Genomic DNA, 56,003 nt, shown 5'->3' on the forward strand with positions numbered 1-56,003 from the left:
AAATTGAGAAGTTCTGGGCGAGACTAAAACGTTATGTTTCCCAACTTGTTAGTAATGGAGAATCGCTGATTTCTGCATTGGATATAGCGTTGAGAGAACTGTCCTAACTAACTCGTCCTTTGCTATAACACTTCGGGTCTAACCATATCGAGGTTTAGGGAACAATCCAGTTGCAGCTTACGATAGTTTACCAAGGGCCAAGTGCGGTGCCAACATTGGGCGATCTGTTGAACTTGACCGTTGACGATTTGATTCCATGGCTCGACAACGCTGAGCCTTTTGTTAACTAATGTCACCTCAACCCTGGGCTGAATCTTTGCTGAGACTGGACCAAGCGGCGATCGCCTGTTGGTGAATTAATTGCCAGGGCTGACCGGTGGCTTTGGCCAGGGCGGCACAATCGACAAATTCGGGGTGGGCATTGAGAATAATTTTTGTACCGGCTTGATAGCTGTAGGCCACTTTGATGCGGATGGAGCCATGGGCAATAACCACAGTTTGCCATTCCCGTTCCAGGGCATAGCGCTGTTGTTGGCGTACTCGGACACCAAGACTAGTGGTTTCCCGGAAGAGTAAATTGAGGCAGTGATTTTGATTTTCTGGCGCACAAAGCACAGTGAGTAAAATGCCAGGGCGGGATTTCTTCATGGCGATCGCCTGGGTGAAAACATCGATTGCCCCTTGGTGGAGCAAACTTTCCAGTAGATAACCCACGGCCTGGGGTTGGAGATCATCCAATTGGGTTTCCAGCACAGTGATAGTTTCCAGTTGCCCAAAGGGGATTTCCTTCGGTGTTTTGGCGGTTTGGGATTCCGTCCCGATCCAGAGTCGGAGAATATTGGCCAACGGTAATTCTTTACTCCCCGCTCCCAGTCCTAATTTTTGCAAATTGAATGGGGGTTTAGTGCCAAATTGGTTGGCTAAAGTAACGGCGATCGCCGCTCCGGTGGGGGTAACCAACTCCCCCGTCAAACCATTGTCATAAACTGGTACTTGGCGATTTTCCCAGAGTCGTAACACCGCCGGGACTGGAACCGGTAAATCACCATGGGCCGCCCGCACCGTACCACTGCCCGTGGGCAAAGCGGACCAATAACATTTGTCAATGCCTAAATAATCTAGCCCCAAACAGGTACCCACAATATCAACAATGGCATCGGTGGCCCCCACTTCATGGAAATGTACTGCCTCCGGCTCAATGCCGTGTACTTCCCCCTCGGCGATCGCCAGTTGATGGAAAATGGCCAAACTCCAACGACTGACCCTAGCCGGTAAATTGGCCCCTTTGATTAATTGCTCTATTTCCGGTAAATGCCGCCCTCCATGGTGATGGCGATCGGAAGACGGCTCTGTTAATAGATGCACTTCCACTTTGGTGGCCGCCTGGCCTTGTTTTTGCACCATGCCCGCTGCCAAGCGATATTCATGGCCCAAACCCAGCAGGGCCAGTTTCTCCATCAGGTATTCTAGGGGAACCCCTGCCGACACCAAAGCCCCCAGGCACATATCACCGGAAATCCCCGTGGGACAGTCAAAATAAGCAATCAACCCCATAAACAATGGCCACCTTCTACAATCTTCATCCCGAAACCCCCCAACAGCGCACCGTTGAGGTGATTTGCAAAAGTCTGCGCCAGGGGGCAATTATGCTGTACCCCACCGATACGGTCTATGCCATCGGTTGTGATCTCAACGATAAAAATGCCGTTCAACGGGTCAGACAACTGAAGCAACTCTCCAATAATAAACCGTTAACGTTTCTCTGTTCGTCCCTGTCTAATATCGCTGAATATGCAGTGGTGTCGGACAATGCCTATCGCCTTATGCGTCGGTTGATTCCTGGACCCTACACCTTTCTCCTGCCGGCCACAAAACAGGTTCCTAAGCTAGTGGTGGAGCCAAAGCGAAAAACCACCGGCATACGGGTGCCCGATCGCCCCATTTGCCAAGAAATTCTGCAAAATTTAGGCAATCCAATTATTTCCACTTCCGCCCACCTACCGGATCAAGACGAGTTTGTCATGACAGAAAAGGCGAAATTATTTGACCTGTTCGACAAATTAGTGGACATCATCATCGACGATGACCAGGAGCCTGGCTATCAAACCTCCAGCATTATTGATCTCACCGACAAAGAACCAAAGGTAGTGCGGGAAGGACTGGGTTGGGAAACCCTGCGAGATCTTTTCTAGTGTGGAATCCGATTAAAGTTGACTGGGTTCCAATAACCCTATGCCCAGGTCCTTGGTCGGTGGTAGACCTAAGCTATGGCGATGTTGACGTAGCACACTAATGGCCCGCTGATATTGGGGATCAACATCCGTGGCGATTAAGTCTGGGTCGTTGCGAAACTGGAGCTTAGTATCGTTAGAAATGTCTAGATGAATGTCGGGACTGATGCCTTTGTGGTTGATATCTGTGCCACTGGGGGGATAGTAGCGGGCAATGGTGACTGCCAAGCCGGAACCGTCGGACAAGGTGTTAACAGACTGCACCGTACCTTTCCCGTAGGTAGCAGTACCCACTACAGTAGCCCTTCCCTGTTCTTTTAATGCCCCCGCCAAGATTTCACTGGCACTGGCGGAACGTTCATTGACCAACACCACCAAGGGTAAATCCGTTAGGCTCCTGCCGTTGGCCGAAAAATGGCGATCGCCGCCCCGTCGGTCAATGGTACTGACAATTTCCCCCCGATTGAGCCAGAGGCGGGCAATGTCAATACTAGAAAGCAACAAGCCCCCAGGGTTGCCCCGCAGGTCTAAGATGTAACCACTAATACGACTATTGTTCAGCTCCGTAATCGCCTTTTCCATTTGCTCAGCGGAATGGGAACTGAATTCATCTAGGCGGATGTAACCTACCCGCAATTCCCCTTCTTCCTTAACGTTGTAGGTAACGGAATCAATTTCGATATTTTCCCGTTTGAGGGTAACACTGAAAACACCGCTTTTGGGGCGGGAAAGTTGCAAACTCAACTCACTGCCAATCTCCCCCTGGATCGCCTCCGTGGCCTGCTCTAAGGACATCAAGGCCGCCGGTTGGCCATTAATGCGGACAATGCGATCGCCAGGACGAATACCTGCTTTCAATGCCGGGGTGCCCCGCATCACATCCACCACCACCAGGTCACTACTGCGTTTATCCATCAACACCCGGATCCCCACACCGGAAGCTTCCCCCGCCGTTTGACTGCTGAGGATGGCAAATTCCTCCGGGGAAAGAAAACGGGTATAGGGATCATTCAAATCTTTTAATATGCGCCCAATTTGTCGGTAGGCCTCAGCATTATCCTGATAATTGCGCCCCAATAATTCCTGGCGCTTGGATAACCAATTGGAATGGTTAAAGTCCTTATCAACAAACTGTTGATTAACTAACTGCCATACCTCATCCACCACCGCCTTGGGGCTATTTTCCAAGAGGGTCACGTTATCGGACACACCAGTGTCATTCTCCTTTGGAGTCGCCAACGGGGGACTATCGGGATTGATTACGTTGGGAGCGCTGAGGGCTGGCTTTAGATTAGCCCCCAAACCGAAAGCAAATACCAGAGCGGCAGCCAAGGGGCGGAGGCGAAGCAAATGGGGACTCATGGAAGGCAGGGTGGGGCAAAGGGAGGCAGACAAATAGTCAAGTCCGATGCAATGGGACACTGGGTCGGCGGAGGGCAGAATTCCTTCCCCAAAACGGAGGACTAAACCACTTAAGCCCAATCCTAGCAAGAAAAATCTAGTTCGTGGGCAAGATTAGGTCATCAAATCAAGCATCGTCCATTCACTGTCCTCAATGGCTGACTTCCTTGGTTTCCCTGGGGACAGTGGATGGCTTTGCAAACAAATCCCAGGCTAAGGTACTGCTCAGGGATGAATAACTAAAGGGGTGTGTACCTCTGACCATTCAAATAACCACTTGGCATGGTCAACCGCTAAATTAATACAGCCATGGCTTACTGGTGTACCAAAATTTTTGTGCCAGTAGGCTCCATGAATTGCATAGCCCCCACTGTAATATTGGGCGTAGGGAACATCATCGATATCGTAATCTTCCCCTTTCATGCGATCAATACTGCGTTTGCTTTGAATCGCAAATATACCAGGGATCGTAGGAGTGTCCTTCTTCCCTGTGGAAATAATGACAGCATAGACTGGTTTTGGCCCCTCCCAAGCTGTTAAACGCTGGGTCGAGAGATTAACTTCAATCCAACGCTCCTTGGATTTTTTGAGGATGGCCATTTTTCGATTGAGGGTATCTTGGTAGGTCTGGGCGACCACAACGGGAACAAATAAATTAACTGCAACTACTTCCGTGGCAAGAATGCCCGCCACCACCAGGCAACTCCCTCCCCATCGGACAAGGGAAGATAACATGGATGATAATCCTACTACTGATGCGTTCTTACTCTTATTTTAAGCGATTTTTTCTCAAACTGCCCCGACAACAAGAACAAGAAGTCCATTTTCTCTGGACGGCGATCGCCGGCCCTTGTCTGATTTCTGCCCTTGCAAACAAATACTATGAACCTTTGCCAGGCGACTACATGGCGGACAAATGCGAATGGGGTCGCTGACATTTGCCCAAGCCATAGAGCCCTTAAATAGATTAAATTGACTGATTGATTGCAAGCGCAGTTATAAGAAAAACTAATTTTTTTATTTAGATATTGACATTTTACAGAATCCTGTATGGGCAGCACCATAGAAGACAGCAGCGAACTTTCTTGAAAAACCGCAAAGTTTTCTATGGTTACCCTAATTGATTCTCCAACATCTGCTGCTGTCCAGCCCCGCTTAACAGTCCAAACCGCGGACATTGCAGCCAACACCACAGCGATTCGTTGCCTTGACTGGGATCGGGATCGCTTTGATATCGAGTTTGAGTTGCACCATGGCACAACCTACAACTCATTTTTAATTCAAGGGGAAAAAACAGCCCTCATTGATACTTCCCATCGCAAGTTTGAGTCCGTCTACTTGCAAGAATTGCAGGACCTAATTGACCTGAAAAGCCTCGACTACTTGATTGTTAATCACACGGAACCCGACCACAGCGGTCTGATTCCGGAACTTCTAGACCTGGCTCCCCAGGTGACGGTGGTTGGCTCCAAGGTGGCCATCCAATTCCTCGAAAAGCTGGTGCACCGACCTTTTGAGTCACAGATTGTTAAAAGTGGTCACAGTCTGGATTTGGGCCAGGGTCATGAGTTGCAATTTATTTCCGCACCCAACTTGCATTGGCCCGACACAATTTTGACCTATGACGCCGGTACCCAGGTGCTCTATACCTGTGACGTTTTCGGCATGCATTATTGTGATGATTCACTTTTGGATGAAACACCGGAACGGCTCGAACCTGATTTCCAATATTATTACAACTGCCTGATGGGGCCGAATGCCCGCTCAGTGTTAATGGCTTTGAAGCGCATTGCGCCCTTGCAATTTGATCTAGTGGCAACGGGCCATGGGCCACTGTTGCAACATCATATTTCCCACTGGATCGGACAGTACGATACCTGGAGTCAAAATCAGGTCAAGGCTCAAACTTTTGTGGCCCTGTTTTATCTGGATGGCTATGGGGTCAGCGATCGCCTAGTGCGGGCCATTGCCGATGGCATTAGTAAAACCGGTGTGGCGATTGAGTTGGTCGATCTAAGCGTGGCGGATACCCATGAAGTCCGCACCCTGGCCCAATGCGCAGCAGGACTGGTGCTGGGTATGCCTCCCCAATCTTCTACTTCAACAACCCTAGATCCTTTGCTGGGCACCATTTTAGCTGCGGTACACCCCAAACAGGTGATTGGTCTCTTTGAAACCGGGGGGGGGCAGGATGAGCCCATTTATCCCCTCCGCAATCGCTTCCAGGAATTAGGTTTGCTAGAAGCCTTTGAACCAATTTTACTCAAGACGGAACCGACGGCGGCCACGGACCAGCTTTGTCGTGAAGCGGGCACCGACCTGGGCCAGTTCCTCACCCAGAGTCAATCTCCACCAGCAGACACAGCCCTCGATCCAGAACTCAACCAGGCGATCGGTCGCCTTAGCACTGGACTCTATATTCTGACGGCCCAAAAGGGGGATGTAAGAAGTGCCATGCTGGCTTCCTGGGTGATTCAAGGCAGCTTTGAACCCCTCGGCATTGTGATTGCAGTGGCCAAGGACCGGGCAATCGAATCATTGCTCCATCCCGGTGACACCTTTGTACTTAATGTGCTGGAGGAGGACAACTATCAAAGCCTGATGCGCCATTTCCTGCTGCGTTTTCCCCCAGGGGCTGATCGATTTGCTGAAGTTAACACCTATCCAGCCCAGAATGGTTCTCCGATTTTGTTGGAAACCCTAGCCTATCTGGAATGTGAGGTTACCTCCCGTCTTGATGGCAATGACCATTGGTTGGTCTACAGTACCGTACAAACCGGGCGGGTCGCCAAATTGAATGCACTAACTGCCACCCACCACCGCAAACTGGGCAACCACTACTAAATTCACCTTCTACCTGGGATTTTCTCATGCAACTCCTCTCAACCAATTCGGATTCGGACGCAAAGCCCACTCTCCTCTATTTCAGTCGCGCCCTTGTTGTTCGTCTGCTGGAAACGGTGCAGGACTTTATTGTGATTTCACTTTGCGTTGGCCTGTTCAGTTTTATGGTGATGCAGTTGCGGGAAATGTTTGTGTCTCTTTTTCCGCCACTAGACTTTCCCCGGGTCACCGCCGACATTCTATTCCTGCTGATTTTAGTGGAGCTATTTCGGTTGCTGATTATTTATCTGCAGGAACACCGGGTTTCGATCGGAGTTGCAGTAGAAGTTTCAATTGTTTCAGTGCTACGGGAAATTATTGTGCGGGGCGTTCTGGAAGTGCCCTGGGAGCAAGTGCTAGCAGCTTGTTCGTTTCTGCTCATTCTTGGTGCTTTGCTCGTAGTAAGGGTTTGGTTACCCCCCACGTTTGAGGGGGTCGATCCTGAACGGGAAATCTCTCGCCGTCATCAAGTCCGCAAGTCCGGTAAGGCTTCTTCATCAATTTAACTATCTTGACCATCCTTGGCCCCCGTCATCTTTATTTGAAGTTAAAACTATGATTTCTCCAATTAGCGGTCTCTCACAAGCTTTGGATACTTCTTCAGATTCAATTGCCGTTGCTTCCCTGCCTCGGGATATGCAGGTGGCAGAGATAGCCCCCCAAACCCAAGTATTGCGGTCTCGCCTCTGGGATCGACTCAAATTTGAGGTGGAATATGGTCGCCGTCGGGGTACTACGTCTAATTCCTATCTGATTCAGGCCGATTACACGGCACTGATTGATCCCCCAGGGGAGTCATTTTGTGATTTATATCTATCGGAATTGCCAAAATACTTAGATTTAGCCCAGCTTGACTACATCATCACTAGTCATGTTAATCCCAATCGCATGGTTACCCTGGAGGAACTAATGCGCCTGGCACCAAAGGCCAAACTTGTTTGTTCCCGCCCCGCAGTGAAAGTGCTTAAAGCCACCTTTCCCCATTGGGAAGAGCGATTCCAGACCGTGCGGTCCCAGGACACCCTAGATTTAGGCCAGGGCCATGAACTGCAGTTAATGACTGTGCCGACTCCCCGTTGGCCGGACGGTTTGTGTACCTACGATTTGGCTACCCAAATCCTTTTCAGTGATAAGTTGTTTGGCACCCATGTTTGTGGCGATGCAATTTTTGATGAGGACTGGCGACAATTAAGTGGCGATCGCCGTTTTTATTTTGATTGTTTGCATGCCCCCCAAACCAAGCAGGTCGAAACGGCATTGGATCAATTTGATTCGTTAACTCTGAAGACGATCGCGCCGGGCCATGGCCCCCTGGTGCGTTTTAGCCTCAGTCGTCTGTACGGTGATTATCGCCAATGGTGTCAGCAACAACCCCGCCAGACCCTTAAAGTGGCATTGATCTATGCTTCTGCCTATGGCAATACCGCCACCATGGCCCAGGCGATCGCCAAGGGATTAATTAAAGCCTGTGTCGCCGTCGAAACCATTAACTGTGAAATCGCCGAAACCGACGAAATTGCCGAAGCAATTCAAGCCTGTGACGGGTTTATTATTGGTTCTCCTACCCTAGGAAGCCATGCCCCTGTACAAATCCAAACTGCATTGGGCATTGTTTTATCCTCCGCAACCAAAACCAAATTAGCTGGGGTCTTTGGTTCCTATGGCTGGAGTGGTGAAGCCATTGACTTGATTGAAACCAAGTTAAAAGATGGGGGCTATCGCTTCGGGTTTGAAACGATTCGCATCCAATTCAGCCCTGGGCCCGATGCCTTAGATAATTGCACAACCTCCGGCGCAAATTTCGCCCGGCAACTGCGTACCAGGAAGCGGCAGAGGGTTGCTCGTCAGGCTACCACCGAAACCCAAGCCGATCGCACTCAGCAAGCGGTGGGACGTATTATCGGCTCCATTGGTGTGGTCACAACCCAATCTAACGGCAGACATCGAGGTATTTTGACCTCCTGGGTTTCCCAAGCCAGCTTCACCCCCGCCGGCATTATGCTAACAATTCCAACCCAATGTGATGCCTACGGTCTAGCCCAGCAAAATACTGCCTTTGTACTTAACCTCTTGCAAGAGGGACGGAGTGTACGGCGCCATTTTGTTCCCCGGCCTCTCCCTAAAGATGGTGATGATAATCCCTTCAGCACAGTGGAACATTATTCGGCCCAAAATGGTTGTCTGATTTTAGCAGAAGCGTTGGCTTATCTTGAATGCCGAGTCCAATCCTGGTCAGATATAGGCGATCATGTTCTGATTTATGCAACGGTTCAAGCCGGACAGGTCTTACAACCCAACGGCATCACTGCCATGCGGCATCGTAAATCGGGGGGACAATATTAGGCGCTGTAGTCTTTTGGATTAACTTCCAATGAGTCGGTAACTCAGGACCCATTTTTAAAAAGAGTCTTAAAATTGCTGGAGCCCTTATGGGACAAGTGTTGGGTCTATTTAATAGTTTGACTCCGAAGTCCTTGTGATGGGCTGATCTAAGCGGGGCTCATAGGATCAGCTCCCATTGTCCTTAGGTTTCCAAATTTGGTTATCGACTTTATTAATGGCATCGACCACTCCAACTATGCAGAGTTAATTGGTTGGTGTAATAAAACTATTTAGCCGATTGGTTTTAGCGGCAAGCTCTCGCTTTAGATAAACTAGTGGATCTACTGAACTTTTTGTCCAATATGTTTCCATAGCTCCCCGCATACAGTGTTTCTTCGCTTGTTGAGCAAGATTTAATTTTTTTATATTAAATGCATATTAAATATGCTAAATTTTGATGTCAGTATCAAAAAGCAAATATTAAAAAGCTTTGATTGTCTAAATTTAGCTATCCGACAAGCAATGAACCCCTAACTGTTACCGCGAGGTTGACACCATGGACTCCCTCTCCGATCCCCTGCAATCGTTTCTAGACTTGGAGTTTGGGCTGAGGTTTTTATGGCCAAAGGAGAACCGGGTAGCCACATCTGAAATCGTTATGTCTCCCCTCTCCACCACCCTGAGATCTTTTCTGGACTTAGGGTTTGGACAGACAATTCTGGAACAGAATCAGAGCCAATTAGTCGCCGCCGAGGTCGTTGCCTCTCCGATCGCCATCTCCAATTGGAATGAAGGAAATCTTAGAAATTTTCTGGCTTGGGTTGGACCAATATTTCCCCTAGATCTGACAGTTGCGCTTGTAAATTTGTCTAATGAAAACTCTATTTTTCATTTGGTCCCATTGCCAGATGTTCAGCCATTTAACGAGCCCAGTCCCCTCTTATCCGAAGAAAATGGGATCAACGGGGAATTCGAGCTTGCGGCAATCTCTTTGCTCAATCGGGACGGATGGTTAGGAGAATCATCAAACCCATCCCACCTTTTGGCCAATTCCTCGGCTTCTTGTGCCTGTCCAGCCTGTGCAATGTTGATCACCCAAGCTCCAGTTGGTTACCAAGATGGCACAGCGTCAATCCCGCCCATAGCCTTTGATAAAACTTTTAAACTCCACAGTAATCCTTTTGCCAATCACACAATCTATCTAGATTTCGATGGTTATTTTATCGCCAGTTCCCAGTGGGAAAACGGAGGAGCCCTCCAGCTTCAGCCTTACTACAGTGGAAGCACATTTACCGATGCCAATAAAGAAGAAATCCAGAAAATATGGCAACGGGTTGCAGAAGATTTCGCGCCCTTTAATGTTAATGTCACCACCGAAGAACCCAATACAGAAGATTTGAAAAAGTCCGGTAGTGGAGATCAACGTTGGGGCATTCGTGTTGCCATGACCAGTAATTTAAACCTTGTCACGGGAAAAGCCATTACCAATGCAGGAGGCGGAGGCACAGCCTACTACAACAGTTTCAACTGGGCTACAGATGAAGTGGCGCTGGTTTTTAACCAAGGAGAATATGCCGGTGCGGAAACCGTTAGCCACGAAGTAGGCCATACCCTAAATCTCCGCCATGACGGAGGTAGCTATGGTAGCAATTCTAGCTATTATGAAGGACATGGTTCCGGCGCAACGAGCTGGGGCACGATTATGGGTGCGCCTTTTATCAACGCCGATGAGAATGTTACCCAATGGAGCAAGGGTGAATACATAGGCGCTAACAATACAGAAGACGATCTCGCTATCATCACCAGCAATGGCTTTAGCTACCGAGTCGATGATTACGGCAACACCTTGGCTTCTGCCTTTGAGTTAACCGGCAGCAATATTAGTACTTTCGGAATTATTGAACGCACAAGCGATATCGATTGGTTTAAGTTTGTCACTGGGGTTGGAAACATTAATTTCAATATCAACAACGCCTCTCGCGCTTATGTCGCCAATGGGGATGGCAGCTACACGACAGAATATCTAACTCCTCGGGGGCCAAATTTAGATATTTTTGCCAAATTGTTCGACGCTTCTGGTAATTTGCTTGTCCAAAATAATCCTTCAGATTTACTGACCGCAAGTCTAAACTATACGATTACTACGGCCGGCACCTATTATTTGTCAATTGATGGAGTCGGTGTTGGTAATCCTTTCGCCAATCCCCCCTCTGGATATACCGAATACGCTAGTCTCGGCCAATATTTAATTACAGGAAGCGTTGTTCAGCCCACTACCAGTCCGGCAATTCTTGTTTCACCGACATCGGGTTTGACGACAACGGAAGCTGGAACACAGGCAAGCTTTACCGTAGTTTTGGCGACCCAGCCCTCCGCTAATGTCACCATTGGAGTTAGTAGTAGCAATACTAACGAGGGAATAGTTAATGTAAACGCACTTACATTCACAAGTGCGAACTGGAATGTTCCCCAGACTGTTACGATTACGGGAGTAGATGACAGTGTAGACGACGACAACGTTTCTTACACTATTGTTCTAGCTCCCGCTAGCTCCACTGACCCCGATTATGGTGGACTGGATGCAGCCAACGTAACCATTACCAATCAGGACAATGACACTGCTGGTATTTGGATTAGCAGTCCCAGCGCCAATAACACCACTGAAGATGGCGGAACAGTGACCTTTGCCGTCCACCTCAAGTCTAAACCAACCGCCGATGTTACTTTACCCATTAGCTCTAGCGATATTTCAGAAGGTGTAGTTAGTGCTTCTTCCCTCGTTTTTACCAGTGTTAATTGGAATATTTCCCAGATTGTAACGGTAACCGGTGTTAACGATGGGCAAACTGATGGTAATGTGTCCTACTCCATTGTGACAGGTACGGCATCCAGCATTGACGGCAAGTACAATGGTTTGAATCCTGATGATGTTGTCCTAGTCAATAACGATAATGAACCCACTCCAGTAACCATTTTTTCCGATAGCTTTGAAGTCTCGGAGTGGAACGGTCTATGGATCGAAGATAGTCAAAATGATTGGTTTCGTTCTACCCAAAGGGCCCGGGATGGTTCCCGTTCTGCAGAAGTGGATGGGACGGCGAATAATGCGACCCTAACTATTGCCCAACCCCTTAACCTCACTGCCTACAGCAGCGCCACCCTCTCGTTCTCTTGGTTCATCGAAAGTAACTGGGATAGTGGCGAATACATTGCCCTTGATTTTTGGAATGGCAGTAGCTGGCAAGAACAACAACGTTTAGCCGGCAATATCAGTCCGGAGAATGTTTGGCAGGATGTTTCCATTAATGTACCAATCTTAAGTAACTTCCAGTTCCGCTTCCGGGCTAGTGTCAGTAGTAGTAACGAAGACGGTAACGTCGATAACGTTAAAATTACTGCCCTGCCTGCTGAGCAAAATACCTTTCCCCAAGCTTTTATTACTGGCAATACCTCGGTTAATGAAGGGGCAATTCTAGTCTTGTCGGGGGCTAACTCCACCGATAGTGATGGATCAATTACTCGCTATGACTGGGATTTTGATGGTGACGGTCAATATGACGACGCAACAGGCCCCAGTGTTAACTTCGCAACATCTAATAGTGGCATTGCTACCGTTGGATTACAAGTTACAGATAATCTTGGGGGGACAGCAAAGGCCAGCCAGATAATTACTGTCAACAACGTTGCCCCGATCGCCAACGCGGGTATTTCCCAGACAGGTTTTATCAACGTTCCCTTTGTCCTCTCTGGTGCAAATTCCACCGATCCAGGGAATGACATTATGACCTATGCCTGGGATTTGGATGCCGATGGCCACTACGATGATGGGACTGGTGTTGACACAACTTTTATTCCAACTCAGCCTGGCATCTATACCATTGGTCTTCAAGTTACCGATGCCGATGGCGCTTCCTCGACGGACACCACAACCATCACAGTTCAAGATAAGCCGGCAGAAAATCTACTGTTCTACGACAGCTTTGAATTGTCGGAATGGAATGGGAACTGGGTTGAGGATAATCAGAATGATTGGTTTCGCTCTACCCAACGGGCCCGGGATGGATCTCATTCAGCAGAGGTAGATGGACTAGCTAATAATGCCACTCTGACTATGGCTAGACCACTCAATTTAGCCGATTATAGTAGTGCTGTCCTCACTTTTTCCTGGTTCATCGAGGGAAATTGGGACTATGGCGAATACATTGCCCTAGACCTTTTTAATGGCAGTAACTGGACAGAGGTCAAACGTTTATCGGGTAATGTGGACCCGGAAAATAGTTGGCAAGATGTTTCCCTGGCTCTGCCTCTCAGTAATAGTTTCAATTTAAGGTTTCGGGCCACTGTTAGTAATAGCCTTGAAGACGGCAACATTGATAATGTACGCATTGTCGGACTAGGCAGCGGCACTGCGGCTTCAGCCTACGGTTTGAACCTGGAAACACCGGAGACTGGGCTGTTTTCTCCCATGGGCTCCTATGGACAGGTCTTAGGAATAGGAGTGGATGGCCTACATCCCAGCTAGTTGACATCCTCCAACCCGGCTAAAGCCGGGAGATTCCTAGACTTCACAATCTAGGCTTTCTGCTTCATAGCTCGATGCTTTTCGGACTACCCTCGCCTGTTTTACTACAAACCCCTCTGGAATAGAACGGGTATAGTGCCAAACCACTTTGCCAATTTTGGGCAGTTTGACCCCCACCGCATCCACAGGATTTTTACCTAATTAAGGGAAAATAAAAGAGCGAAGATTATGACGCTTTTTGAATCGAGGCAAACCAAAACCTCTTTTGTGCATATCATCCCAAGCCCTATCCAACTTCCTCAAGGTTTGTTGAAGTATTTGGGAATGGGTGTTGGCTAATTCAGGAATGTGTTTTCTTGCCTCTGTTAAGCGTTTTGCTTGAACGTGGTAATCAGGAAAGGCTTCGTCCGCAGAGAGAATGTATTTCCCTCGAATCGAGCAAGCATTAACTGGAGACCTACGAGAAGCACACCAATCTTTACGTTCTTGCAGGGCATAGCTCCACACCTTGCGACAGATATTTAAGCTTTCCTCTATGTCCAGCACCTGTTGTGGAGTTGGTTTCAGCTTGTAGGCGTAGGTCATGGTTAACAAACCCACACTTTAGCTTACACAAGATGGTTTGTGCGTAAAACTTGCACCTGCCAATTAACGCCTTCCTGAAGTACCTCTAAGAATTGGGGCGAGAATAATTTCAAATTGAGTGAAACATTGTTTCTGTTTGTGATCAAACCCCTCATCCCTAGGAAATTGCCCATCTTTAGACGTCATAGATTCGTGCTTCAAGAGCACTGGGATTTTCGGTGCAGTAGTGGGTAAAGGAATTGTGTGGCGTGTTTTTGGGCAGAGATTTGTCAACCTGTTGCAATTCTTCAACGGTTTCCCAAGCAAGCACCGCATCTAGACTACCCAAGCCGTATATTTCAGTGATGCGGCGAGCATGTTCTAAAGCGGCTTTAAGACGGTTGTCCAATGTCGTGGCTGAAACATTAACATTATCTGCCAATATTGTTGCGGGTTGAGGAGCTTTAACCGGGGTGATAGTCAGGTAAGACATGGCAATAACTACGTTTTTATGAACTGTCTCTAAGTTTATCTATAATTATTGGCAATGTAAATGCTAGATTGATATAAGATTCGATTATCTTTCATTAACAAAATAAATCTTTGGCCTTGCTCGGAATTAATGCTTGCCCACCCTTGCCGAAGTTAAAAAGTTAACTCCCTAACCCATCGGAATTTGGGCCGTGGTCCGTGCCATGGGCCAGCAATCAATACAATCCCATCTGATGTCGATGTTGGGAGCATGGTCCGCTAATGTTCTAAGTCATTATGCAAGAGCGCATTGCTGTGGTAAGCCAACTTCCATAGAGTGGGACAGATTTGTCATTGGGCAGAGGGAAAAAGCTAAACTGGAGGGCAATTTGATCATTTTCACTATCATTGGGGAATCTCCATGTGTGGCATTGTTGGTTACATCGGCACCCAAACGGCGGTAAATATCCTCATTGAAGGGCTAGAACGCTTGGAATATAGAGGTTATGACTCCGCTGGCATTGCTACGGTCACCGAAGAAAAAATTGAGTCGGTGCGGGCTAAGGGCAAACTATTTAACCTCAAGGAGAAGCTAGAAAACCACAGCAACTTTTCCCGCCTTGGCATTGGACATACCCGTTGGGCCACCCACGGTAAACCCGAGGAGCATAATGCCCACCCCCACTTGGATAACCAGCAACGCATCGCCGTTGTGCAAAATGGCATCATCGAAAATTACCAAACCCTGAGGGATCAGTTAAAGGAAAAGGGTTATCAGTTTTATTCGGAAACTGACACTGAGGTCATTCCGATTTTAATCGCCGATATTCTCAAGGATTTGCCCGGCGATGACCCAGACAAAGCCCTGCTAGAAGCCATTGGCAAGGCGGTACACCAGTTAGAGGGAGCCTTTGCGATCGCCGTGTTGGATGCCCATTGCCCGGAACAGTTAATTGTGGCCCGACAGCAAGCCCCCTTAATTTTGGGATTTGGCCAGGGGGAATTTTTTTGTGCGTCCGATGTGACTGCCCTAGTGCCCCACACCAATACAGTGCTGTCGTTGGAGAATGGGGAAATTGCCAGGTTAACGCCCCTGGGGGTAGAAGTTTATGATTTCCAACTCAAAAGACTGCGGAAACTGCCCCGTACCCTAGACTGGAGTGCCACCACCGTTGAAAAACAGGGCTTTCGGCACTTTATGCTCAAGGAAATCTACGAGCAACCGGCCGTTGTCCGCACTTGCTTGGCAACTTATCTGAACGAACAATGGCGGGCCGCCGACCATCCCAGCCATAGTCCCGTATTCCTGGGCCTAGATCCCCAGTTGACCAAAAATCTACAACATATTCAAATTTTGGCCTGTGGCACCAGCTGGCATGCAGGCCTGGTGGGGAAATATTTACTAGAACAATTGGCCGGTATTCCCACCACAGTGCATTACGCTTCGGAATTTCGCTATGCGGCCCCTCCCCTAACGCCCCATACTCTCACCATTGGCGTGACTCAGTCGGGTGAAACAGCGGATACTTTGGCGGCCCTGGAAATGGAAAAACAGCGGCGCCTCACTTTGGAAGACGACTATAAACCTTTAATTTTGGGGATTACCAACCGTCCCGAAAGTACCCTGGCCACTATGGTTAATGAAATTATCAATACCCATGCTGGCATTGAAATTGGAGTGGCTGCCACCAAAACTTTCGTGGCCCAGGTGTTGGCATTCTACTTCCTCGCTCTGGACATCGCTTTTCAGCGGCACAGTCTGAGCCTGGAGGCCATAGAACACATTATGGTGGGTCTGCGACAATTGCCCGCCCAGATTGAAACTATTTTGGAACAACAGGGTAGTGCCATTGAAGCCCTAGCCCATGAATTTGCCGAAACCCAGGACTTTATTTTCTTAGGGCGGGGCATTAACTTTCCCATTGCCTTGGAAGGAGCCCTCAAGCTGAAGGAAATTAGTTATATCCATGCGGAAGGTTATCCTGCGGGGGAAATGAAACACGGCCCCATTGCCCTTTTGGATGCCAAAGTCCCAGTGGTGGCGATCGCCATGCCGGGGTCAGTCCATGACAAAGTAATTTCCAATGCCCAGGAGGCCAAAGCCAGGGATGCCAGGTTAATCGGAGTCACCCCCATGGACGACAACCAAGCCCGTTCTGTGTTCGATGATTTATTGTTGGTGCCCCACGTAGAGGAAATGCTCTCACCCATTGTGGCTGTTATTCCCCTACAACTTTTGGCCTACCACATTGCTGCCCGCCGGGGCTTAGACGTGGATCAACCCCGTAATTTGGCCAAATCCGTCACAGTGGAGTAGGTCACAAACCCTAGGTGATTGGTTGATGTCGGCGGAGCTCTGCTGCCAGAAAAAAGCTGTGGAACAATGGCAGGTAAACCCATTTATGTTCACCGGCAACTCGGTGTCGCAACTTCAAAATATCCCCTATGACAAGCAAAAAATTTTCCTGGCCAAAAACAGTTATTGCCCTACTCTTAACCCTAGGTTTATGGCTAGGATTGGCCGATTTCCCCGCCTATGCCCTGGGGGGCACCCAACCCGCACTAGACCAACCTGCGCCCCTGTTCACCCTGCCCAGCACCACTGGCGAAGGGGAAATTAATTTGGCTGATTATCGGGGTCAATGGGTAGTGCTGTATTTTTACCCCCAGGACTTCACCCCCGGCTGTACTTTGGAAGCCCAACGTTTCCAGCGGGATTTGCCCAAATACCAAGCCCTCAATGCCCAGGTAATTGGTGTGAGTGTGGACGATTTAGATTCCCATGAAGCTTTTTGTGATGCGGAGGGACTTAAGTTTCCCCTCTTGGCAGACTCCGATGGGGCGGTGATTAAAGCCTATGGCTCTTGGCTGAGTGGCATGGCCCTGCGGCATACCTACGTCATCGATCCCGAGGGTATGTTGCGGGAAAGATTTCTCGGCGTCAGACCCGCCACCCACAGTGAAGAAGTTTTAGCCCGCCTAGAAGAATTGCAAGCCTAGGCGATCGCCATTTTTGTTCAACAAATTTCCAGGGTTTTAAAACTCAAAACTTTCCTGAGTCAGGGCCGTTTGGCGGTCTTGACAGGCCAGGTAAACTGCCTCTAGTAAAACTTCGGGGGGAGTATCGGCCAGGGGAGCCGTGAGACGCAAGCGGTCTTGTATCTGTTGGGCTAGCCTTGCCTCTGCTTGTTGCCTCGCCTTGGGCAGCAAATCCCCCCGTCGGAGCAGATAGTCCCGGATCACGAACCAATGGTCCGCCGTAATTCTTTCTAACCCCGGCCATTGGCTTAATTGAGTCGCTAAGGATTTAGCTGCTTCCGGTTGTTGAAGTTGTAGGCGATCGCCTCTTGGGTGCCGACTTTCTCGAATCACCAGGGTGTCAGCCAATAAATCTCCAATGCGTTTTTCCTGCCGGCCAAAAATGATCATCAGAGCGCCAATGTAGAGAAAATCATCAATGGGGCGAAATAGAGCCCGTAAACTAGCTTCCTGTAGCCCCACTGGTCGCCCATCTCCCCGGATTACCCGAATTTTAGCCCGACGCTTACCAGGGGTTTGTCCCTGCCATAGGGTTTCAAAAAAGACAAAATAGCCCACATAAACCGCAAAAATCAGAAAGATTTGGATAGCTGTCAACCACAATTGCCAGTCGTCGGATACATAAAGGGAAAGGTTATAGGCCAGTACCGCCCAAATAATTAAAAGTACAAAGATTATGGTTCCCAGGCAGATATAGTCAATCAACACCGCATAGAGACGATTGCCAATGCCGGCTAGGGTAAACTCTAATTCGACACTTTCGGGGGTTTCCACTTGGTAATGGTTAAACAGGGCCATGGTTTCTAGCTTGAATGGAAAGGAGGGGAACAAATGGGACAATGGCGGCTAAATAGCCGGTCAATGGGACAGTGTTATCCCTGGGGCAAGCTTTAAAATTTTGCCCGATCGCCGTAAGATAAAGGCTGACAAAGCTCGTTTTTATCGGCGTATTTAACAAAAGACTATGGACATTTTGACATTAGGTTGGGTAAGCGTGTTGGTTCTGTTCACCTGGTCCATCAGCATGGTGGTGTGGGGTCGGAACGGCTTCTAGGGAAAACCTCGGATTTGTCGCCGTTTAAGAGCTTTTGATACCGTGGAATCAACTCCTGTTCTCAATACCCTTTTCTTAGTGGCCCTGGTGATGCTAGTGCTGGTCAGTGGAGGCATTCTCTACTTGACCACCTTGGAGTGGCGCGATCGCCGTCGTCAGGACCGGGATAAAAAAATGAGCCGCTAAATTTGTTTGATTTGCGGACATAACCATTGTGATAGCCATGGGTTTTTCCCGTCTGCCGGTGATCGGGGTGTTTTTTGCCCTGGTTACCGTAACTTTTCTGTTAATTGCCAACTTTAGCCAAGGTCAAGACCCTGCCCCAGTCATTCTGGCCAAGGAAGTGAACGTCCAAGACCAGTCCACCCCGGTGGTGATTGTGGCGGCGGGGGACATTGCCTGTGCTCCGGAAGATCCAGGTTTTAACGGTGGTTTAGGAACCCCAGACCGTTGCCAGATGGCCGCCACGGCAGACTTGGTTGCTAGTGCTAGTCCTGATCTAGTTTTGCCCCTGGGGGATAACCAGTACGAACGGGGAGAATTGGTCAATTACCAAGCTTCCTACCAACCAACCTGGGGAAAATTTGACTCCATTAGTCGTCCGGTGCCAGGCAACCACGAATATTACGGCCCCGATAAGGATGCCGCCGATTACTTTAATTATTTCGGTGCAGTAGCTGGCGATCTCGCAGAGATCCGCTCCGCGGTGCGCCAAAAGGGTTATTACAGCTATGACCAAGGGGATTGGCATTTCATTGCCCTCAATTCCAACTGTGAATACATTGGCGGTTGTGAAATGGGATCGGCCCAACAGCAATGGTTAAAGGCAGATCTGGCGAAAAATACTAAGCAATGCACCCTAGCCTACTGGCACCATCCCCGTTATTCCTCCGGTGTGCACGGCAACCAACCCCAAATGGGAGACCTCTGGCGAACCCTCTATGACGGTGGTGCGGAGTTAGTGCTATCGGGCCATGACCATCTCTATGAAAGATTTGCCCCCCAAAATGCCCAGGGCGGCTTGGATCAAACTAAGGGATTGAGACAATTTGTCATCGGCACCGGCGGCAAAAGTCTTTATCATTTCAAAACTGTGCGCCCCAACAGCGAAGTTCGGGCAGTGGGGGTATATGGAGTGCTGAAAATGAAACTTCAACCCAACAGCTACCGCTGGCAATTTCTAGCGGCCAACACCGACGAATTTGATGAACAGGGGGAAGATTTGTGCCATTAGGGCAATGATTATGTCACTGCTGGGCACCTTTGCCATGGCCCAAAACTAGAAAAATACTAATAAATTCCATCACCCATTCTAATTCTCCTTTGCGGCAAACCTGCGCTAAGCTTATTCGTGAGCATTTCTCGGTTGTACCTATGGACTTTTCTAGTAACGTTGCAGCGCAACTCAATGCGGGGACGATTTTGCCGGAGGGCGTTGTTATTGTCACTCTCCTCCTTGTGCTAATTGTGGATTTGATTGGGGGACGCAAGGTAGCCTTGGCCCTGCCCTACCTGGCGATCGCCGGTTTATTGGTGTCGGTGGGTTTGCTAGTTACTTCCTGGTCCATGGCGGATCCCATTGGTTTTATCGGTGCTTTTAATGGGGATAACCTCAGCGTTATTTTCCGAGGCATCATTGCCATGTCCACCGTTGTCACCATTTTGATGTCGGTGCGCTACGTCCAACAAACGGGGACTTCCTTGGCGGAATTCATTGCCATTTTGCTCACGGCCACCCTGGGGGGCATGTTTCTCTCGGCGGCCAACGAGTTGGTGATGATTTTCATCTCCCTGGAAATGCTCAGTATTTCCTCCTACCTCATGACCGGTTACATGAAGCGGGACCCCCGTTCCAATGAAGCAGCGTTGAAATATTTGCTCATTGGTGCTTCTAGCTCCGCCATTTTCCTTTACGGTCTTTCCCTGCTCTACGGTTTGTCCGGCGGTGAAACCCAGTTGGTATTAATTGCCGAAAAATTAGTTAATGCCGACAGTATGGGTCAATCCCTCGGTTTGGCGATCGCCCTGGTCTTTGTCATTGCTGGTATTGCCTTTAAAATCTCCGCTGTGCCTTTCCACCAATGGACCCCCGACGTTTATGAAGGTTCTCCCACCCCAGTGGTAGCCTTTCTTTCGGTAGGATCTAAAGCGGCCGGTTTTGCGGTGGCCATTCGGTTGCTAGTGACCGCCTTTGGTGGCATTACCGATGAGTGGCACGTTATTTTCGCTGCCCTGGCAGTGTTAAGCATGGTGCTGGGTAATGTAGTGGCTCTGGCTCAGACCAGTATGAAGCGGATGTTGGCCTACTCTTCCATCGGTCAAGCGGGCTTTGTGATGATTGGCCTGGTGGCGGGTAGTGAAGATGGTTATGCCAGCATGGTGTTCTACATGCTCATTTACCTGTTTATGAACCTGGGGGCGTTTAGTTGCATTATCCTCTTTACCCTCCGCACCGGCAGTGACCAAATTAGTGATTATGCTGGTCTCTACCACAAGGATCCTCTGCTCACCTTAGGCTTGAGCATTTGTTTATTGTCCCTGGGCGGCATTCCTCCTTTGGCAGGTTTCTTCGGTAAAATTTACATATTCTGGGCCGGTTGGCAGTCGGGATTGTACGGCTTGGTTCTCCTTGGTCTGGTCACCAGCGTCGTTTCCATCTACTACTACATCCGGGTGGTGAAAATGATGGTGGTGAAGGAACCCCAGGAAATGTCCGATGTGATCAAAAATTATCCGGCCATCAAATGGAATTTGCCTGGTATGCGTCCCCTACAGGTGGGTATTGTTGCTACCCTGGTTGCCACCTCCCTGGCAGGTGTTCTTGCTAATCCCCTCTTTAACTTAGCCACCAACTCCGTGGTCAGCACCAAGATGTTGCAGACAGCCCTCCAGCAAACGGAAGAAACTGCGGCGATCGCCATTTCCCATGATTTACCCTAGAGATAGTGGTAAGAATTGCTTTAGGAGAAAAGGTCGATAAGTATCACCGTAGAAAACGACTTAAAGGAGATCTTGGGGGAAATTAAGACCCAACTCAACGATCTCCAAAAAGACGTAACTTCCCTCAAGATTGATATGGCAACGGTTAAAACCGAGTTGTCTGCGGTCGGAGTTGAGTTAGGTACAGTGAGAGATGATGTTAAGGATGTCAAAGGACGGGGCAATGCTGAAATTTGGGCGTTAATTATTGCGGTTATCGGGGCCGTAATCACTGCCTTTGTTCGTTTAGGCATTTTTCTTAATGCCTAACAAAAAACGATCAGGCTTTTCTCTCGATCGCCCGATCGCCGTTGATATTTTCCCAAAGGATAAAAGCTAGTCTATTCAGAATCGAATCTTAAAGTACTCCCATATTGGCCAAGCCCAGGATTACTCCAGCGCCGAGGATGTGGCCAAAGCTGGCGGTGCCCAGCACAGCCCCTAAACCAAAGCCACCGAAGAAGTTAGAGGAAGGCATGGGGGTGCCTACACTTTGTTGTTTGATGGTGAATTTGCCAAAGGCGATCGCCAAAATGTTGCAAGCAATCATCACCCCAGCAACTTTGGGGCTCCAGGACAGGGTAGCGGGAACGGCGGTGGCCAATAAAAAGCTATGCATTGAGTTCTCCTTGATCGTAAACGATGATTTTAAGACTATTTTTAACGGCGATGGCATCCACCATTAGGCATTGGGCAACAATGGTGACCAAACCAACGTTAAAAGTTTTATCTTAAGGTTCACCTTTGCTTCCCAGGAAAATCTCGTTGCAATACTTAACAAATCCCCTGGCTAGCCGTGACATTTAGCGTCGTAAAAGACTCTGACAAAACTCGTAAATCGGAGCAAGATCATTCACAGTCTGCCCTACTTTGTTCTCGGGCCGGGCAATTCTGATCAGAGTTATCCCCAACGCTTCGGCCAGCCTTTGCTTCATCAATTCTCCCCCTTGGGCACCGGAGGCTTTGGTTACCACCACTTGAATTTGCCATTGTTCCCACAAAGCTTTTTCCAATGGTTCAGCTACGGGGGGGCGCAGGGCAATTATTCGGTCGGAGGTAAATCCGGCGGCGATCGCCTGGGTTAAGGCTTGGGGATAGGGCAAAATACGGGCAAATAATATGGCTTGGGTCTGTAGGGCACTGAAATAGTCCAACCAGCGGGCGCCCACGGTCAGCAGCACCCTTTTACCCACCAAGTATGGTTGATAAGACCCTGTGGTTAAACTATCAACGTCGGGCACTTCCAGGGTGTTTTCTCCCAACGGTAGGGGAGGGCGCTCAAATCGGATATAGGGAATATCTTTTTCCTTAGCGATCGCCGTGGCGGTGGCAGTAATTTGGGCCGCAAAGGGATGGGATGCATCGACAATGGCCGCAATACCATGGAGTTCTAGAAAGGTCGGTATTTCCTCCGGGGTCAAAGCTCCGACGTGAACCCTTAGATAAGGATGAAGGGGATATAGATGCCTGGCCTCCGGGGTAGTGACTGTCACCAGACAAGCTATGCCCTGGGCAATGAGTTCCTCGGCGATCGTGCGACTATCCACCGTTCCGCCAATTAACCAAACAGTTGGCAGGCTATCCCCCATAACTAGAATGCTTACAACTGGAATTTTTCACCTAGATAATATTGTCGCACCAACGGATTTTCCGATAACTCCCCTGCACTGCCGGAAGCCAAAATTTGCCCGTCCCGCATAATGTAACCCCGGTTGGTGATGGCTAGGGTCTCCCGCACATTGTGGTCGGTGATTAAAATGCCCATATTTCGTTCCCGTAACTGGGCAATGATGGTTTGAATTTCTGCTACCGCAATGGGGTCTACCCCGGCAAAGGGTTCATCTAAGAGCAAAAATTGTGGCCCTTCCACTCCGATCGCCAAGGCCCGGGCCAACTCGGTGCGCCTTCTTTCTCCCCCGGAAATCTGGGAACCCTGGGTATTGGCCACTTTTTCCAAGCGAAACTCCGCCAATAGTTGTTCCAGACGATGTTTCCGTAGGGGCGGCGAAACCCCAGTTTGTTCTAAGGCAAGGAGAATATTATCCCGCACACTCAACTGACGAAAGACGCTCGCCTGTTGGGTTAGATAGCCTAATCCTAGATGGGCCCGCTGGTTCAGGGGTAAATTCGTTATGTCCCGCTGGTGGAGCCACACTCGACCCGTATTAGGTTTTACCAGCCCCGTAGCAATGTAAAAAGTAGTGGTTTTGCCGGCGCCGTTGGGACCCAGTAAGCCGACAATTTCCCCAGGGGCGACCTGGGCGTTGACCCGATTGACCACACAACGTTTGCCGTAGAGTTTATGGATATTTTCTAAAACTAAGGTCACGATCGCCGTTCTCGCTAAAAAGCCTGTCACCGAATGCCGTTAGTATCCCACAGCTTAAGAACCCAGGGGAGGTAAATCCGGCAAAGTGTCACCGGGGAGGGGATTGGGTCCAGTGGGGGACGGGCCGGCGGGATTTTGGGACTCCTCCACTAGATAAATCGATTCCACCTGTTGATTCGCTTCCGGGTTAGCAACGAAACGTCCTTCGTCCACCAAATAGGTCATGGTTTCCGCCCGCATACTGTTGCCATCCTGGAGCACATAGACGTTGCCGCTGAGCACTAACCGTCTCTCCTGGGAAAAATACTGGGCCTGGGCCGCCGTTGCCTGCAAATTGCGAGCAGGATAGTAAACTTGAACGTTCCCCCGGGCCGTCACCACCCCAGTTTGGGAATTGGCCTCTTGGATATCGGAGCGAACAGTCATGGGACTAGAAGGAGCCGTTTGGGCCACCACCGAGGAATTATTGTTGACGGGTAGGGAAGTCAAGCTCCCTAAGGCGGCCACGGCGATCGCCAACCAACCCCAGTGACGAGATAGCAAACGGGAAGGGGAAAAATGTTGAGGGAATACCATGGGCAAACGAACCATAATCGCTAACAGGCAAGCTAGGGAAGAAAGCAGGGGAAGATTGTCAACCCAATTAAAGCTAGTGTAGCGAATTCGGGCAATCTCTTTGGGACGCTAAGGTCAAAAATCCATCCTCCACCCTTGGGTTTTGGACGTGCACCCTGGGTTTAGGTTTCCCCTGGGCCATAGCTCTGCACACTATTTAATAATGCTGGCACCGCCGCCGCTGGCCAACCCCCTTCCGCTTTACGCCCCTGGTGCAAAATAAACCTCAATCCGTAGGCATGGGCATAGCCCTCAATTTCTAGCCAAATTAACTCACTGCTCAGTTCACAACAAATTTTTTCCTCCTCCATTAACTGGTCGGCGATCGCCGTGACAGTCTCGGCCAACTCCCGACTTAAACGCTTAAAGTCAGCAAATTCTGCCCTGGTCAACTCCAACGCCCAATCCTCTGAACCCAGTAAAAAAGGAAAAGTCTCGCCATTGGGATCAAAGCCCCAGCGCCAACCGGAACCCTCCTGAATAGTTTTTGACAGCATCAAATTGGCCAGCGGAGAAGAAAAAAGAGAGTTAGTCGTAAGCCGGGTTCTGTTCCAGGATGCGAGGCACCCAGGGGGAGTTATCTATCTGGGAAATTTGTTACCAAATTCCTCAAGCGGTTCCACCAATCATGGGGCAGGAAAAAGACCAACCTTTGCCCCTCCGACCTTGCTTCCAACCGGGGTTTACCGAGCCAGTACCTCTCGATACTGCTGGTGCGCTCTTACCGCACCTTTGCACCCTTACCTTTTCAGGTATCAGTTATCAGGTATCAGGGGTTTAGACTGATCACTGGTCACTGGTCACTGTAACGGCGGTATTTTTCTGTGGCACTATCCTCACGCTCGCGCGCACTGGGCGTTACCCAGCAAGTTTGGCCTTTGGGAAGCCCGGACTTTCCTCAGATTCCCTGTGACAGGAATCCGCAACTCCCGCCCTAACTCTCTTTTTCTAGTGTGCCATTGATCAGAACTCTCCGCCGATGTGGTTGAGGGCGCAAATTAATTGAAACTTCATTGCCTCCTCCGTAGTCTTGGGGGATTGGTGCTAGAAACTGATCCCATGAAAAAATTTGCCTGTTTAGCTTTGTCCGTATTACTCAGTGGAGCCGTGGGCTTACCCAGTGGGGCCGGAGAAGTATTGGATCGCATTGAACAAACGGGGGTGATTAATGCCGGCACCAGAAAGGATGCGGTGCCCTTCGCCTACGTCGATGACCAAGGGCAATGGGTGGGCTTTTCCATCGATATGCTGGAATTAATTCGCCGGGAAGCGGAAGCCAGACTAGGCAGGCCAATCAAGCTAAATATGGTGGAAGCCACCGCCGATAACCGCTTTGACTTGATTAAAGATCAAACCATTGATTTAGAATGCGCTTCTTCCACTTTCACTTGGAATAGAACAGCAATGGTGGATTTTTCGGTTAGTTACTTTGCCGATGGCACCAAAATTATCACCGGGGTGGACAGTGATTTAGAGTCCGCCGATTCCTTGGCTGGTCGGGCGATCGGGGTTATTGCCGACACCACCAACGAAAAAGCTATTCTTAATTTTCAGCCGGGGGCGACCATCGTCGAAGTTGAAGACCAAGCCGATGGTATGGCCAAGCTCGAAGCTGGAGAAATTGAAGCCTTTGCCGGAGATGGCATTGTTTTGGCCGGGTTGAAAAAAACTTCTGACAATCCCCAACAGTGGAAGGTGGTGCCTAATTTTCCCTATCAGTACGAAGCCTATGCCTGTTTATTGCCCAAAGATGATTCGGATTGGCGCAATTTGGTGAATTATAGCCTGCTCAAATATATGGAGGGGGTAATCAGTGATCAGAGGACAGCGGTGGAGATTTATGAACGGTGGTTCGATGAAGAAACTGGCGTTGCTCCCTATCCCCGGGAAACGATCAACGATTATTACCAGGGCATTGTGGACAGTTTTGAATGGATTCCCATTGTTAGCTATTAACAATTATTGGCAGAGTTTGAAATAGGGAATAGTTTCCCCCCGACTCTTCGTTAGAAGGAATGATTAAATTAGGCAGTTTCTGATGCATAATTTTCTTCTGAGGACGAGCAAGCATCTATTACATCCAGCTTTTAATAGTTTTAATCACGCATTACATCAGCCTGAAGTCGAACAAGAGCGATTGAAAATTAAAATTATTCAGCGCTTAATTCATACCCATTATGGCCAATCTTTGGGCATCACGAAAAATTCCCCCTGGTCGGCTATTCCTATAGTTAGTTATGAAGATTTTTCTCCTTGGCTAGAACAGCAGCAAACTTCGCCTACACAATCAATCATTACCAACGAAAAAATTCGATCTTGGCAACAAACTTCCGGCAGTTCTGGAGCCAGTAAGCAAATTCCCTATACCCATGGTTTACTAACTGCGTTTACGTTTATGTTTGCTGTTTGGGCCTACGATTTGCTCCACCATGGCCCAGATTTTCGCACAGGCAAAACCTATGCTTGTATTTCTCCCACCTTTGGCGATCGCCCTGGAGGCATTGATGACACGGATTATTTAACGGGACCTCTGCGCTGGCTTAGTAGTTATTTTTTAGTGCGGGTGGGTAATCATTTTTCCGACGGGGATACTTTTCGTTGGGTTTTAGCCCTAGCTTTATTACAAAACCCAGACTTAGAAATTATTTCCCTTTGGAGTCCAACTTTTTTGACCGTGCAATTAGCATTTATCACTCAGAACCGCCATGCCCTAATTGCAGCCCTTGGCGATCGCCTGGATGATGCCAGACGGAAAGCTCTAGCAACAGAGCCGATTAATTGGTTAAAAATCTGGCCACAGTTAAAGCTGATTTCCTGTTGGAATCAACTATTTGCCAGGGAACAGGCCGGGATTTTGCAAGCTTATTTTCCCGGAATATTTATCCAAGGAAAAGGTCTATTAGCCACGGAAGCTCCCATTACCATTCCCTTAATCAAGGCTGGGGGATTTGTGCCCTTGGTGAACCAAATTGTGTTGGAATTCATGGCTGCTGATGGCACCATTGTGGATTTGTCTAACCTACAAACAGGTCAAATTTATCAACTAATTATTTCCACTCCGGGGGGACTATACCGTTATCGCCTTGGCGATCGCCTGCAGGTATCCCATTGGTATCTTAAAACTCCTTGCTTAGCTTTGGTGGGTAGGGGCGATCGGGTGAGTGACTTGGTGGGGGAGAAATTAACCGAAGAATTTGTGGACCAAACCTTGAGGGATCTCGCCTTGGTCGATGGCGACGGTCTCCGTTGCTTAGTGCCAGTGCCGGGGCCCCAACCCCATTACGTTTTCTACCTATCCCCTACGGCAATGATGGCGATCGCCGGAGAAGAACAAACATTGGCCCAGCGACTAGATCACAGCCTCCAACGTAGTTTCCATTACCGTCGGGCTCGGCAGTTGGCACAGTTAGGCCCCGTGCAAGTGAGGACAGACGGTTATCCCCATTGGTTAACCCAGGGGCGTTGGGGAGATGAAAAAGGTTATTGCCTCCGCATTCCTCCTTCTAACCTTGTTTGAAAAACGCTCCTGACCAAAAATTGGGGACAAACCAGACACAATTCCTTCCCGGCGATCGCCCCATCTGCCAAGCCCCTAGCCCTGATGGGGTAAAATTCAAGGGTTGGTTTCGTTGTAATTATCAGTTAGAGAAATACATGGGTGGACAGACGCTCGCAGAATCTTCCCAAATTTTGCGCCAAGAAGTATTGGGAGCCCGCCGCTTCAGCAACTTTTTTTGGGCTGGAATTTCCACCATTGGCGGTGTTGGTTTCCTGTTGGCCGGCCTTTCTAGCTACTTCGGCAAAAATCTTTTGATTGTTAGTGACACTACCGGACTGCAGTTTATTCCCCAAGGTGTGGCCCTACTTTTCTACGGTGTGGCCGGCAGCACAGTGGCAGGTTATCTCTGGTTGACCATGGCTCTGAACGTGGGCAGTGGTTACAACGAATTCAATAAAAAATCGGGGCAGGTAACCATTTTTCGTTGGGGTTTCCCCGGCAAAAATCGCCGCATTGAATTGGTTAATAAAATTGCCGATGTCCAGGCAGTAAAAGCAGAAATTAAGGAAGGTGTTAACCCTAAGCGTTCCCTGTACCTCAAAGTTAAACAGCGACGGGACATTCCCCTCACCAGGGCTGGGCAACCCATTTCCCTTTCCCAGTTGGAAAACCAAGGGGCTGAGTTAGCTCGCTTTCTAGGGGTGCCCCTGGAAGGCTTGTAAATTACCGTTTCCCCCAGCCAGATCCCAATATCAAAGGCACCAAATCCAGGGCAGAAACCGGGTATGTGCTGTGTTAAATTGACCTGCACTTACTCTGGAAGATAATCGAGGTGGACTAAGATCCCTAGCAAGGGACTCTAGGTTGGCTGATTTGCACAAAGATAACAGCAGTCCCCATTAGCAATTACGGAGATTATTAGGAGATTAGATTTTATGCGGATTTTACCGAACATTAGCCGAGCCACTTGGTTTGTGGGCATCTTTTTTGTTGTCAATATCTTGCTTACTGCTTGCAATCAGCCATCTGCCAATTCTTCAGCAGATCCCTCCCCCACAGAAAGCAACGGCCCAGTGGCCCAGTTAGCCACAGACCAGTACAAGGACTATAAGCCCCGCTTAAATGGCAAAGCCACCGTGGAAATGATGGTTAACGGCAAGCCGATCATCATTGAAGTGGACGGAGAAAATGCGCCGATCACCGCCGGTAACTTCGTTGACCTAGTGGAACAGGGCTTCTACAACGGCCTAACTTTCCACAGGGTAGTGGATGGCTTTGTGGCCCAGGGGGGAGATCCCAAAGGTGACGGTACGGGCGGCTATGTGGATAAAAATACCCAACGTCCCCGCAATATTCCTTTGGAAATTAAGATCGATCCTTCGGTGGAGAATGCGCCGCAAGAGCCTTTGTATGGTCAACCGGTGGGACAACAGGGCGGCTACAGCAGTCCCCCCGTGGTGTTGCCCCATAAAAGCGGTGCAGTGGCCATGGCCCGTTCCCAAATGCCGGATTCCGCTTCTTCCCAGTTCTATTTCACCCTGTCTGATGAAACGGGATTTTTAGACGGTGATTATGCCGTGTTTGGTTACGTCACCCAGGGCATGGACGAGGTGCTGAAGATCAAACAGGGAGACAAAATCCAGTCCGCCAAGGTAATTGCAGGGCAAAATAACCTAGAAAAATAGATGGATAGTTCTCACGAAATTTTCCCCCAGCCCAAACAGTTCCTGGAATCGGAATCCGTTACCCCCTATGCTGATGCCGCCGTGGTGGTGGTGCCCATTCCCTACGAAGCCACTACTTCCTACCGCAAGGGCTGTCAGTATGGCCCTGGGGCGGTGCTAGAAGCTTCGGACCAGTTGGAAGCCTACGATGAAGAGTTGAATACTTCCCCTTGTCATGATTTGGGCATTTACACCTGTGCTCCCTTGGCAGACAGCAATGAGCATCCGACTTTGGCAGGGGATGCCATGGTGACCCAGGTTTGTGACGGTATTGTCCCCTTTGTGGAGGACGGTAAATTTGTGGTGGCGATCGGTGGGGAGCATGCCATTACCACTGGGGTAGTGCGGGCTATGCAGAAGGTAACGTCGGAGTCTTTCACTGTGGTGCAAATTGACGCCCACGGAGATATGCGGGACAAATTTGAAGGTTCCCAACATAACCATGCTTGTGTGATGCGCCGGGTGTTGGAATTAGGTTTACCCACTCTCCCGATCGCCATCCGGGCCATTTGTCAGGAAGAAGCAGACTTGATAAGGGAAAAAAATATTCCTGTCTTTTGGGCTAGGGAAATGGCTGATAACCCTGATTGGATTGACCAGGCGATCGCCAGCATCACTACGGAGAAAGTCTTTCTCACCATCGACATGGACGGTTTTGATCCAGGCTTCATGCCGGGGGTAGGTACTCCCGAACCAGGGGGGCTAGGTTGGTATGAAGGGTTAAAATTTTTCCGCCGTCTTTTTCAAACCAAGCAAGTGATTGGTTGTGACTTGATGGAGTTGGCTCCGGTGCCGGGCTCAGTGGTGTCGGAATTTTCCACAGCGAAGCTGGCTTACAAGTTGATGGGTTACTGGGGAGAGTCCCAGGGGAAAAAACCTTAGCTGTTGTCAAAAATTCTATTGAAGTTTAGGAAAAAGGGGATATAAAAGCTTGTTTGAAAAGCCCCCCCTAGCCCCCCAAATTTGGAGGGAAACTGAGTGAAAGTTCCCCATATAGCCAAAGTGTTAAAACGACAGGGCCAAAATTGACCCGTGAACTCTAAACTTTGCGGGTGCAAACTTCCTCAAAATAATAAAGGTTTGAGGGTTTCTACCACGGATTTGGCTAAGCTCGGTAAATGGTAGCCCCCTTCCAGCCCTAAGACCAGATGGGGAGAGATTTCCATTAGATAATGGGTCATCATGCCGTAATCCTCCGGAATTAGATTCATATAGGCCAAGGGATCGGCTCGGTTAGCATCATAACCAGCACTCACCAACAGTAAATCTGGTTTTGCCTGTCGTAAAAACGGGAGAATTTTGTCCTCAAAAGCCTCTTGATAAACGTGGCCATCTCCCCCTGGTTTGAGGGGAATATTGAGCACATTGTTATGTTTACCCCGATCGCCTGCGGCCCCTGTGCCGGGATAACAGGGAAATTGGTGCAAAGAACAATAAAAAATTCGGGGATTATTTTCCACCAACGCTTCAGTACCATTGCCGTGGTGCACATCCCAATCCACAATGGCTACCCGTTCCACCCCTGGCCTAGTTAAAGCGTAATGGGCGGCGATCGCCACACTGTTGAGCAAGCAGAAACCCATACCCGTGTTGCGAATGGCATGGTGACCGGGGGGACGGGCTAGGACAAATGCCGCCTCCTGTTGGCTTAAAGCGTGGTCAACTGCATCTAGCCAGGCCCGCACCGCTAAGCGAGCCAAATCATAGCTCTGGGGAGAAACAGGGGTATCGACATCGAGGGAACCACCGCCCTCCTCAGCTAATTTTGCCAATTTGTTTAAATATTCTTGGCTATGGCAGCGGAGAATGTATGGGTCTAAATTCCAGGCCACCGGGGAAGGCCTTTGCCAATGGAGATAATTGGCCCCGGGCATCTTCCGTAAAGCAGTGACAATCGCCGTCAGTCGAGCTGGACATTCGGGGTGGGTGGGGCCAGTTTCGTGGTGCAAAAAATCCGCGCTGTAGATAATAGCGACCATGGTGGGAGGAGGAGGATGGTGAAATTAAGTAAAGAAAGTGGAGCAAAAAGTTTGGCCAGCCCCTCAGCCATTGCCCCAGGGCCATGACCCACCAATGCTATTCTAGGTAGGGTATTGAGCCAAATTTAAGATCGAGGCAGTTTAGGCTATGCAAGTTAATAATCTCGGCTTTATAGCAAGTATTTTATTTGTGTTGGTGCCAACGGTTTTCCTGTTGATCCTGTTTATTCAAACCGGTAAACAGAGCGAAAGCTAAGCCTTGGTTAACCATTGTCAAACAGAACAGAGTCAGGGGTGGAGTCTATCCAGCCCCCTTTTTTTGCCCAATGGATGATTTAAGCGTGGGTTAACATTTCGCTCTTGCTGGGGTTCAAATCCCTTCTTTGCGGGCCAGTAACACCGGACAGGGAGCATTGACCCGAATATAGTCCGACAGGGAAGTGCCCAACAGTCGGTCCAAGTCTGGCAAACTCTTGGCAATGGAGGGTCGGCGATCGGGGGAACCCAACAGCAACAAATCAGCGTTGTAGTCCTCGGCCAATTCACATAGTTTTTCCCCTGGCTTACCCCCCGTTACGGTGGAGCGGTAGGCAATACCCAAACGCTTCGCCTTGGCGATCGCCGGGGCCAGGACGGGGTTTTCCTCAATTTCCTGACGGGAAAGGGGCAACAGATCCGGTTTGAGGTCAGGGTTCACCCGGGCTAGGATTAATTCCCCTTCTGGATAGTCTCGCAAAAGCTCCAGAGCTAATTCCAACGCATACTCCGCCGCCGCTGACTTATCTAAAGCCACCATGACCCGTTTAATGCGCTTAACGTAAATATCATCCTTCACCAACAACATGGGGTGGTTGGTCAGTTGAAATACATACTGACTGACGGAATTTTCTAAAATGGCTTCCAACCGTTTCAAGCCCCGGGAACCCATAATAATTAGGTCCGCATCAATTTCATTGGCCACATCACACACCACCCCCTTGGGATCCCCTTGGCGCAACATGGTGGAGACCTTACTGGGTTCGATGGCCACATCCTCCAACAAATCCGCCAGGATTTTACCGCCCTCGGCCCATTTTTCCGTGAATGCCTCCGTGGTAATTTGGGGTGGAACCACGTGCAAAATCGTGATCGATGCCTTTTGCACCGCCGGAAAATCCATCATGGCCTTGAGCATTTCTTGGGTTTGGCTGGTGCCAGAATCTGCGTATAAAATTTTGCTAAGCATGATAATTGAGTTCCTTGAATCGGTTCAGGGAGAGTCTCACCGTGCCATGGAGATTGATAACGGCAAGCCCTCCTCGGTTAAGCCTTATCCCTTCAGAATAAGGCCAATGCAAGCGCAGAAATTTAACGACTTGTTGCGGACTTTCTCAGTCTTGGTGGGCCATGGTTTCAGGGGACTTCTAACCCAATGCCCATATCAACAACTAGCCTGTCCCCCCAATTGACGGCGGGAGTGTGTCAAAATCTAGGGAAATTTGAGATTGTCGTTAGCCATTACCGACGAGTAAAAGCTATGAACGTGATTGTGGATTTATGTGTCGTGCCCCTAGGTGTGGGGGTTTCCGTGGGCCAGTATGTGGCCGCCTGTCAGAAAGTTTTGGCCGAAGCGGGACTGAAACATACCATGCATGCCTACGGCACCAACATTGAAGGGGATTGGGACGAAGTTTTTGCCGCAGTCAAGGCCTGCCACGAAGCGGTCCATGCCCTCGGAGCCCCCCGTATCACTTCCAGCATGCGCTTCGGTACTCGCACCGATCGCCCCCAAACCATGGATGAAAAGGTGAAAAGTGTGGAAACATGGCTGGAAAATTCCTGAGCACTTAATGGCGAGGAGAGCTAGGGTTAATTCGGTCTGCCCAAGGCAGATTTTGGTTTTTCCCCTGTCAACTTCAACTCGTTAACTTGCGGGCTCCGTTGCTTCTAGCTCCACTAGGTAGCTCCCCCATTTCTCCTCGTTGGTGCGGGGATCAATGTCTTTTTTTAACAATCGCCAACTTTTACCTTCACTTTGCCGCTGTAGGTAAAGATCAAATGGATTCTGTTTTTGAGTCACCGTTTGCCGGGGCAGAATCAGTTTTAAATCATATCCCCCAGTTAGGTGATAGGCCGGTAAGTTATCCACGGCGATCGCCTCAATATTTTTAACGTTGATCTTGCTAATTTCAAAATCCGGCGTTGGGGCGTTTAAATGTTGACTAAGGGCAGTTTGGGTACGATTGAGTTGGAAAGTAATTGCTTGCTGTACCACTGCACCATCGGGGGCAAATTCCAAGGGGGGCGGGGAGCTTTGACAGGCGTTTAGACTGAAGCAAATCAAACCCAGGGCTAACCAACCAAGCAATCGACGTTGATAACAATTGATTAGGTTAATTAGGTCAACGGCGAAACTCTGCCAGGTCTGGAGCATTTCCCTGCCCAAAAGTGATTTTTGCATAAACAATTAATTAATCAGCGCCCCTCAGTTGTTGTAGTTTCTCCAACACTTTTTCGACGTGGCCCTTGACCCTCACATTAGGCCAAATGTGGGCAATATTTCCCTGGGGATCGATTAAAAAAGTGGAACGCAGAATGCCTTCATACTCTTTGCCCATGAACTTTTTCGGTCCCCAAGCGCCATAGGCCGCCGCTAATTGATGCTCCGGGTCACTGAGTAATTGAACGGTGAGATTATGCTTGTCGATGAATTTGCTGTGGCTTTTTTCCGAATCTGGGCTGACCCCTAATATCACAGCATCGAGGGTGTTAAATTCCGCTAACTTGGCACTAAACTCCGTTGCTTCAGTGGTGCAACCGGGGGTATTGTCCTTGGGGTAAAAATACAACACTAACCATTGCCCAACAAAATCGGCTAGGGACACTGTCTCCCCCTGGGCATTGGGGGCGGAGAAAGCTGGGGCAGGTTGGTTAATTTCTAAGGCGGTGGCCATGGTGAAAAAATTCTTAATTAAATCCGGTTGTCTGAACTTCTAGTAGCCCAATGGTAGTTAGTTATATCCGGCCCCAGGAGCTTGAAATTATTTGATATGTAAAGGAATCAAAATTAGAGGCAAAACGGCGATCGCCAGTAGGAGTAAAGACCCTCCCCAGGCAATGAACCGATGGGAACTGGGGGCCACTGGAGAGGACAATAATTGATCAATGCGAGCCAGTAGGCGGTCCTGTTGGCCAGCAAAGGGTACCCCCAGGGGCAGGGGATTGGCCACCATGGCATTTTGGGCCACTAGGGCGAGGGCTTCCGCCAACACCAGGGGGTCACAGTGATTGGCCCCATGGCGATCGGCTCGGCATTCCCTTTGCCACAGTAATTCCTGCCACAGGGATTCCGTTTCCGGTAACCAAAAAGTTAAACGGCGCAGGGCCCCCAACCAGAAAAATGTCCAGGTGTCCCGGTAGAAAAGATGGGCGCTTTCGTGGGCTAACACCGCTTCTATCTGCTCTGGAGTCAGTAGGCGCAATAACCCCCGGCTCACTACCAATTCCGGCGACCAAAGCCCCACCTGGGCACTGTAGGGAAAATCGGTTTCCAAAAGACGAATTTTTTGCCCTTGCCAATGGCTGATGGGGTATTTCTGCACCGCCCCCAGGGTTTGCCAGGTTTGCCCCGCCAAATAGAGCACCGATAGCCCAGTCCAAACTAAAAATATCCAGGCCAAGAGATGGCTACCCATGCTAACTGGTAAGCCAAACATCCAACCACAGCCCATCCAGGCGATCGCCGCACTGGTACTGATCAAAAGCATGGGGGGCAGGGCAAAGAAAATTAATGCCGCAGGCCAGTCTAGTTTGCCGGGCCAGTAACGAATTGCCCAGCGCAGGCCAAACGCAATTAATACAGCCATGAGAAACAGAATACTGTGCATTATTTTTCCTCCTGTCGCTGTTGCCGGGCCGCCCGTAGCCGATCGGCGATCGCCGTTAACTGGTCAATGCTAGCCGTATCCAAACTGTCAGCAAAGGCGGCCACCACATCAGGGTTGCTAATGGCCAAAAACTGTTGCAATTGTTCGTAGGACTGCACCGCCTTGGCCTGGTCAGCGCTTACCCTTGCCGTCCAAATAAAGGCTTTACCCTGGCGATGGCACACTAGCCAACCCTTTTTAGTCAGACGGTTCAACACCGTAGTCACCGAAGAGTAGGCCAATTCCCGGTCAGGATCGCTCAAAATACGGTCGTGGATATCCTTCACCGTGGCCTGGCCCAATTGCCAGACAATTTCCAGAATTTCCTGCTCCAGGGGGCCCAGGGACAATTGTTGGGGGCGGTAGGGGGGGATCCAACTCATAAATATTCCACGGTGCATCAAGGTCTTTTCTAACCATACAGGATTAATCCTGAGAGAATCCACCGTACCGGGCCAGGAACTCATCAATTTTTTGCCTGATTTTAGGGGCAGATTTACCGGACACCAGATACAACTTAAACTCATTCTGCCCACTCAAATATTCTGCGTAGGCTGAACTGAGATAGGGGCGATATTTATCCGCACCCTGGGGATCTTGACGGATGTAAACTTCAAAAAATGCCACGGTTGTACCCATGACGTAGTCATAAATGGTGTCTTGATTGGGTAAAACCAGGTGGGCGGTGGAATCAATGGCTTTACTGATGCCTGGATCTAATTTAGTAAAGTTAACGTGGGCTTGCCCTTCAATTAGCAGCCAATATTTATCTGGCACCGTTAACCAGGTGAAAGATGCTGCTTGTTCCAAAGCTGGGGGCGCCGCCGGGTCGTAACTACCGGAGCCAAAAACAACCGGAATGTTAATTTTAGCTAACCCTTTACTGCCAAAAAGACTGCGGTTAACTGGGTTGGCCGCAAACACGGCTTTAACCCTTTCATCCCGCAGGGAAATGGTTTGTCGGGGCAATTCTAGCGCTCGGCATTGCATCAGCAGGGCAACGTCTAAATTGGCTAAATCTGAATCACAATCCTTTTGTAAGTTATCAAAATCTATTTCCGCCCCGGCGATCGCCAAAGCAGTATAGCCGCCAAAGGAATGGCCTGCCATGCCAACATTTTCTAAATCTAAACGACCAGCAAATTCTGATTGATTACGTCGTTGCAATTCATCCAAGGTAAAACTAATGTCCTTGGGGCGATTAATGTAATCATTAACATCAAAAATATCGCCGTGATAGCCCTCCAACATTTCCTGGAGATAGATATTGTCACTACCGACATGTTGGGGGGCAACAACTAGATAGCCGTAGGAAGCTAAATGTTGTAAACCCACTGCGTAATCTTCGGGCCGAGAAGACAAACCATGGGAAAAGGCCAACACCGAAATCTTACCTTGAGGCTCTCCCTTGGGAATAAAAACATCAACATAAAAATGGCGATCGCGGCTAGGGTCAACTAAGTGCCAAACGACTTTTTCCACCCCATAGGGGCCGGGCTGGCGTAGGTCAGGTAACTCGGCATAATTAACGGCTGGAGCTTCCGCAGCCTCCTCAGCGGTCAGTGTGGCTAATTCCTGCACAGCAGTTTCCGTTGCCAAGATGAACATGTCAACTTGCTTGGCCAATGCCAGAGCCTTCTCCCCATTAATTTGTATGCTGGTGGGTAATTTTTGTAGCACTTTAATTGAAGACAATCCCCCTGGTTCCATTGCCGCCTGAACAAGGGCTGCCCGTATGGCATATTTACCATTATTTTTATAGGGAATATTAATCACTTCCCCTAATCGGGCTAAGATTTCTTCTCCCATTTTTGTATTAAAAAAACGAGAAATCATTACAGGATCAAGCTCTACTTCTTTGGTCAATACTTCCCGTAACTCTTTCTGTTGATCCTGGGCAATAAAATTGAAATAAAATTGTAGGTCTTTATTAACCTCCCCTGTCTCCGCAAACTTTGTCAAAGATTCTATTTCTACGGAAGTCATCAAACCACCATAGGAAAAGGAAATTTGCTCTGCCGCCCCTAGGGGAAAAGCCAGGAGAATGTTTGCCGTTAAGGCCCCCAATAACAGCATCCCTTTTTGATAAGCTCGCTTTGAAAAGTTTGTCGGTATTATCATGAATTTTTTACAAAAGTAAGGGCTAGGTTTTTTATTGCGGGACAGAGCTGATTCTTGCTGATTGCCATCGACTTCAGCAATTTTATAGAAATTGATCATAGATTTTTTGTTGCCTTTTGTCATCAATCGTAACAAAATTTTGTTTGAAGAAATTTATGCTTATTTTGGCAATAAAAATTAACAAATTACTGGCAAGCACAATTTAACGTTTGGGACGAAATATATGACTGTGGTCGGGGTGATAAAGGCGCGATCGCCTGGGCAGATCAGTTTTTAAGGCTGGGCTGATTAAGTATAGGGTGGTGCGGATTAAATTTTCCCGTAAACTTAGGGCTGCCATTTCCCCCAGGGGAACTAACCAAATTTTTTCATCGGGCCACCCCACTCGAAAGCAAACCGCTACGGGGGTATCAGCAGGGTAGTGCTCCAATAATTGCTTCTGAGCTTTTTCCACATGACGAGCAGCTAAGTATAGCCCCAAACTGGCTTGGTGGTAGGCCAAACTTGCTAACTCTTCCCGTTCTGGCACCGCCGAAGCCGCACCACTAATGCGGGTCAGCACAATGGTTTGTACCAGGTCGGGCACGGTGAGTTCACAGTTTAAGATAGCCGCCGCCGCCTGGAATGCACTAATACCCGGCACACAGACAAAGGGAATATCCGCTTCCCCCAGGGCCTGCATTTGTTCGTGAATAGCACTGTAGAGGGTCAGATCACCGGAATGGAGTCGCACCACAATCTTCCCTTGGCGCACAGCTGTGATCATTAACGGCACAATGGTTTCCAAGGTTTTACTCCCGGTGGCAATGCATTCTGTCTGGGGGCCTACCTCTGCCAACATTTGCTTGGGCACCAGGGAATCGGCATAGAGGACTAAGTCCGCCGCCTGGAGGAGTTTTTGTCCCTTAATGGTCAGTAGATCGGGATCACCGGGGCCTGCCCCAACAAAATAAACTGCCGGAGAAAAAGATTGTCTGGTTGCGGTCATAGATTTGCAGGTATGGGATTTTGGTGAAAAATCAGTAATTGATCTGCCGGTACGGTTTCCATGGCGTAGGGAATACCATGCTTCAACTTCAAACGTCTGGTCGTCAATTTCCATTACCACTGTTCCCACCTGGCCAGGTTGCAGGTAAATCGGCTCACCTGCTTCAAAATTTTTGGTTATCCGACCTTCAGTAATAATAACAACATCTAAGTCTTTAATTTTCATAATTACCTGCTACTTTCTAACGGGATAACAACTAACTAAGCAAGGAAAATTTTCCCCTTTACGAACAACCCATGCTGATAAAATCCAGGATTTCCCTTGTTCTGTTTTCAGAAAAACTTGAGAATATAGTATTTGCCAAAGTTATTTTCTTTATGAATTAATGCCTGTTCAGTTATTGTAGCTTTTTCAATAGCCTGGATAAGAATTTCAGCATTTTCTAGGGTAATCCCTAATTTTTTTTTGAAATAGATAGGCTTTATCCTTGCCTCTGCCATAGTCAAAATTAAGGCAGTAGTTGTTAATTTTTTCCAGATAGTCTGCCTGGGCGGCATTGGGTAATTTCATGGGCTATGCGATCAAACCCATTTCCTGTAGGTTTTTTCTGAGTCGCTCTGCCTCCGGGGATTGTCGTTGTTCATAAAGGGCGATCGCCTGTTGAAAAGCATCGACACTTTCTTGGATTAGGCCAGCCTTAAAGCTGGTAACAGCTAGGTTTTGATAGGCTTCGGCATAGTCCGGTTGGAGGACAATGGCCTGTTGATAACCCTTAATAGCTTCGAGTAAGTTTCCTTGGGCTTTGTGAATCATGGCTAAGTTGAAAAAGGCGATCGCCTGGGATGGATCAATGTGAATTACTGCTTGATAAACCTTAATGGCTTCGCCCAATTCCCCCAAGTCTTGCAAAAAAGCACCGTAATTAATCAAAGCGCCTAATTTTAGAGGCAGTAAAATTTCTTCGTCGAGGGCTTTTTGATAATGTTTGCGGGCCAGCTCCCATTTTTGTTGGCGGCGGTAGGCATTGGCCAGATGGTAGTGCAATTCAAACCGCACAGGAATGGAAGCTGTGTTGCGCTTTAGACCCTGTTTGAGTAGTTTTACCCCCTCTTTTTCGTCCCCTAAGCTGAAATATAAAGCCCCTAACTTACTGCAGAGGTAAGGGTCCTGGGGACTATCTGCCATGGCTTTTTCGAGCAAATGCTTGGCCCGCTGGGTTTTGCCCCGTTCCTTAAGCAAGGTGGGACTATAGCCTTGGTGGAGGATGGCTACCCCTGGTAAATCAATCACTTGCCAATGGGGTTCTCGTTCCAGTAAAGCCAAAACACTGTCATCAATGGTTTCGTGGTAGGGACGACTAAATTGCACCGCCGGATGGCGACGGAATAGCCTGGATACCAACGAATAGGGGGACTGATTACTTTCCAGTTCGTGGCGCATTAGATTCACCACTAAAGCATTGTCCATGGCGATCGCCTTTTGGATGCCATCTTTAACCAGAATATTCAGCCTTTCGTCAGCATCGAGCACTAACACCCAATCCCCCGTGGTGGCCGCCAGGGCCTGATTGCGGGCCAGGGCAAAGTCATCTTCCCAGGGCACAGTGATCACCTTGGCCCCTGCTTGGGTGGCAATTTCCACTGTATTATCCGTGGACCCCGTGTCCGCTATGACCATTTCATCCACTAGACCCGCCACACTGGCCAGACACTCCCCCAGGAAAGCGGCTTCATTTTGAACAATCATACAAAGGCTGAGGCGAGGCATAGGGGTTTAAGCAAAATCGGCAAAAGGTCAGTCAATCATCCTAACCGAATTGTCCGGTAAGATGGGTGTGGTTTCCAAACAAAATAGTCCCTTACCTTTGGGATAGGGCTAAACGGGGAACTTTTGCCCCCGTAACTAGACCGATTAGATTAAATTCAACTCAAAAAGACTAAACTTACTAGCGATTAACGAGGAGGTTGAGGGTGGTGGACTGGAAAGTTCGGGCAATTCGGGGTGCAACGACGGTTTCGGAAAATAGCTCTGAGGCAATCCGAGATGCGGTCTGTGAGCTGCTGGATGTCATCGAAGCAAACAACGCCTGCCCCCCGGAGGACATTGTCAGCGTCACTTTCTCCGTTACCCCCGACCTCGATGCAATTTTTCCGGCGGCGATCGCCAGGCAGAGGCCCCGCTGGGAAAATGTACCGTTGTTAGATGTGCAACAAATGTATGTCAAAGGTAGCTTAGAACGGTGTATTCGGGTGTTAATTCACGTCAACAGCCAAAGCCCCCAGTCAGAAATGTACCACGCCTATTTGCGCCAAGCCCGCAGTTTGCGCCCCGACTGGCATTTGGCTCGGTTTTAAGACCATAAATTTTAAACACTGGACTTGTTTGTTGGGCAACGGAATAAACCTAATTTTCAGTGTGGTCGATTGTTCCATGAAATTCCATGTCAACTAACTGGGTTGGGGGAGTCCGCCTCAGCCATCATTTCCCTTTTAATCACCTTGTAGTTCCAGAAACCAAAGATTAGCCAAAAAGCTAATAGGCCAGAGGTGGAAATTAGCATGGGAATCAGACCAAATTGACGAATTAAAGTGGGGGCCGCTGCTGTAAATAATCCACCACCAACAATGGGTTCAAAAAATAATTGTTTATAGGCAAAGCTTTCAAAGGCGCCGGTGCGGTTATGGGGGTCCACCATTTTAATTAACAGAATTCCTGTGGCGGTAACTCCCATGGATTGACCCATATCACCAATCCCTCTTTCAAACCAATAACTAGGTAAAATTTTCGGAGCTAAGTAGACGAATGCCACAATGTTCCAGATAATGCCCACTAAGGACAAGCTGAGAAAAACGGGCAAATTAGCTCCCAACACCTGCAACTTGATCGAGGCTAAGGCCGTTACCACCACCAAATCCAAGGCAACTCCAGCAATTCTTTCCTGTAAATTTCTAATAATCAGGGAATCTAAATCCAACTTTTTCATAATTAGTTGGACAATAATGCCCCCAATCAAAGCCATGGGAAATAAAGGAATGGCTCCGGCCAATTCAAAGCCCGTTTTTCCCCAGGTGAAAAATTCCAACAATCTGAGTAGCTCTAAAATTATCCAGCCAATCAAAACCGCTAAGGCTGTAAAGCCAAAATTCAAAGATAGGGGATCAATTAAAAGGTTGCGCATTAACTGAGCCCTTCTGCTCAAAACCCGATCACTTTCCAGATGGGCAGTGGGTTGAAATTGGGCGTCTCCTGATGTTACCTCGGTCGGTATTTCTTGGATGTAATTGTTGCGCCTGCCCCAATCGGCCAAAACCGTTCCGGCGATTACCCCAGTGACAATACCCACGGTGGCCAATCCAAGGGCTAAATCTCCACCTTCAGGAAAATCTAGTCTGTTGAAGGTTTCCGCCATACCGGCTGCAGTTCCATGGCCCCCTTCAAAACTGATTTCCACCAGGGAAGCAATGATCGGATCAACATCGAACAGAGGAATTAAAATCAATAAAGTTACCAGGATGGGCAAGGCATATTGCCCCCAAGCCAATGTCTGGCCAAAGGCCACCTGGGGAGAAGTTTTACGCCAAATTTCCTTCGGTTTTGGAATGGTTTCCCCTAGGAATAGGGCCGCAAAAACTATATTGATGAATACTCCAGGAGACTGGGTCCAGACAGTGCGGGTAGTTTCGGGGAATACTCCCCCCGCCAAATAACCATCTGCAGGCACCCCCAGGGCCACGGCAATGGAACCAACTACCCCCGGCCCCAACAATAAGGCGATCGCCCCGGCAATAATCGATTCTGGTAAATATAATTTTTGAAATAGTTTAATTTTCTGTTTTATAAATCTACCTGCCAGAATTAAAATCGCCAGGGTGATAAACGCAAATAAAACATTGATTAAACTAAGCATTTTGATAGTTATGATAATCGTTTTTTTTCGTAGCGGTGGCAAGATCCAGGGGATAAATTAGCGGCGAAAGTTAGGAGTCTCGCCCTTGGGACAATTTAAAAGTATTTCACCCCAGGGGTAAATATGCTTAACCCGCTAGGTATGGCAAGCGGGGCTCGATGCTATCTTGTATTGATCTGGATTTTCTGTAACATCGGCTACAAAATTCCCCCTGCGATGGTCACGCTTTGATGTTGCTCTTCATATAAATAATCTAGTCAATCAAGTCTGTGGTTGTGACCAACATAACCCCAGGAAATTTTATTTACTGTTCCGAGCCCTGCGTCTATCTCAATTTCATTTTAATTAGCTACGAATAACTAAAATATTGCCAAAAAATATTTTGTTTTCTGGGTTAAGAGAACGGCCCGTTAAACATGGGCAGGATAAGAATATTCAAGTTAGCGTTGGAAATAATTACGGACAATTTGGATGATTTTTTGGCTCGCAGTGCCGTCCCCAAAGGGATTAATGGCATTGGCCATTTGTTCATAGGCCTGGGGCTGGCTCAGTAACTCCCCGGCGGCCTTCGTAACTGTGGCCGGATTTGTCCCCACTAATTTCGCTGTCCCGGCGGCGATCGCCTCTGGTCTTTCGGTGGTTTCCCGCAAAACTAGCACTGGTTTGCCTAGGCTGGGGGCTTCTTCTTGCAATCCACCAGAATCGGTCAATAACAAATAGCAGTGCTGAATGGCTCCCACCAATTGAGCGTAGTCCAATGGTTCTGTGAGGAAAACCCTGGGGTGATTGCCCAAAGCCTCTTGAATTGGCTCCCGCACAGTGGGGTTACGATGCATTGGCAATAGTAAAGCCGTGTCGGGAAACTGCTCTAGAATTTGCTCAAAGCTAGTCAAAATATCCTGCAGAGGCTCCCCCCAATTTTCCCGACGATGCACTGTGGCTAGCAAAACTCGATACTTTTGCCAATCCAAACCTTCAATGGGGCAAGCTGGTTTTTGGTCGGCCACTGTCAATAGAGCGTCAATGACCGTATTGCCTGTCAAATGGATTTCCCCGGTGACGTCCGATCGCCGTAAATTCTCCACCGCTAAGGTAGTGGGGGCAAAATGCAACTGGGCAAGCTGGGAAATTAGGCGACGATTGGCTTCCTCTGGGTAGGGGTTAAACAAATTATCAGTGCGTAAACCTGCTTCCACATGGCCAATGGGAATTTGTTGGTAAAAAGCTGCCAGGGCCGCCGCAAAGGCCGTGGTGGTATCCCCCTGAACAATCACTAATTGGGGTGGTTTTTCCCGCCAGAGTTGTCCTAGTCCTTCCAAACAACCCTGGGTGATGTCCGTCAAGGTTTGTCCCGGTTGCATGATGGCCAGATCCTCATCCGCCGACAATGCAAATAAATCCATGACCTGTTGCACCATTTCCCGGTGTTGCCCTGTTAACAGCACTTGGGTGTGCATATCAGGCTGGGCCAGGAAAGCACGGATAACCGGGGCTAATTTAATCGCTTCGGGGCGGGTACCCAGGGTAATACAAACCGATAGGGGAGATACAGGCATAGGTCACCAACACAGATAATCCCAGGTTAGCGGAGAGGGGCCCCGGGAGAATCGGCTTGGGGCAAAATTGGCCAAATTTTTCTAGTCAAGGGTAACTTGGTGCTCACCGAAATTCTGGGTCAAAATGGGAAGGAATTATACTAAATCCTCTAGCCTATCCCCCCAACCCCATGAAGCCGATGCGGGAATCTTCCCCAAAAATCTGTCCGGTGCCCCTAGAACAACAACCGGTCAACGAATACGAAGCCCTCAAATCTGCCTGGTTATATTCCTGGGGTCAAATAGACCTCCTCGGCTACGGCAAAAACCTAACCCGTCTAGCCCTGCTGATTAGTTTCATTGTCAGCCCGATCGCCTCCGCCAGTTTTTCAGTGGAAAAGCAACCAATTCAATGCGGTTTTTTGATTGTGCTGGCTATTTGTCTTCTGCTGTCCCTGTTTGTGTTGCGCTTGATGTTGGGCTGGCGTTACGTTGGCGATCGCCTGGAAGCGGAAACCGTCACCTACGAAGAATCCGGTTGGTACGATGGCCAAGTATGGCGCAAACCTCTAGAAGTGCAAACCAGAGATCAACTTATTTTGCGCTATCAAGTTAACCCTGTACTGCAACGCTGGCAAGTGACCTTAAAACTCCTGGGGGTCACCATGGCGATCGATCTACTCCTCTGGGCAATGTTTCGACTGATTAGTGCCTAGAATTGAAACAGGTTAAAAAACCCAAGCCTGAAAAACATTACCACCGAGCCTTAAATCCAACAGCATGAGCAGAGGAAAACGCCCCCACACTCCCCCCATCGAAGTGCATTTGCTGAGGGAAGGCATCATCGAATCCCAGCACTGGGCCGAAGCCACAGTGTACGACGACAGGGGAAGGGTTTTAATGCTTGCCGGTAACAGCACCAGCAACGCCTTCATTCGCTCTTCCCTCAAACCGTTTCAGGCCCTGGCCGTCACCAGCACTGGCACCATGGAGCGCTATGGCCTCACCGACAAAGACCTGGCCATTATGTGTGGTTCCCACCAAGGCACCATTGAACAGGCTCGGCAAGTATTTAACATTCTTTGGCGGGCCGACATTGAGCCCCAAGCCTTACAATGTCCCATTCCACCAGGACAGGAAAGCCCCCTGCACCATGGTTGCTCCGGTAAACATGCCGGTATGTTGGCCGTTTGCCAGCAACAGGACTGGCCGCTCCACAGTTATTTGCAACAAAGCAGTCCCATTCAAAAACTAATTTTGTCCAAGGTTGCCGATCTTCTCGGTATGCCCGGAGCGGAATTGATCGCCGCCCACGATGACTGTGGGGCCCCTACCTACGCCATGGAGTTGGGACAAATAGCCCACTTGTATGCACTGTTAGCTTCAGGACAACAATTGGGTTTAGAGCGGGTCGCTCGGGCCATGACCTACTATCCCTATTTTGTTGCTGGGGAAGGCTGTTTCGATACGGAACTTATGCAACAAATGGAAGGGGAATTGGTCAGCAAGTCCGGTGCCGAAGGGGTGCAATGTGTGGGCCGAGTGGGAGAAGGCCTAGGTTTAGCAATCAAAGTTAAGGATGGCTCCAAACGAGCTAAGTACGCCGTAGCCATTCATCTGCTCCAACAAATGGGTTGGATTCCTCCCCAGGTGGCGGAAACTCTGTCGGAAAAGTTTGTCCGGCTGGGTAGATATAAACGTCTGGAAGTGATCGGCGAATTGGCCATGCTTTAACCTGCGATGACAATTAAAAGACGGGGACAAGATAAAACTTTTACCCCGTGGTTGTTATTTTTCCTCCAGGGCGAAAAACGAACAAAAAAGACCGTGTCCTAGGGAGGGGCACGATCCGGAGGGAAACCGTCACAAAGCAGGGAGACCAGCGCTTAAAGGTATTTTTCTAGGGTGCTGGCAAGGGTTGTTTTGGGCACGGCTCCCACCACCATGTCCACTCTCTGACCCCCTTTGAAAATCATTAGGGTGGGAATACTGCGGATGCCATACTGACTAGCGGTATTGGGGTTTTCGTCGGTGTTCAACTTAACGACTTTGACCTTGCCTTCGTACTGTTGTGAGATTTCATCAACGACGGGGGCCACCATGCGACAAGGGCCACACCAGGGAGCCCAAAAGTCTACGAGCACGGGTAACTCGCTGTCTAATACATCCTCTTTGAAACTTGCGTCGGAAACTTGAGGGGTAGCACTCATACTGGAAATCCTTTTAAACCTCGTGATGGGCTGATTAGAATACTACCATAACCAATTGTTGACCTCTGTATGGAAAAATATCGTGAAACTTAGAATTTGTTCATCTTTTGTCACAGTTGGCGTCACACTTCCCTCCATGGTGAGCAGATAAGAAGAAACCGCCCGAACATCATCCAGGCGGAGTGTGGTGTGAGGAGTGAACGGAAACTTACGTCTCCGCCCTCTTCATTGTACAGGCTGGGACGGGGGTCTTAGGGGTTTCGCCGGTGGGGAGTTCCGTATTTGTTAAGTTTTTTAAAGGGATTTTTGGGTCTATCGGATCTATTTTCTGGGGAAACCCGGGTCTAAAGGTTAATCAGAACTATGCCAAGAACTGTAATTGTGGTGGGGGGAGGAGCAGCCGGCTTTTTTGGGGCAATTAATTGTGCAAGAAATCTACCGGAGGGCAGAGTAATTTTATTGGAGGCGGGGTCAAAATTCCTGGCGAAAGTCCGTATTTCTGGAGGGGGTCGTTGTAATGTGACCCACCATTGTTTTGACCCAACGCAATTAGTGCAAAATTATCCCCGAGGGGGGAAGGCGTTACGGGGAGCGTTCAGTCGTTTTCAACCCCAACAAACGATCGCCTGGTTTGGGGCGGAGGGGGTGCAACTGAAAACGGAAGCAGATGGCCGAATGTTTCCCGTTACCGATGACTCGGCCACCATTGTGGATTGTTTATTATCGGCAGCACGGCGATCAGGAGTGGAACTAAGAACAAGGTCGCCGGTACAGGGAGTGGCCAAACAGGGGGAGAAATTCCAAGTGTTGCTGAAGACGGGGGAAACAATTAACGGCGATCGCCTCTTGTTGGCCACGGGCAGTAATCCTTTGGGCTATCGCTGGGCGGAACAATTGGGACATACAATCGAGGCCCCGGTACCCTCTTTATTCACCTTTAATGTTCCCGATGCCCCGTTGACCGACCTCGCCGGAGTCAGTGTGGAAAAGGCCCTAGTGAGTTTGTCGCCAAAGTTTAAAGGAACCTATTGCCAAGCAGGCCCGGTGTTGATTACCCATTGGGGGCTGAGCGGTCCGGCGGTGCTGAAATTATCTGCCTGGGGAGCAAGGCAATTGCAGGCGTCAAGCTATGACCATCCCCTTTGGCTCAACTGGTTACCGGGAGTTAACCCCCAGGAATCCATGGCCCAATGGCAACAGACAAAGCAAAACCATCCCCGCAAACAAATTGCTAATTTTAGCCCCACAGCCCTTCCCAAACGACTCTGGCAGAGATTAACGGCCCAGGCGGGGATTAAACCGGGGCAATGCTGGGCCGATTTTTCCAAAGTTCAGGAACAACAACTAACGGATAATATCCACCGCTACCACTGTCAGATCAAAGGCAAAGGGGTGTTCAAAGAGGAATTTGTTACCTGTGGGGGTATTACCCTCAAGGAAGTGGATTTTAAAACCATGGCCAGCCGTTGTTGCCTAGGTTTACATTTTGCCGGGGAAATCCTCGACGTAGATGGTATTACCGGCGGTTTTAATTTTCAAAATGCCTGGACTACAGCTTGGTTGGCAGCCCAAGGGATGGCGGCTCCATAACATTCCCTTAATTCCCCCTCCGTAAGTTGGACTAAAATTCCAGTGCCAGCCCAGATTAACCCCCGGTGAAGTTTTATGAGACCCCTAAGTCATCGCACCAAGATTGTGGCCACCATTGGCCCTGCCAGTAGTTCGGTGGAGGTGATACGTCAGATGGTGGATGCGGGCATGAATGTGGCCCGGCTCAATTTTTCCCACGGTAGCTACGAGGACCACGCCACCATGGTCAAAATGCTGCGATCGGTGGAGCAGGAAATGGATACTCCCATTACTCTTTTGCAGGATTTACAGGGACCCAAAATTCGCATTGGTCAGTTGCCAGGGGGAGAAAAACAACTGCGGGAAGGGGAAAAAATCTGTTTGGTGCCGGTGGAAGTTGTCGATCGCCATGGTGAGGCGGTGGGCATAGACTATCCCCATTTAGCGACGGAGGCCCGGGTGGGGGAAAGAATATTGTTAGATGATGGTTTGCTGGAAATGAAAGTGGTGGCGATTGAAGATCCGGAGGTAATTTGTGAAGTGGTGACGGGGGGCGTCCTCAAAAGTCGCAAAGGCGTCAATCTACCGGGGTTAGTGTTAACCCTACCTTCCATGACCGCCAAAGATAAGCAGGACCTGGAATTTGGCCTAAGCCAAGGCATTGATTGGGTTTCCCTTAGTTTTGTCCGTAAGGGGGAAGATATCCACAACCTCAAACAATTTCTGGCCGAACGGGGCCATCCTGACCTGCCGGTCATTGCCAAAATCGAAAAACCCCAGGCGATCGAAAATCTGGAAGAAATTGTGGCAGTTTCCAACGGCATTATGGTGGCCCGAGGCGATCTAGGGGTGGAAGTAAACCCAGAAAAAGTGCCCCGCCTGCAAAAGGAAATCATCCGGCGTTGTAACGTGCGGGCAATTCCGGTCATTACCGCCACCCAAATGCTAGACAGCATGATTCATAATTCCCGACCCACCAGGGCAGAAGCCAGTGACGTGGCCAACGCTATCTTGGATGGTACCGATGCGGTGATGTTATCCGGGGAATCGGCAGTGGGACAATATCCTGTTAAATCAGTGCAAATGTTGCGTAAAATTGCCGAAGAAACGGAGTTGGGTCTCCATCTTGCCAACAATCCACCAATCGAAAATACGGAAACCCATGCCCTAAGTGAAGCGTTGGTAGTCATCGACGAAATCTTAGACTTGAAATATATTGTTACCTTCACCACCTCTGGTTTTACTTCTCTGCTGGCTTCCAATCAACGGCCATCGGTGCCGGTTATTGCCTTTACCCCCTCAGAAAAGGTTTACCATAGCCTCAACTTAGTTTGGGGTATTATTCCCTTTTTAATTGACGAAGAATTCGACACCTTTGAAGACTTAATCCAACAGGCGGAGGTACTATTAAAGGATCGAAAAATGGTGCAAAAGGGCGATCAGTTGTTGATTATGGCGGGAATTCCGACAAAAATTCCCAGGGGCACTAATTTTCTTAAGATCCATCGTATTTCTTAAATTATGTCTAACATTCAGGCTGAGGCGCTGATGGTAGCGGCAAATGCAGATGAGAAAGGTTTTTGAATCCCATGCGAAAGCTAATCAAGATAAAGTTTCACCCCAATTTTCTTTAATGTTCATGAAATTGCTCTAACCAGTGCCGTTCGGAGGGGATGAAAATGCCGGTATCTTGAGCAAAAATTGCTTCCGTCCCCCGCAAATGTGAATCGAGAAATTCATAGGTTGTGCTCAATCCGTTGTTTTGCCAAAGACAATTGTAAATGTTAGTAGCTATTGGTTTAGAAATGCCGTAGTAATTGGCCAGGCTTTCAATCGATTCTTGGTAATTATTTTGTATTCTCTTGATCATTGCGTAGTAGTCAGTCGTAAAGCTTTGCAATAACTGATGATACTCATAGTCATGCCAAAAAGTTTTATTTGTGTTGGCAACTACCCCCTGATAATCGCCCAGAAATGTTTGAAACTCCGGATCACGATGAATATTTAGTTGATAGGAAAATGGCGGATTGAGGAGAGTAACATCCAGTGAATTATCTCTCAACGCTTCATAGCGAATATTTGTTGCCCCTGCTTTGATGAATAATAACTTGCCATAGTCTTCGGGAGAATATCGATGGCGCAAAAATAAGCGTAGGGCCCTGGCGTAACCTGAATCTGTGTCAATGCCAATGCGATTTTTATTAGTTTGTAGATCAATTTCACCACATAAATCCAACATACCGCCATGGATAGGAAGAATTGCCAGAATGTCAGAGTATTGTTCCTCCAAAGCAATTGAGAGTGTATCGTCATAGGACATCAAAATAATATGGGCCAGATTTTGTTTTAAATCCTGATGGGCCTCATCTGCATTTTTGACATATTTGATATCCAAATTAATGCTGGTCTGACTTTGTAAAGTTGTTAATAAAAAAGCCGAAATATCCTTAAACGCAGAGATTTTAAGGTTTTTATTCATAGAGTTTATATCGAAAATTTAATCAGTTAATTTGACCAAAAAAGAGAGAAATTTAAATAAATTTAAGTTGATCGTGTCAGCTATGGTATTCCTTGATATAAAATAGTTAAAAAATTTTCTAAAGTAACAAAAATTGCTGGAAATTTAGTCACCGAACAAATGTTTTCTCTATAATCTTTCAAAATTTTAATCAAAGAATCTAGAGAATGTTTAAAAAATTTAGAGCAATGAATTTATTTCTTTTAATACCCTAATAAAAGAGTATTTGACTCAAATTCTCCCATTGCCAAGGAAGGTTAGAAGGAATTTAACTCCGACAACTCAACTTCTCAAACAAAATCTTAAACGTTTTACTTTGACCAGCCTTCCGAACGAAATATCGCTTCTGCTTCTTCAGTTTGCAGAAAATCAATAAATAGCTCCGCCCCTGGATCAGCCTTGGCGTTGGTGACAACATTTAAATCTCGGTAAATAACTCGATCAGGAGAAAGTTCAACCCATTCAGCTTCTTCGGGATGGTTAATGGGCCAATCTTTCCAGGTTATCCACGCGTCTGCGTTCATCTCTTTAAATGCTTGAAAGCTAGCGCCACTGCCCTTAGCAAAAGCAATAATATTGCGACGGAAAGCTTTGATATCATCAAGGGAACCTGTGCGACCGGCAATATCTTCCCATACGCCAGTGCCTGAAGTGTTGTAAACACCCGCTCCTTCGGTGACAACAATTTTCATACCGGGACGGAGTAAATCATCAAAGCCCCTGATGTTTTTAGGATTACCTTTACGAACGGCAATCACCGATGTGGCCAGATAAATCGGTTCCACATCATTGCTATTGAATTCTTTATAGGTTTCCAAAAAGGCAGTCATTGATTGCTCCGAAGTGCCCCAAATTATGTCTGCATCACGCTGGGCATTCTGAGACCATTGACTTTCTGGTCCAAACTGCACATCCACAGGAATACCCGTTTTTGCAGTGAAGAGTTTACCGGCCCGGATAATGGCGGTGTGTGGTCCTCCGGCACCATATAGTCTAACGACGCCATCCTTTGGTTGATAGTCGCTATCGGCGATCGGATTGGCAAATGTTGCGCCACGGAGCATACAAGCGAAAAATAATAACAATCCCAGGGAAGTTGTTTTCCGGTTCATGGTAGTCGAATTATTCCGTAATTAATAATAAAAAGTGAAGCGAAATTGTATTTGAATTAACGTTGGTTTAGTGACGAGATTAACTAAGGATTTTTATTGATCATAATCAATAGATCATGATCAGTATTGCCCTTTGGTAGATCATAGCCAAGAATTGACTCCATTAAAGGATTATTAATGGCGACCATCGAATCTAGAACTTCAAAAGTTTTGAAATTTGCCGGAAATAAGAAAATGAAAGTGGCTGTTTCATTACCAACGGTTTCAGACCAATGGGTCCAGCCTGAAGGAATAAAAACGAGATTGCCTGATTCTAAATTTTGCTCAAATACTTTGCCTTTAGGATCAATCAAAACTGTTTTTGCCTTACCTGAGATCAAAATTTGTTCTTCCCAAGTGTCATGCCAATGGGGGGTGCGAGCCGCACCTGGCTTTATTTCCACCCTAGCAGTGTCATTTTCAGCAACGGGAAAGTTCTTTTTTCTACAGTAGGAAATAGTTCCGGCTTTGTATTTATAAACTTCCACTTCTCTTGGTTCACAGATAAACTGAGTTTCACCCATTTCCCTGGCCATAGGATTGTTAGCTAATTGTGTCCCATCTTCAATCTTGATTGGCGCTATTTTTGGGGCTTCTAATCCAGTTGCTACTTTGTTATTTTCCTTGGTGCTCTGACTTAAGACAGGATTAGAGGAAAAAATTATTTGAATTAACAAAAATAAAGCTAATGAAATAACTACTATCCAGGGAAAGCTTTTTTTATTGACGAGATTAATTTTTATTTTCACAATCAACTATGGAGTAAATTTTAGACCAGACAAAAACCATAGATATGTCGTCATTAGCTCTCTGGGTAAGATGATTTCATGCACAGTTGTTTTAAACCATAGTTTTTTGTGGCGGCCATTGTCTTAAGTTGTCAACTACGGCGGAGTGGACGGTGACATGGCGGAGAAAAAGGGCAATTAACCTCGTTTTAGGGAGTTAAAAGTCCTTGATCCGAATACTATGCCAATTATCGCAGCAATTGACCCAATATATTGATTCAGTCAGGGTAAACAAAGTTTACACGCCCACAGTGGCTATTTTTCCAAGGGCAGTATACTGGGGATTAATTTTTGAAAAACAGCAAGGTCATGTCATTATTCCCCATTTTTACCGCCCTATTGAGCATTTCGCCCACCGCCATTGAACAAGCTCCTGTCATTTTTGAGACCCGACCTTTTATTGTCAGCCAGGCCAATGCGGCGGATATTTTAGTAAAGCTCCCCAGGCCCCAGGGCAGTCCGAACAATGTGGGTAGTATGTTTATGGCCAATGCCTATGGACAACAGGGATTAAATTTCCAAACTAAAGATAAACCAGCCCCCACGGTTAAGTTCTACCAAGATGCCCTCACTAAACTGGGTTATGAGGAAAGAACCATTAATGCTACCCAGGGAGACTGGGGCTTTAGCATTGTGTTTGATACCCCCGCCGGGCTAACTTTGACCCCAAAAGATGCGGAAAAATCAGTAGTGCTGGTCATTCAGGGAACGATGCTTGGCCCTGACACCATCAACCTTAATCTGCGGTTTGAAGAAATTTAAGTGGATTACCAAGTGGGGTCATCATAGAGATTGATCTCTAATTCGTTTACCCCCACTGGTACCGCACTGATGCAAGCGCAAATGGGAGTGCCGTCCCCCAATTCCACCTCACAGGCATGGCAGGAACCCATCAAGCATCCGGTGGGGATGAAAATTCCAGCCCTTTCTGCCACATCTAAAATAGGTTCCCCTGCCCTGGCCATCACAGTCACATCATCAGGTAGAAAGCGTATCGTTACTGCCATTGGTAATTCCTAATCTAAATAGTTTTTCAGCATTTGTTTGGTAGATTTTGTGTCTTTCCTGATCAGAAATTGGTGCATTATCCAAGAAAGAAACAGCTTCTTCAACCGACTCATATGGATAATCGGCGGCGAAGAGTACGGCATCGGCTCCCAGTACGTCTAGCACATGACGCAGAGCAGGTGGGGAACAAACCCCACTGGTGGTGATGACAAAATGATCTTTGAAGTATTCGCTAGGCAGACGAGGCATTTTAGGCACTGCGCCAATTTCTACCTGCAGTGAATAACGGTTATCTATCCTTTGTAACCAGTACGGTAATCCTTCCCCCATATGGCCCAAAATAATTTTTAATTTCGGGAACTGATCAAATACGCCGCCCATAATGAGGCGCAAACCGTGGGTTGCAGTTTCAACGGTAAATCCCCAGCCCGCAAAATAGAGTCCATAGTCCAGGAAGGGAGAAATCATCTCTGGAGAAGGGGTGCGAGGATGAAGATAAATGGGGGCATTGTTGGCTTCGGCAGCGGCAAAAATTTCCCAATAATTCTTGTCATCGAGATATTTTCCGCCAGTGTGGGAATTAATTAATACACCGCACAACCCAAGTTTCTGTATAGCTCGCTCAATTTCCATTGCGGCGGCTTGGGGGCATTGGGGGGCCACTGCTGCTAGTCCGGCAAAACGATCAGGATAATTTTTGACAGCTTCACTTAACTGATCATTAGCCTGACGGGCAAGGGTTATGGCCAACTCAGGCTCAAATACCTGTACACCTGGGGAAGTAATGGAAATAACTTGTATATCAATGCCAGTGGCATCCATATAAGCAATGCGTCCAGCGCCGAGGTGTATTAGCCGCTCGTGGATAATTCTTGTGCCAGGACTGTTCGCTAGAATCGTTTCGCCCATTTTGCGAAAACCCGGTTCGTTCTTTGCCCCCTTGGCAAGAACCTTAGTCCACTCGTCAGCAATCTCCTGGGTGACAAAAGCCTCTTCTACAGCAATTCGTTTCATCATCCTAAAAAACTATTAACTAAAGTGTCTGAATTTTCCCCTGGGAATGACGGCAAAATCGGATTGAGGTTGACATGGGTTTCGACAAAATCCGCTAATGAATTTAACATAGCTTCCCGTTGTTCTTGATAATTGCCAATGGCAGTTGGTAATGGTCCCAAGCCCCGTCGTTGCCGTAGATTATTTAACCAACACCGTCGCCAGGTACCGTTATCGAATAGGCCGTGGAGGTAGCAGCCCCAGAGGTTTTGTTGCCCATTAACCATGCCCAGCTCTTCTTGGTCAAACAGGGGCAGAAAGTCTTGGCTGTGCTCCGATCGCCGACTGATGCCCTGGTGGATTTCGTAGCCAGTGACCCTTAAACCTGGTTGGGGAGCGTAGCTGATGGTTTCCTGTTGGCGGGTAATTTTTTCTTGGGTGATGACGGTGGTCAGGGGGAAGAGCCCCAACCCTTGGCAGTTAGTGAGACTGCCTTCGATATTTTCTGGATCGGCAATGGTTTGCCCCAGCATTTGATAGCCGCCGCAAATGCCCATCACAGTGCCACCGGCTTGGACGTAGGCCATAATTTGCTGACTCATGCCACTGTTTTGTAACGCTTGCAAATCGGCGATCGTGGTTTTACTGCCGGGAATAATTACGGCGTCGGGGTTGCCCAACTGTTTTTCTAGGGGAAGATAATCGACATAAACACCGGATTCTGCCTCCAACGGCTCAAAATCGGTGAAGTTGGCGATGCGGGGCAAGCGGAGTACTACTATGCGAATATCTTCTGGGCTGGGGCGACCACTTCTTTCCAGTAAATCGAGGGAATCCTCCGCTGAGAAAAGATTTTGCCCATAGGGAATGACTCCTAACACGGGAATACCTGTATATTCTTCTAGCCAAGTAATGCCACTGTCTAAGAGGGAACGCTGGCCGCGAAATTTATTGATGACGATGCCTTTGATTAATTTTCTTTCCTCTGGTTCTAGCAGTTGCAAAGTCCCCACTACATGGGCAAACACACCGCCCCGGTCAATGTCGGCAATAAGAATGGTGGCGGCCTGGAGATGCTTGGCCACCCGCATATTGGTTAAGTCCCGGTGTTTAAGGTTAATTTCCGCTGGACTGCCGGCCCCTTCACACACCACGACGTCAAAATCCTGGGCTAAAATTTCCAACGAATCGGCGATCGCCTGCCAGCCCCGGTCAAAGTAATTTTGGTAATATTCCTGGGCCCTGGTTGTGCCTACGGCCTTACCCAATATGATCACCTGGGAAGTCATATCCCCCTGGGGTTTGAGCAAAATGGGATTCATGGCCACCCTGGGAACAGTCCCGGCGGCCCAGGCTTGCACTGCTTGGGCGTGGCCCATTTCCCCGCCATCAACGGTGACAAAGGCATTGAGGGCCATATTTTGTCCTTTAAAGGGGGTGACCCGATAACCCCGACGATGGAGCAGACGACACAGACCGGTGGTTAAAAAGGATTTCCCGGCATGGGACGTGGTACCAACCACCATAATTGCTTTCATAGCCAAATTTTGCTGAGGTCTGATGAGGGATTAACCGGAGTATGCCAACTCTGGTGGGAATTCCATTGTATTATCCCCCTCTCGGTCATCCGTTGTTACACCCAGCGTTTTGGCTTTGTGTTGTTATGGCTGAGTTTATGTTTGAAAAATCCCCATTGCC

At 48.4% G+C, this 56,003-nt stretch carries 56 protein-coding genes and 1 other RNA gene; 26 read left to right on the forward strand and 31 right to left on the reverse strand.

Annotation, left to right across the window (positions count from 1 at the left end):
- Positions 1–297: 297 nt before the first annotated feature.
- The gene (gene larC, locus IQ217_RS04910) at positions 298–1,554 is read right to left on the reverse strand and encodes a nickel pincer cofactor biosynthesis protein LarC (RefSeq protein WP_194019126.1); all 1,257 of its coding nucleotides are present in this window, start codon (positions 1,552–1,554) and stop codon (positions 298–300) included.
- A 5-nt stretch (positions 1,555–1,559) separates the two neighbouring features.
- Between larC and IQ217_RS04915 the strand changes: the two genes are divergently transcribed.
- The gene (locus IQ217_RS04915; RefSeq protein ID WP_190598596.1) at positions 1,560–2,192 is read left to right on the forward strand and encodes an L-threonylcarbamoyladenylate synthase; all 633 of its coding nucleotides are present in this window, start codon (positions 1,560–1,562) and stop codon (positions 2,190–2,192) included.
- 12 nt (positions 2,193–2,204) lie between these two features.
- Here the strand turns inward: IQ217_RS04915 and ctpB are convergent, their stop codons facing one another.
- Both ctpB and IQ217_RS04925 read right to left on the reverse strand, forming a co-directional pair.
- Entirely contained in the window at positions 2,205–3,593 is a 1,389-nt protein-coding gene (gene ctpB / locus IQ217_RS04920) for a carboxyl-terminal processing protease CtpB (protein WP_190598631.1), read from the reverse strand.
- 264 nt (positions 3,594–3,857) lie between these two features.
- Positions 3,858–4,367 (reverse strand): L,D-transpeptidase, encoded by a 510-nt coding sequence (locus IQ217_RS04925; RefSeq protein WP_194019127.1) that lies wholly within the window; start codon positions 4,365–4,367, stop codon positions 3,858–3,860.
- A 20-nt stretch (positions 4,368–4,387) separates the two neighbouring features.
- On the opposite strand from IQ217_RS04925, the gene IQ217_RS04930 reads away from it, so the two are divergent.
- The 5 genes from IQ217_RS04930 (at position 4,388) to IQ217_RS04950 (ending at position 13,359) form a co-directional block, all read left to right on the forward strand.
- Positions 4,388–4,567: a hypothetical protein gene (locus IQ217_RS04930; protein WP_194019128.1), complete on the forward strand. Its 180-nt coding sequence runs from the start codon at positions 4,388–4,390 to the stop codon at positions 4,565–4,567.
- A gap of 172 nt (positions 4,568–4,739) precedes the next feature.
- On the forward strand, positions 4,740–6,476 hold the full coding sequence (locus tag IQ217_RS04935) for a diflavin flavoprotein (RefSeq protein ID WP_194019129.1): 1,737 nt from the start codon (positions 4,740–4,742) through the stop codon (positions 6,474–6,476).
- Positions 6,477–6,502: 26 nt separating this feature from the next.
- Entirely contained in the window at positions 6,503–7,021 is a 519-nt protein-coding gene (locus IQ217_RS04940; protein WP_190598600.1) for a phosphate-starvation-inducible PsiE family protein, read from the forward strand.
- Between the two features lie 49 nt (positions 7,022–7,070).
- Positions 7,071–8,858 carry a diflavin flavoprotein gene (locus IQ217_RS04945; protein ID WP_194019130.1) on the forward strand — a complete coding sequence of 596 codons (1,788 nt, stop codon included), beginning with the start codon at positions 7,071–7,073 and terminating at the stop codon, positions 8,856–8,858.
- Positions 8,859–9,921: 1,063 nt separating this feature from the next.
- On the forward strand, positions 9,922–13,359 hold the full coding sequence (locus IQ217_RS04950; RefSeq protein WP_194019131.1) for a PKD domain-containing protein: 3,438 nt from the start codon (positions 9,922–9,924) through the stop codon (positions 13,357–13,359).
- A gap of 201 nt (positions 13,360–13,560) precedes the next feature.
- Here IQ217_RS04950 and IQ217_RS04955 read toward each other — a convergent pair whose 3' ends face one another.
- Together IQ217_RS04955 and IQ217_RS04960 are read right to left on the reverse strand one after the other, a co-directional pair.
- Positions 13,561–13,944, reverse strand: coding sequence for a helix-turn-helix domain-containing protein (locus tag IQ217_RS04955; protein ID WP_228024116.1), 384 nt, complete (start codon positions 13,942–13,944; stop codon positions 13,561–13,563).
- A gap of 175 nt (positions 13,945–14,119) precedes the next feature.
- Entirely contained in the window at positions 14,120–14,416 is a 297-nt protein-coding gene (locus IQ217_RS04960; RefSeq protein ID WP_194019132.1) for a Calvin cycle protein CP12, read from the reverse strand.
- 399 nt (positions 14,417–14,815) lie between these two features.
- On the opposite strand from IQ217_RS04960, the gene glmS reads away from it, so the two are divergent.
- Together glmS and IQ217_RS04970 are read left to right on the forward strand one after the other, a co-directional pair.
- On the forward strand, positions 14,816–16,711 hold the full coding sequence (gene glmS / locus IQ217_RS04965; RefSeq protein ID WP_194019133.1) for a glutamine--fructose-6-phosphate transaminase (isomerizing): 1,896 nt from the start codon (positions 14,816–14,818) through the stop codon (positions 16,709–16,711).
- Positions 16,712–16,839: 128 nt separating this feature from the next.
- On the forward strand, positions 16,840–17,394 hold the full coding sequence (locus IQ217_RS04970; RefSeq protein ID WP_194019134.1) for a peroxiredoxin: 555 nt from the start codon (positions 16,840–16,842) through the stop codon (positions 17,392–17,394).
- Between the two features lie 36 nt (positions 17,395–17,430).
- Here the strand turns inward: IQ217_RS04970 and IQ217_RS04975 are convergent, their stop codons facing one another.
- Positions 17,431–18,231, reverse strand: a complete 801-nt coding sequence (locus IQ217_RS04975; protein WP_194019135.1) for an RDD family protein — start codon at positions 18,229–18,231, stop codon at positions 17,431–17,433.
- A 166-nt stretch (positions 18,232–18,397) separates the two neighbouring features.
- Between IQ217_RS04975 and petN the strand changes: the two genes are divergently transcribed.
- The 5 genes from petN to IQ217_RS05000 all read left to right on the forward strand — a co-directional run bounded on the left by petN (position 18,398) and on the right by IQ217_RS05000 (position 21,736).
- The gene (gene petN / locus IQ217_RS04980) at positions 18,398–18,487 is read left to right on the forward strand and encodes a cytochrome b6-f complex subunit PetN (protein WP_010871354.1); all 90 of its coding nucleotides are present in this window, start codon (positions 18,398–18,400) and stop codon (positions 18,485–18,487) included.
- A gap of 42 nt (positions 18,488–18,529) precedes the next feature.
- On the forward strand, positions 18,530–18,673 hold the full coding sequence (locus tag IQ217_RS04985; protein WP_190598607.1) for a hypothetical protein: 144 nt from the start codon (positions 18,530–18,532) through the stop codon (positions 18,671–18,673).
- Positions 18,674–18,710: 37 nt separating this feature from the next.
- Entirely contained in the window at positions 18,711–19,721 is a 1,011-nt protein-coding gene (locus tag IQ217_RS04990) for a metallophosphoesterase family protein (RefSeq protein ID WP_194019136.1), read from the forward strand.
- A 140-nt stretch (positions 19,722–19,861) separates the two neighbouring features.
- The gene (locus IQ217_RS04995) at positions 19,862–21,427 is read left to right on the forward strand and encodes an NAD(P)H-quinone oxidoreductase subunit N (protein ID WP_194019137.1); all 1,566 of its coding nucleotides are present in this window, start codon (positions 19,862–19,864) and stop codon (positions 21,425–21,427) included.
- A gap of 72 nt (positions 21,428–21,499) precedes the next feature.
- Entirely contained in the window at positions 21,500–21,736 is a 237-nt protein-coding gene (locus IQ217_RS05000; protein WP_228024117.1) for a hypothetical protein, read from the forward strand.
- 88 nt (positions 21,737–21,824) lie between these two features.
- Here IQ217_RS05000 and psaK read toward each other — a convergent pair whose 3' ends face one another.
- The 6 genes from psaK to rnpB all read right to left on the reverse strand — a co-directional run bounded on the left by psaK (position 21,825) and on the right by rnpB (position 25,353).
- On the reverse strand, positions 21,825–22,085 hold the full coding sequence (gene psaK, locus IQ217_RS05005; protein WP_194019138.1) for a photosystem I reaction center subunit PsaK: 261 nt from the start codon (positions 22,083–22,085) through the stop codon (positions 21,825–21,827).
- A gap of 184 nt (positions 22,086–22,269) precedes the next feature.
- A complete protein-coding gene (gene cobK / locus IQ217_RS05010; RefSeq protein WP_194019139.1) occupies positions 22,270–23,055 on the reverse strand; it encodes a precorrin-6A reductase in 786 nt (261 codons plus the stop codon).
- Between the two features lie 11 nt (positions 23,056–23,066).
- On the reverse strand, positions 23,067–23,825 hold the full coding sequence (gene lptB / locus IQ217_RS05015) for an LPS export ABC transporter ATP-binding protein (protein ID WP_204250435.1): 759 nt from the start codon (positions 23,823–23,825) through the stop codon (positions 23,067–23,069).
- Positions 23,826–23,849: 24 nt separating this feature from the next.
- A complete protein-coding gene (locus IQ217_RS05020; protein ID WP_476718265.1) occupies positions 23,850–24,371 on the reverse strand; it encodes an LptA/OstA family protein in 522 nt (173 codons plus the stop codon).
- 161 nt (positions 24,372–24,532) lie between these two features.
- Complete coding sequence (locus IQ217_RS05025; RefSeq protein ID WP_190598613.1) at positions 24,533–24,907, reverse strand: DUF1818 family protein; 375 nt, start codon at positions 24,905–24,907, stop codon at positions 24,533–24,535.
- 22 nt (positions 24,908–24,929) lie between these two features.
- An RNA gene (gene rnpB / locus IQ217_RS05030) (RNase P RNA component class A) lies at positions 24,930–25,353 on the reverse strand.
- A gap of 116 nt (positions 25,354–25,469) precedes the next feature.
- Between rnpB and IQ217_RS05035 the strand changes: the two genes are divergently transcribed.
- The 5 genes from IQ217_RS05035 to speB1 all read left to right on the forward strand — a co-directional run bounded on the left by IQ217_RS05035 (position 25,470) and on the right by speB1 (position 30,515).
- Positions 25,470–26,366, forward strand: coding sequence for an amino acid ABC transporter substrate-binding protein (locus tag IQ217_RS05035; RefSeq protein ID WP_194019140.1), 897 nt, complete (start codon positions 25,470–25,472; stop codon positions 26,364–26,366).
- 82 nt (positions 26,367–26,448) lie between these two features.
- Positions 26,449–27,927, forward strand: coding sequence for a GH3 family acyl-acid amido synthetase (locus IQ217_RS05040; RefSeq protein ID WP_194019141.1), 1,479 nt, complete (start codon positions 26,449–26,451; stop codon positions 27,925–27,927).
- 137 nt (positions 27,928–28,064) lie between these two features.
- A complete protein-coding gene (locus IQ217_RS05045) occupies positions 28,065–28,631 on the forward strand; it encodes a photosystem I assembly protein Ycf4 (RefSeq protein WP_190598615.1) in 567 nt (188 codons plus the stop codon).
- A 213-nt stretch (positions 28,632–28,844) separates the two neighbouring features.
- Positions 28,845–29,594 carry a peptidylprolyl isomerase gene (locus tag IQ217_RS05050; RefSeq protein WP_194019142.1) on the forward strand — a complete coding sequence of 250 codons (750 nt, stop codon included), beginning with the start codon at positions 28,845–28,847 and terminating at the stop codon, positions 29,592–29,594.
- Positions 29,595–30,515, forward strand: coding sequence for a N(1)-aminopropylagmatine ureohydrolase (speB1, locus tag IQ217_RS05055; RefSeq protein ID WP_194019143.1), 921 nt, complete (start codon positions 29,595–29,597; stop codon positions 30,513–30,515).
- A 182-nt stretch (positions 30,516–30,697) separates the two neighbouring features.
- On the opposite strand, the gene IQ217_RS05060 is transcribed toward speB1, so the two are convergent.
- The gene (locus IQ217_RS05060) at positions 30,698–31,612 is read right to left on the reverse strand and encodes a histone deacetylase family protein (RefSeq protein WP_194019144.1); all 915 of its coding nucleotides are present in this window, start codon (positions 31,610–31,612) and stop codon (positions 30,698–30,700) included.
- Between the two features lie 148 nt (positions 31,613–31,760).
- Between IQ217_RS05060 and psbM the strand changes: the two genes are divergently transcribed.
- Positions 31,761–31,868, forward strand: coding sequence for a photosystem II reaction center protein PsbM (gene psbM, locus IQ217_RS05065; protein ID WP_010871338.1), 108 nt, complete (start codon positions 31,761–31,763; stop codon positions 31,866–31,868).
- A gap of 114 nt (positions 31,869–31,982) precedes the next feature.
- On the opposite strand, the gene IQ217_RS05070 is transcribed toward psbM, so the two are convergent.
- Positions 31,983–32,837, reverse strand: a complete 855-nt coding sequence (locus IQ217_RS05070) for a universal stress protein (protein WP_190598619.1) — start codon at positions 32,835–32,837, stop codon at positions 31,983–31,985.
- Between the two features lie 231 nt (positions 32,838–33,068).
- Between IQ217_RS05070 and IQ217_RS05075 the strand changes: the two genes are divergently transcribed.
- Positions 33,069–33,434 carry an MTH1187 family thiamine-binding protein gene (locus IQ217_RS05075; protein ID WP_010871336.1) on the forward strand — a complete coding sequence of 122 codons (366 nt, stop codon included), beginning with the start codon at positions 33,069–33,071 and terminating at the stop codon, positions 33,432–33,434.
- An 81-nt stretch (positions 33,435–33,515) separates the two neighbouring features.
- Here the strand turns inward: IQ217_RS05075 and IQ217_RS05080 are convergent, their stop codons facing one another.
- From IQ217_RS05080 to IQ217_RS05115, 8 genes are all read right to left on the reverse strand, one after another.
- The gene (locus tag IQ217_RS05080) at positions 33,516–34,052 is read right to left on the reverse strand and encodes a hypothetical protein (protein ID WP_194019145.1); all 537 of its coding nucleotides are present in this window, start codon (positions 34,050–34,052) and stop codon (positions 33,516–33,518) included.
- Positions 34,053–34,062: 10 nt separating this feature from the next.
- Entirely contained in the window at positions 34,063–34,545 is a 483-nt protein-coding gene (bcp, locus tag IQ217_RS05085) for a thioredoxin-dependent thiol peroxidase (protein ID WP_194019146.1), read from the reverse strand.
- A gap of 87 nt (positions 34,546–34,632) precedes the next feature.
- Positions 34,633–35,478 (reverse strand): M56 family metallopeptidase, encoded by an 846-nt coding sequence (locus IQ217_RS05090; protein WP_194019147.1) that lies wholly within the window; start codon positions 35,476–35,478, stop codon positions 34,633–34,635.
- The gene (locus tag IQ217_RS05095; RefSeq protein WP_190598623.1) at positions 35,478–35,900 is read right to left on the reverse strand and encodes a BlaI/MecI/CopY family transcriptional regulator; all 423 of its coding nucleotides are present in this window, start codon (positions 35,898–35,900) and stop codon (positions 35,478–35,480) included. Before IQ217_RS05095 ends, IQ217_RS05090 begins: the two co-directional genes overlap by 1 nt.
- A gap of 43 nt (positions 35,901–35,943) precedes the next feature.
- Positions 35,944–37,737: an alpha/beta hydrolase gene (locus tag IQ217_RS05100; RefSeq protein WP_228024154.1), complete on the reverse strand. Its 1,794-nt coding sequence runs from the start codon at positions 37,735–37,737 to the stop codon at positions 35,944–35,946.
- A 103-nt stretch (positions 37,738–37,840) separates the two neighbouring features.
- Positions 37,841–38,626 carry a precorrin-4 C(11)-methyltransferase gene (cobM, locus tag IQ217_RS05105; RefSeq protein WP_194019171.1) on the reverse strand — a complete coding sequence of 262 codons (786 nt, stop codon included), beginning with the start codon at positions 38,624–38,626 and terminating at the stop codon, positions 37,841–37,843.
- Between the two features lie 332 nt (positions 38,627–38,958).
- Entirely contained in the window at positions 38,959–39,126 is a 168-nt protein-coding gene (locus IQ217_RS18810; RefSeq protein ID WP_228025690.1) for a DUF6883 domain-containing protein, read from the reverse strand.
- 73 nt (positions 39,127–39,199) lie between these two features.
- Positions 39,200–40,393, reverse strand: coding sequence for a tetratricopeptide repeat protein (locus IQ217_RS05115; RefSeq protein WP_228024152.1), 1,194 nt, complete (start codon positions 40,391–40,393; stop codon positions 39,200–39,202).
- Between the two features lie 203 nt (positions 40,394–40,596).
- Here IQ217_RS05115 and aroH point away from each other — a divergent pair, with 203 nt between their 5' ends.
- The gene (aroH, locus tag IQ217_RS05120) at positions 40,597–40,980 is read left to right on the forward strand and encodes a chorismate mutase (RefSeq protein WP_190596208.1); all 384 of its coding nucleotides are present in this window, start codon (positions 40,597–40,599) and stop codon (positions 40,978–40,980) included.
- 89 nt (positions 40,981–41,069) lie between these two features.
- Here the strand turns inward: aroH and IQ217_RS05125 are convergent, their stop codons facing one another.
- Together IQ217_RS05125 and wecB are read right to left on the reverse strand one after the other, a co-directional pair.
- Entirely contained in the window at positions 41,070–42,533 is a 1,464-nt protein-coding gene (locus IQ217_RS05125) for a sodium/glutamate symporter (protein WP_194019148.1), read from the reverse strand.
- Between the two features lie 440 nt (positions 42,534–42,973).
- On the reverse strand, positions 42,974–44,089 hold the full coding sequence (gene wecB / locus IQ217_RS05130; protein ID WP_194019149.1) for a non-hydrolyzing UDP-N-acetylglucosamine 2-epimerase: 1,116 nt from the start codon (positions 44,087–44,089) through the stop codon (positions 42,974–42,976).
- 170 nt (positions 44,090–44,259) lie between these two features.
- Between wecB and IQ217_RS05135 the strand changes: the two genes are divergently transcribed.
- Both IQ217_RS05135 and IQ217_RS05140 read left to right on the forward strand, forming a co-directional pair.
- Entirely contained in the window at positions 44,260–44,784 is a 525-nt protein-coding gene (locus tag IQ217_RS05135; RefSeq protein ID WP_194019150.1) for a CGLD27 family protein, read from the forward strand.
- A gap of 64 nt (positions 44,785–44,848) precedes the next feature.
- Positions 44,849–45,802, forward strand: coding sequence for an asparaginase (locus IQ217_RS05140; protein ID WP_190596215.1), 954 nt, complete (start codon positions 44,849–44,851; stop codon positions 45,800–45,802).
- A gap of 152 nt (positions 45,803–45,954) precedes the next feature.
- On the opposite strand, the gene trxA is transcribed toward IQ217_RS05140, so the two are convergent.
- Entirely contained in the window at positions 45,955–46,278 is a 324-nt protein-coding gene (trxA, locus tag IQ217_RS05145) for a thioredoxin (protein WP_010873851.1), read from the reverse strand.
- Positions 46,279–46,641: 363 nt separating this feature from the next.
- Between trxA and IQ217_RS05150 the strand changes: the two genes are divergently transcribed.
- The gene (locus IQ217_RS05150) at positions 46,642–47,868 is read left to right on the forward strand and encodes a BaiN/RdsA family NAD(P)/FAD-dependent oxidoreductase (protein ID WP_194019151.1); all 1,227 of its coding nucleotides are present in this window, start codon (positions 46,642–46,644) and stop codon (positions 47,866–47,868) included.
- 75 nt (positions 47,869–47,943) lie between these two features.
- Positions 47,944–49,365 (forward strand): pyruvate kinase, encoded by a 1,422-nt coding sequence (pyk, locus tag IQ217_RS05155; RefSeq protein ID WP_194019152.1) that lies wholly within the window; start codon positions 47,944–47,946, stop codon positions 49,363–49,365.
- A 112-nt stretch (positions 49,366–49,477) separates the two neighbouring features.
- Here pyk and IQ217_RS05160 read toward each other — a convergent pair whose 3' ends face one another.
- From IQ217_RS05160 to IQ217_RS05170, 3 genes are all read right to left on the reverse strand, one after another.
- Positions 49,478–50,326, reverse strand: coding sequence for a hypothetical protein (locus tag IQ217_RS05160; protein WP_194019153.1), 849 nt, complete (start codon positions 50,324–50,326; stop codon positions 49,478–49,480).
- Positions 50,327–50,676: 350 nt separating this feature from the next.
- A complete protein-coding gene (locus IQ217_RS05165; protein ID WP_194019154.1) occupies positions 50,677–51,477 on the reverse strand; it encodes an extracellular solute-binding protein in 801 nt (266 codons plus the stop codon).
- Between the two features lie 83 nt (positions 51,478–51,560).
- Positions 51,561–52,265, reverse strand: a complete 705-nt coding sequence (locus IQ217_RS05170; protein ID WP_194019155.1) for a cupin domain-containing protein — start codon at positions 52,263–52,265, stop codon at positions 51,561–51,563.
- A gap of 348 nt (positions 52,266–52,613) precedes the next feature.
- Between IQ217_RS05170 and IQ217_RS05175 the strand changes: the two genes are divergently transcribed.
- A complete protein-coding gene (locus IQ217_RS05175) occupies positions 52,614–53,066 on the forward strand; it encodes a hypothetical protein (RefSeq protein ID WP_194019156.1) in 453 nt (150 codons plus the stop codon).
- 5 nt (positions 53,067–53,071) lie between these two features.
- On the opposite strand, the gene IQ217_RS05180 is transcribed toward IQ217_RS05175, so the two are convergent.
- From IQ217_RS05180 to cobQ, 3 genes are read right to left on the reverse strand one after another with little or no spacing between them, the layout of a single operon-like run.
- Positions 53,072–53,311: a 2Fe-2S iron-sulfur cluster-binding protein gene (locus IQ217_RS05180; RefSeq protein WP_190596230.1), complete on the reverse strand. Its 240-nt coding sequence runs from the start codon at positions 53,309–53,311 to the stop codon at positions 53,072–53,074.
- On the reverse strand, positions 53,283–54,326 hold the full coding sequence (locus IQ217_RS05185) for an amidohydrolase family protein (RefSeq protein WP_228024151.1): 1,044 nt from the start codon (positions 54,324–54,326) through the stop codon (positions 53,283–53,285). The genes IQ217_RS05180 and IQ217_RS05185 overlap by 29 nt, the downstream gene beginning before the upstream one ends.
- Entirely contained in the window at positions 54,326–55,843 is a 1,518-nt protein-coding gene (gene cobQ / locus IQ217_RS05190; RefSeq protein WP_194019158.1) for a cobyric acid synthase CobQ, read from the reverse strand. Before cobQ ends, IQ217_RS05185 begins: the two co-directional genes overlap by 1 nt.
- Positions 55,844–56,003: the final 160 nt, after the last annotated feature.

The sequence above is a fragment of the Synechocystis salina LEGE 00031 genome (genome assembly GCF_015207985.1).
Classification (GTDB): domain Bacteria; phylum Cyanobacteriota; class Cyanobacteriia; order Cyanobacteriales; family Microcystaceae; genus Synechocystis; species Synechocystis salina.

What these genes read in the sequence shown, in the direction of transcription:
- larC (WP_194019126.1), bottom strand. Translation starts at nt 1,554, where the DNA reads ATGGGGTTGATTGCTTATTTTGACTGTCCCACGGGGATTTCCGGTGAT.
- IQ217_RS04915 (WP_190598596.1), top strand. Translation starts at nt 1,560, where the DNA reads ATGGCCACCTTCTACAATCTTCATCCCGAAACCCCCCAACAGCGCACC.
- ctpB (WP_190598631.1), bottom strand. Translation starts at nt 3,593, where the DNA reads ATGAGTCCCCATTTGCTTCGCCTCCGCCCCTTGGCTGCCGCTCTGGTA.
- IQ217_RS04925 (WP_194019127.1), bottom strand. Translation starts at nt 4,367, where the DNA reads ATGTTATCTTCCCTTGTCCGATGGGGAGGGAGTTGCCTGGTGGTGGCG.
- IQ217_RS04930 (WP_194019128.1), top strand. Translation starts at nt 4,388, where the DNA reads ATGCGTTCTTACTCTTATTTTAAGCGATTTTTTCTCAAACTGCCCCGA.
- IQ217_RS04935 (WP_194019129.1), top strand. Translation starts at nt 4,740, where the DNA reads ATGGTTACCCTAATTGATTCTCCAACATCTGCTGCTGTCCAGCCCCGC.
- IQ217_RS04940 (WP_190598600.1), top strand. Translation starts at nt 6,503, where the DNA reads ATGCAACTCCTCTCAACCAATTCGGATTCGGACGCAAAGCCCACTCTC.
- IQ217_RS04945 (WP_194019130.1), top strand. Translation starts at nt 7,071, where the DNA reads ATGATTTCTCCAATTAGCGGTCTCTCACAAGCTTTGGATACTTCTTCA.
- IQ217_RS04950 (WP_194019131.1), top strand. Translation starts at nt 9,922, where the DNA reads ATGTTGATCACCCAAGCTCCAGTTGGTTACCAAGATGGCACAGCGTCA.
- IQ217_RS04955 (WP_228024116.1), bottom strand. Translation starts at nt 13,944, where the DNA reads ATGACCTACGCCTACAAGCTGAAACCAACTCCACAACAGGTGCTGGAC.
- IQ217_RS04960 (WP_194019132.1), bottom strand. Translation starts at nt 14,416, where the DNA reads ATGTCTTACCTGACTATCACCCCGGTTAAAGCTCCTCAACCCGCAACA.
- glmS (WP_194019133.1), top strand. Translation starts at nt 14,816, where the DNA reads ATGTGTGGCATTGTTGGTTACATCGGCACCCAAACGGCGGTAAATATC.
- IQ217_RS04970 (WP_194019134.1), top strand. Translation starts at nt 16,840, where the DNA reads ATGACAAGCAAAAAATTTTCCTGGCCAAAAACAGTTATTGCCCTACTC.
- IQ217_RS04975 (WP_194019135.1), bottom strand. Translation starts at nt 18,231, where the DNA reads ATGGCCCTGTTTAACCATTACCAAGTGGAAACCCCCGAAAGTGTCGAA.
- petN (WP_010871354.1), top strand. Translation starts at nt 18,398, where the DNA reads ATGGACATTTTGACATTAGGTTGGGTAAGCGTGTTGGTTCTGTTCACC.
- IQ217_RS04990 (WP_194019136.1), top strand. Translation starts at nt 18,711, where the DNA reads ATGGGTTTTTCCCGTCTGCCGGTGATCGGGGTGTTTTTTGCCCTGGTT.
- IQ217_RS04995 (WP_194019137.1), top strand. Translation starts at nt 19,862, where the DNA reads ATGGACTTTTCTAGTAACGTTGCAGCGCAACTCAATGCGGGGACGATT.
- psaK (WP_194019138.1), bottom strand. Translation starts at nt 22,085, where the DNA reads ATGCATAGCTTTTTATTGGCCACCGCCGTTCCCGCTACCCTGTCCTGG.
- cobK (WP_194019139.1), bottom strand. Translation starts at nt 23,055, where the DNA reads ATGGGGGATAGCCTGCCAACTGTTTGGTTAATTGGCGGAACGGTGGAT.
- IQ217_RS05020 (WP_476718265.1), bottom strand. Translation starts at nt 24,371, where the DNA reads ATGGTATTCCCTCAACATTTTTCCCCTTCCCGTTTGCTATCTCGTCAC.
- IQ217_RS05025 (WP_190598613.1), bottom strand. Translation starts at nt 24,907, where the DNA reads ATGCTGTCAAAAACTATTCAGGAGGGTTCCGGTTGGCGCTGGGGCTTT.
- IQ217_RS05035 (WP_194019140.1), top strand. Translation starts at nt 25,470, where the DNA reads ATGAAAAAATTTGCCTGTTTAGCTTTGTCCGTATTACTCAGTGGAGCC.
- IQ217_RS05040 (WP_194019141.1), top strand. Translation starts at nt 26,449, where the DNA reads ATGCATAATTTTCTTCTGAGGACGAGCAAGCATCTATTACATCCAGCT.
- IQ217_RS05045 (WP_190598615.1), top strand. Translation starts at nt 28,065, where the DNA reads ATGGGTGGACAGACGCTCGCAGAATCTTCCCAAATTTTGCGCCAAGAA.
- IQ217_RS05050 (WP_194019142.1), top strand. Translation starts at nt 28,845, where the DNA reads ATGCGGATTTTACCGAACATTAGCCGAGCCACTTGGTTTGTGGGCATC.
- speB1 (WP_194019143.1), top strand. Translation starts at nt 29,595, where the DNA reads ATGGATAGTTCTCACGAAATTTTCCCCCAGCCCAAACAGTTCCTGGAA.
- IQ217_RS05060 (WP_194019144.1), bottom strand. Translation starts at nt 31,612, where the DNA reads ATGGTCGCTATTATCTACAGCGCGGATTTTTTGCACCACGAAACTGGC.
- psbM (WP_010871338.1), top strand. Translation starts at nt 31,761, where the DNA reads ATGCAAGTTAATAATCTCGGCTTTATAGCAAGTATTTTATTTGTGTTG.
- IQ217_RS05070 (WP_190598619.1), bottom strand. Translation starts at nt 32,837, where the DNA reads ATGCTTAGCAAAATTTTATACGCAGATTCTGGCACCAGCCAAACCCAA.
- IQ217_RS05080 (WP_194019145.1), bottom strand. Translation starts at nt 34,052, where the DNA reads ATGCAAAAATCACTTTTGGGCAGGGAAATGCTCCAGACCTGGCAGAGT.
- bcp (WP_194019146.1), bottom strand. Translation starts at nt 34,545, where the DNA reads ATGGCCACCGCCTTAGAAATTAACCAACCTGCCCCAGCTTTCTCCGCC.
- IQ217_RS05090 (WP_194019147.1), bottom strand. Translation starts at nt 35,478, where the DNA reads ATGCACAGTATTCTGTTTCTCATGGCTGTATTAATTGCGTTTGGCCTG.
- IQ217_RS05095 (WP_190598623.1), bottom strand. Translation starts at nt 35,900, where the DNA reads ATGAGTTGGATCCCCCCCTACCGCCCCCAACAATTGTCCCTGGGCCCC.
- IQ217_RS05100 (WP_228024154.1), bottom strand. Translation starts at nt 37,737, where the DNA reads ATGATCAATTTCTATAAAATTGCTGAAGTCGATGGCAATCAGCAAGAA.
- cobM (WP_194019171.1), bottom strand. Translation starts at nt 38,626, where the DNA reads ATGACCGCAACCAGACAATCTTTTTCTCCGGCAGTTTATTTTGTTGGG.
- IQ217_RS18810 (WP_228025690.1), bottom strand. Translation starts at nt 39,126, where the DNA reads ATGGCAGAGGCAAGGATAAAGCCTATCTATTTCAAAAAAAAATTAGGG.
- IQ217_RS05115 (WP_228024152.1), bottom strand. Translation starts at nt 40,393, where the DNA reads ATGCCTCGCCTCAGCCTTTGTATGATTGTTCAAAATGAAGCCGCTTTC.
- IQ217_RS05125 (WP_194019148.1), bottom strand. Translation starts at nt 42,533, where the DNA reads ATGCTTAGTTTAATCAATGTTTTATTTGCGTTTATCACCCTGGCGATT.
- wecB (WP_194019149.1), bottom strand. Translation starts at nt 44,089, where the DNA reads ATGCCTGTATCTCCCCTATCGGTTTGTATTACCCTGGGTACCCGCCCC.
- IQ217_RS05135 (WP_194019150.1), top strand. Translation starts at nt 44,260, where the DNA reads ATGAAGCCGATGCGGGAATCTTCCCCAAAAATCTGTCCGGTGCCCCTA.
- IQ217_RS05140 (WP_190596215.1), top strand. Translation starts at nt 44,849, where the DNA reads ATGAGCAGAGGAAAACGCCCCCACACTCCCCCCATCGAAGTGCATTTG.
- trxA (WP_010873851.1), bottom strand. Translation starts at nt 46,278, where the DNA reads ATGAGTGCTACCCCTCAAGTTTCCGACGCAAGTTTCAAAGAGGATGTA.
- IQ217_RS05150 (WP_194019151.1), top strand. Translation starts at nt 46,642, where the DNA reads ATGCCAAGAACTGTAATTGTGGTGGGGGGAGGAGCAGCCGGCTTTTTT.
- pyk (WP_194019152.1), top strand. Translation starts at nt 47,944, where the DNA reads ATGAGACCCCTAAGTCATCGCACCAAGATTGTGGCCACCATTGGCCCT.
- IQ217_RS05160 (WP_194019153.1), bottom strand. Translation starts at nt 50,326, where the DNA reads ATGAATAAAAACCTTAAAATCTCTGCGTTTAAGGATATTTCGGCTTTT.
- IQ217_RS05165 (WP_194019154.1), bottom strand. Translation starts at nt 51,477, where the DNA reads ATGAACCGGAAAACAACTTCCCTGGGATTGTTATTATTTTTCGCTTGT.
- IQ217_RS05175 (WP_194019156.1), top strand. Translation starts at nt 52,614, where the DNA reads ATGTCATTATTCCCCATTTTTACCGCCCTATTGAGCATTTCGCCCACC.
- IQ217_RS05180 (WP_190596230.1), bottom strand. Translation starts at nt 53,311, where the DNA reads ATGGCAGTAACGATACGCTTTCTACCTGATGATGTGACTGTGATGGCC.
- IQ217_RS05185 (WP_228024151.1), bottom strand. Translation starts at nt 54,326, where the DNA reads ATGAAACGAATTGCTGTAGAAGAGGCTTTTGTCACCCAGGAGATTGCT.
- cobQ (WP_194019158.1), bottom strand. Translation starts at nt 55,843, where the DNA reads ATGAAAGCAATTATGGTGGTTGGTACCACGTCCCATGCCGGGAAATCC.